This is a genomic window from Aquamicrobium soli (assembly GCF_042646345.1).
Classification (GTDB): Bacteria; Pseudomonadota; Alphaproteobacteria; order Rhizobiales; family Rhizobiaceae; genus Mesorhizobium; species Mesorhizobium soli_A.
Genome location: NZ_JBHRTK010000009.1, coordinates 166,436 through 212,005, shown reverse-complemented (window position 1 = coordinate 212,005; position 45,570 = coordinate 166,436). Strand labels below are relative to the sequence as shown.

Sequence of the window (45,570 nt, the reverse complement as noted above, 5' to 3'; positions counted from 1 at the left end):
GATGCTGGCCGGCATTGCCGGCACGGGTTTCTCTCTGTCTCCCGACGATGAAACCGATCGGTTTTCGGACACGGAAGCGGCACGGCTGATCGATGCCGGATTCGCTGTTCCGGTCGCCGAGCCGAAGGCCGAGCGCGCCGTGAAGTCGCCGGCCCCGGAAAAGCGCGGCTGACGCCTGTGTCTTATCTTGTCGTCTCCAATCCTGCGTCCGATACCAGCCTTGCGCCTATCGAGGCGCTGCGGGCTGCCGCTGGCGTTTCCACCGCCGACACGTCGCGCGATGTCGAACTGGCCGCGCTTGGTGAGCGCATCTCGGCCGAGATCGTCGAAGCCTGTCGCATTGCTGTAGGCGAAGGCGCGGAGCCGACACTGCGCAAGGAAGAACTGACGGAGACGTTCTCCGGCTGCTGTGACGACGTTCTGATCCTCTCGCGCCGCCACAACGTCAAGATCACGTCCGTTACCGAGAACGGCACGGCAGTCACGGTCGATGCCAGAGGCTTGAAGTCCGAGGCCGGCTTGCTCGAACGCTGGGTAAACGGTCAACGGTCCCGCTGGTCGGCTTCTGAGGTCGTCGTGGTCTACGATGCCGGCTTTGAGACGAGCCCGGCCTCTCTGGTCGGCGTGGCGACCGATCTGGCACGCATTCGGCTGTCGCAAGCCGCAGCCGACCCGCTGGTGAAATCCACGCGGATCGAGGTCGCCGACATCGACACGGTGCAGACGGACCGCTGGGTCGGCTCGGTGCCGGGAACCGGAGAAACAGGGCTCCCGGCCGAGATCATGGCAAGGCTCGCTCGTTTCATCAATCCGGTGGTGTGATGCTGGACCTTTCCGACACCCCAGCAGGCATGATCGCCCGGCTGGATAATTCTCTCGCCCGCCGCGGCGAGACCGTGTCTGTTACGAAATACGCTGATGATGGCACCCCGACGTCATTGACGGGCGTCCGCGCCTCTGTTCGTCCGTCGAAGCCGGAGGAATTGATCGCGTCCATCGACCAGTCTCAGTTCAAGGTCGTTCTGTCCCCAACTGGCAATTCCACCGTCCTGCCGCTGCGCAAGGGCGACAAGATCACTCGCGCGGAAGGCAAGCAGCTGAACGTAGAGTTTCCGGCGTCGATCTATGTCGGCGACACCTTGGTTCGCATCAACCTGACGGTGGCTGGCTGATGGCCACCGGCTTCGAGTTTTTCGAGCGCGATCTTCGGCTCGCGACAGAGGGGCTGGCACCCGAGGCGATCAACGACGCGCTGGCGAAGTTTGCGCGCAAGGAACTACGCCGCGCTATCTCCGAAGGCATCGCCAGTGAGCAGTACGATCGCTACGTCAACGGCGTCAAGGGAGCCGTCGAGGAAAGCGTCGAGGCTCCTGGCCCGATCATTTACGAGTTCGTCAACTGGCCGCTTGTCATCAAGACGGCGCTGGAAGAGCTTCAGAGGCGCGCTCCCCGCAAGTCAGGCAGGTTCGCGGCATCGTTCATCGTCGTTGCCGGCGGCCATATCGCTTCCGACTACCGGTCGATTCCGGCGGACGCGGAGGTGATCGTCACGAATGCGCAGCCCTATGTCCGAAAAGCCGAGGTCGGGCTGCTTGGCATTCGTCCCCGTCGCCTGTTCGACGGCACGAAGCGCGTATTGAACGCCCGCTTCAAGGACGCTTTTGCGGCTGAAACGCGGTTTCTGACTATCGGAGCGGGTGTTCATCCGCTGATCCCGTACATCCTGAAACACAGCCAAGGTGGCCGCAAGGATCGACAAGCCGGTATGCCGCTCACCTATCCCTCGATCATCATCAACGCGGTGCGCTAATGTCCAGCTTTTCAGCGTTTGAGACGATCAAGCAGTATCTGTCGGCGAATTGGTCAGCGACGCCGCTCGTCTTCGAAAACGACCGGTTCAACCTGCCGGGGGTGCCTGCCGCATTCGTCTACGTCGAGATCGTCGGCAATACCTACGATCAGGCTTCCATCGGCGGCGGCGAGGAAAGGGCAGACAATCTCTGGCGGGAGTGGGGGCAGCTTTACCTTAACGTCATGGTGCCGAGCGGCACCGGGAGTGGGCCGGCGCGACAGTATTGCGACCAGCTGCTTGCACTTGTCGCGGGCCACGAGATCGGCGCGCTGACGTTCCGCGATGCATCGATCGGCATGGGAGAACCGGGGCGCACCTTCGCGAACTACTACGCCATGACGGCGAGCATCACCTGGTATCGAGACGAATGAGGCAGGCCATGGAAGTCCTGAAGCCGTTCAACACGCGCACCCGCCGCATCGCAGCCGGCGAGACGATCACCGAAGCGGACGATCTGTCCCCGCACCGCATCGACAGCCTCGTCGCCGGCAAGTTCATCGGAGCGCCGGAAAAGCCCGCCGCGGACAACAAGCGCCGCAAGGCCTGAACAATTTTCACAAGGAAACCGATCCATGAGCGACGCAAATCGCACCCGCCTGTGCCATGTCCGCGAAACCACGCTCGGCGTGACGCCTGGCACGCCTCGAATGCGCACCGCCCGCATGACCGGCGAGCAAATCCGTTTCGCGCCGACGACGGTGCAGTCCAACGAACTGCGTGCGGATCGCATGAACTCCGATCCCATCCAGGTTGATCAGGTCAACCAGGGCGCGGTGAACGGGGAGCTGTCCTATCCCGTCGACAAGTCGCCGTTTTCGGATTGGCTGGAATCGCTGTTCTGCCAGGTGTGGGACAACACGCCGTCGTTCGACAATGACGGCACGGCCGACAGCGTCATTACCGACGCCGGGACCACGGCGGATACCTATGCGGTCGCGTCCGGCGGCTCGGCTGTGGTTGCCGGACATCTCGTGCGGGCGACCGGCTTTTCCAATCCCGCGAACAACCAGATTTTCCGGGCGGCTTCGTCGACAGGGACGACCATCGTCGGTTCCTCGCTCGGCCTGACTGCCGAAACCGCGCCGCCGGCGAAAGCCAGGCTGAAGGTCGTCGGGTTCCAGGGGGCTTCCGGCGACATCGCGGCCACGGCTACCGGCCTGTCGTCGACCGCGCTCGATTTTACCGCGCTCGGTCTCAAGATCGGCGGGTGGGTCAAGATCGGCGGATCAGCCGCCGGTGACAAGTTCGCGACGGCGGCCAACAATGGCTGGGCCCGCATAACCGCAATCGAGGCCAAGGCGCTTTCACTCGACAATCTGCCTACCGGCTGGGCGACCGACGCCGGTACTGGCAAGACGGTCAAGGTGTGGTTCGGCGATCAGGTCAAGAATGGCCTCGATACCATCGGCCAGACGCTGGAACGCGGGTTCCTCTCGCAGCAGACCCCGACCTATCTCATTTCTCGCGGCATGGTGGCCGGGCAAGGCGAGTTCAGGTTCGAAAGCCAGCAGATCGCCACCTGGTCGATCACCTTCCAGGGCCTGACTGGCGAGGCGACCGCAACCGCGCTGGACGCTTCTCCGGACGCTGCCACCACCAACCCGATCATGGCGGCTGCCGTCAATGTCGGTCGGATTGCCGAGAATGGCGTGGCGATCGGAGGGCCGAACTATATCCGGTCTGTCGGCCTCACCATCAACAACAACCTGCGTAATCTCGGCGGCATCCGCTCGGACGGTTTGGTCGGACCTGAAGATATCGGCAAGGGTTCCGTCGATGTCACTGTGCAGATGGAGACCTATTTCGGCTCCAGTGCGCTGTTGAACAAGCTGTTCGACCAGACGCCCACGAACATCAATGTGCGCATCGCCAAGAACGGCCAGGCAATGGTTTGGGGCCTTCCGCGTCTCACCTATACGGACGGCACGGCGAACGCGACGGGCAAGAACACCGACGTGATGCTGCCGCTGACGTCGATGGCCAGCCTGGATGAATTGACAAACGCGCACATCCTGCTGGATCGCCTCGAATACTACGAGTGAAGCGTTTCCGCCCGACAGCGGAATGAAGTTCGTGCACGAAACGGCGGCAGGTTGTCGGGCCTGCCGCCACTCCTCCCGACAAGGATATTCGACATGAACAGGCGCTCCTTCTTCGGCGCGGCTGCCAGTGTGGTCATGGCGCCAGCGGCGGCAGCTTCCATCGCTCCGCCCAAGCTTTCCCGTCTTTCTTGTGAGAAAGACGATCCTGGCTACCGGCCGTATTGTGAGCTTCGCGGCGACAGACGCACATTCAGGGTGCTTCTGGATGGCCGCGAGTCAAAAGGCGTCATCACGGCGGACACCAGTGAAGGCTGGGTGAAGCGCCATGTCATCACCGAGCGCGGAAACTACGCGCATGACGGCAAAGATCTTCTGACCGAGATCGTTCATGGATACGTCGAGATCATCATCGACGCCTGAAGAATTTCCCTCCCGACATAGGTATCCGACATGACTGTGAAGCTTTCATCCCTGAAGGCCGACCTCGCACGCGAGCAAAAGGGCGACTGGATCGAATATCCGGACTGGCCCGGCGTCGAGTTCAACGTTTCTTCCCTCCATCTCCCGGCTTATGTTGCCGCTCGCGACCTGCTCGTGCAGAAAATGGCAAAGAAGCACGGCGGAAAGCCGGTTCCCCGTGACGAAATGACGGTCGAGCACGGCACGCTCTATGCCGAGCATATCCTTCACGGCTGGCGCGGCCTCGATGTCGAGTACAGCCCGGAAGTCGCCCGCGAGACGCTGACCAATATCGAGTTCCGGAATGTCATCGCGGCCGTGGAATGGTGCGCCGCCAAGATGTCTGAGGTTGAGGTCGAGTTCGTGGAGGAGGCGGGAAAAAACTCCGCGCCGCCTTCCGCTGGCGGCTAGAACAGGCGGGAAAGCAAGGCTGGCTGCAACAGCTAGCCGACGAAAACCCGGAAGAAGCCGAATTCATCCAGGTGGAAGAACCGCCGGACGAAGCGGAACCGGCAGCCTGGCATGATCTCTATTGGCGGGCGTGGGAAGCGCTGCGGAACGACCGTCAGTATGGCGCTTTTGGCGGGGCCTCGGCGGTTCCGTACATGGCAATCCGGCAATATGCGCTCGACCACGGCATTGTCGGCGCAGAGTTCGAAACCTTCCGCCTGCTGTTCAAAGCGATCGACACCGAATGGCTGGAGATCGAGGCGCGCAAGGCAAAGCAGAATTCTCAGCCATCCGTTGCGCGCTGATGGACCACTATCACGTCCCGTCTGCCGCCGAGCACCAGAACCGACTGCGCAATTTTGCGCTAGTTCCGGAAAGGTAAAGCATGCCCGTTCAGCTTTCCTCACTGCGCGTCGTCGCAGACATCGATGCGCAGGGCTTTGCGCGCGGCGCCGCGCAGGTCAAGCGTTCGCAGGACGATATGGCTGCCGGCGCTCGTACGCTGTCGGCGACCATGACGGACGCACAAGGCAAGATCAGCGCCGCCGGCAATCCGATCGAGAGGCTGTCGCGGCAGTATGTGGATGGCTACGGATCGGCTCGACGCATGGAAAGCGGCCTGCGCACGCTCAGCCGTGCGCTCGATGCTGGCCGCATCGACGCCAGCCAGGCGGAAAGGATCTATACCGGCCTGGCGCAAAAGCTCGGATTGGTCGCGAGCGCGGCGGACGTGACCGCTGAAGGGTATTTCCGGCTTGGTGCTGTCGTTGATCGCGTGAACGCCAAGCTTGCCCGTCAGCCTGCACCCGGCTCGGGCGGTATAAGCGACGGTGACGCGAGTTTTCGTCGCCGCAATCTCACCTATCAGGCTGTTGACGTGTTGCAGATGGCAGCGCTGGGCCAGGCTCCATACATGCTCGCGATGCAGCAGGGTCCGCAAATCCTGCAACTTTATACCGGCCCCGGTGGCGTGACCGCGGCTCTCGCCGATGCGCGCATGGTGGCGATGGGGCTGTCGCGCGTTCTGCCGGGTGTCGCCACGGCGGCGCTTGGCGTAGGCCTGGCATTCGGATCCATAAGCAACGAGGTGGAACGGGCTACGGGTAAGGCCGCTTCCTTCGGAGAGGTGATGAAGGCCACCTTCACTCTCGTCATGAACGCCATCCGCCCCGTAACTGATGTCGTAAGCGGTACGATCGGCTGGGTTGCGAAGAACCTCGGCTCGGCGGCTGTCGACATAGCCGAGATGGTCCTCAACTCGGCCAAGGGTGTCGGCTACGATCTGGCCTGGTTGTGGGACAATGCCGGCACCGTCATCAAATCGAAGCTGTACGACATCGCAAACGCGGGCGTCGACGCCTTCAACAGCATGGCAGCGAAGATCACCGAGAAGGTGAACGCCATGATCGACGGCATCAACAATCGCTTTGGAACGACCTATGAGCGTTTTGCCAGCGACAGCCTGTCGATCACGCGTTTCAACAATCCCTATGCCGATGCCGCCGCTCGGGCGCTTGAAATGCGCCGGCAGGGGTTACTGCGTATTTCAGCAGAGCAGCCGATCCGAGATTTCGGTCGACGGATTGCCGGGCAGACCGAATCCAACCGCGCCGTCGCTGACTTGCAGGCATTGGGCAGCGTTTCATTTGCCGATGCGGTGAAGGGAGCTTCTCAGCTTTCCGGTCAACTTTCGCAGATCGGCAAGCAGGCGTCCGTGATCGGCGCCGAAGCTAAATCCGCTCATGCGCGGGTGATCGATCTCGGTGCTGCCTGGGATGCCGCCAAGCGCTCGGAAGTCGCTTCGGCCATGGAAACGGCCTCGCAGCTTCGGACTGCGCAGGAGGAACTCAAAAAGACGCAGGCGATGATCAAGAGCGCCGCCGAGACGCCTGTCAGCAAAGTGTTCGGTGACACGGCGCAGATTGCGAATGCGCAGCAGATAATCGACGCGGCGGTAGGGTCGATCAACAAGGTTTTCAACGCATTTGATGAAGGTCGCCTCACCACGGGCGGCGTCTTTGAGAGCATCGAACTGGTGCGCAAGGCTCTTCTGTCGCTGGGCGGCGATGCGGAGTCGGTGAACCGGTTCGTCGATGGCCTGATAAAGGCCCAGTTACAGGCGCGCACCCTGCAGGCTGACGTCAAAAGCCTCTCCAACGAAATCAAATCCATCCCCAACCGTGTGATCAGCATCCGCATTTCCCAGACGGTCGAGCAGGCGCAGTATCCCGGCGGGCAGACCGTTTATCGCGGCACGAACAACTACGCACCGCAGATCGGATATGGCGTCGGGCCAAGCCAGATCGGGACCATCAACTACCCGGGATATGGCACTGCCGGTCTCTATGATGTCGGCGGCGAAATGAAGTCGTCGTACGATCTCGGCTACTACGAGCACTTCGCCACGGGCGGAACGATAGCTCCCAGCGGCTCGGGCTCCTCCGATACGCGCTTCATCCAGATGATGACCCGGCCGGACGAGACGATCTCGATCCATACGCCGCAGCAGCGCAAGGCGGTGGTCGACGCCATGGATCGGGCCGGGGAAGGCCGAGGCGGCGATACCATCAGCTTTGGTGACATCCATATCAACCTGCCGGCCGGCGCCGATCCGCGCCAGGCGCAGGTAGCCGGCCGCGCCGCGGCCGACGAGTTTGTCAGCCGCATCCGCTCGGCGATGGGACCGCGTCTCCATGGTTGACGATCCTGCAGCAATCCTTGCCGATCATCTCGCGGTCGGCTTCGAGGGCGGTCCGGCATGGGCGAATTCGCGCGTCCATTCGGTATCGGGGCGCACCGTGACCAATCAGCTGCGTACCGTTCCCTTCCGCAATTTCCGCTTCACCGGCGCGGAAACGCGGATGGAATTCCTGCACGAGCTGCTGGCGCACTTCAACGCGCGACAGGGCGGCTTGCGGTCTTTCCCGCTCAAAGACTGGTCGGACTACAAGGCGAGTGACGAGGTGTTCGGAACCGGCGATGGTGTGGAAACGACGTTCGGCCTGACAAAAGCTTACGGGACGTATGTCCGGCCGATCGTTCTGCCGGACCTTTCCAGCCTCGTGGTGACGGTCGGCGGCTCGGAGACGACGGCATACAACTTCGCCGACGGCCGGATCGTGTTCGATGTTGCGCCAGCCGACGGTTCTGAACTGCGCTGGAGCGGGCAGTTCTACACGCCGGTCCGCTACGCGCAGGACGAGCTCTATATCCGCGTCAGTGCCGCCAATGCCGCCTTCGGCACGACCTCGGCGCTGGATTGCTACGAGGTCATGGATCCGTGAGCCGCGCTCTTTCTACAGGCATGCAGGCATCCGTCGCCAAGGATGCGACGACGCTCGGCTGGCTCATGGCCATCACCTTCGCCGATGGATCGGTCAGGCGGTTCAATTCCTTTGGCGCCGCCGCTTTTCCCTTTGGCGGTCACGATTATGCTGGCTGGCCGGGATTCCAGGTTTCCGGCCTTCGCGAAACCAACGGGTCGGAACCGCCCACGGTTGACATCGATCGAGGCCTTTCGGGACAGGGGCTGATCACCTTTACCGAGGCGGTTACCGGCCTTGTGTCGGGCCGGCCGGTGGAACTGATCGTCGTCGACTTCGTGTCCGGGGCCTCCCACGTTCCGGCCTCGAAATGGCGTATCGGCCAGGTCTCCACGACACGGGAAGGCAATGCCAGCTTCGAGCTGGTCAGCCTCGAGCGCCGCGACCGACAACTGGTGTTGAGCACGTTCGAACCGGGCTGCCAGCACAGGTTCGGCGACAGTGGCTGCGGCGTCGATCTGGTTCCGCTCACCGTCGATGTCGTGGTCGTTTCCAGCGCCGATGCGAACACGGTTGTGATCTCGGGGGCGACGCAGGCCGACGATTATTACAATCTCGGCGCGATCAAGTTCACCTCAGGTCAGAATGCCGGGCTTGCCTACGATATCCGCGACTGGGCGCTGTCCACCGGCATGCTGAAACTCTTCTCGCCGCTTAAACGTCCGCTCGCTGCCGGCGATGCGGCCCAGCTTCGGCCGGGCTGTGACAAGTCCGAAGGCGCCGCCGGGTGCGGGCGATACAACAATCTGACCCGCCGTCTCGGCTTTTCCGACTTGCCGGACGACAAGATCAGCATTCCCGCGGTCGAACAGATGCCGGACACGGACCAGAGCTCCACCGGTTGGGGCGGCGGTTATGGCGGCGGCGGGTCCTGGGGGTAGGAAATGGCTACAGGCATCGGACCTGCCCCCAACAGCGGGGATGGCTACAGCTACACCGCTCGCACCGGCTACGGCACCTATCGGCAGAGCAACACCGGCTATGGCCAGACAGCCGCCCAGGCCACCGCGACCATGCGCCTGTGGAATGGCGGTTATGGCGCGGATGCCAAGACGGCACGCGAGCAGGCCGAGGACGGATCGAGCCCGCTCGGGGAGAAAATTCCAAAACTTGTCGGCACCGACATGTTTGCCGGTTACCTCATCATCGACCGTGACAAGTTCGGTGGTGTCAAATCGGCCCCGGCAACGTCCGGCGACGGCGGATGGGGAGGCATCTTTGCCGCGACCGACGATAACGGCAGCGCCGGCGGCCAGTGGGGCGGCTGGGGGAGCGATGCCGGCGGATCGGCACCGGCGCCGAAGCTTGTCACCACGCTCGTGCTCGCCTTCCTGCAGACCGATCTCGCCGGTCCGGCCGACATGCTGGAACTGAGGTGCAAGGATCAGGTGATTTTCAGCTCGCGGGCGCCGAAGAAGTCACTCAAGGGCCTGCGCATCTATCGCGGCGACCAGACCGCGCCCGATCCTGCGGTCAGGAAGGCGCTCGGAAACCGGGCATCCTGTTTTCCGGGCCTGGCATATATCGTGCTGGAGAATTTCGACATCGCGCCTTTCGCGGCCTCGGCGAACGACCTGCCGCCTTTCACCGCCGTCTGGTCCTCAGCCACCACGGCGCAGGAAGCCAGCGAAGATGAAAGCACCCTGATCGATGATGAGCCGGGCGGCTTTCAGGGCGTTTCGGCGGTCGATCACGGTCTCAACATCGCCTATCAGACGGTCCTTACCGAAGACGGCGCGATCGTCGTCACCACGGATATCCGGACGCAGGAAGAAATCCGCCGCGCCGCGCTGCCGGCTTTCGGCTACGATTTTTTCTACAGCCTGACCGCGCTCTCCGGCTCGGATTTCGTCGCTGGCGTCTGCCAGAACGGCGCCTATCAAGGCCTGGTGCTGATAGACACGCGGCAGGGTACGGCGGTCAGGCTAGCGGCGCAGACGCTCGGCTCGACAATCTATGAGCCTGCCGGCATCATCTCGTCGGCCATGCTGTCTTCCGGTGCGGCGACGAAATATGCCATCGTCTGCCATCCCTTCGTCACCGGCGGGGCGGCGGCGAACAACGACGCCATGGTGGCGCTCGCCGACGTCACCAACGGCACGCTGCAATGGATCGCAGGGCCAGGTGTGGCTCCGGTCAGGAGCGGGGCGTGGCAGGAACTGCAAAGCTGGGCCTGGGGGCCTGTCGGCGGCGGTACGGCTACAGCCTTCTTCTGCGAATCCGGCAAGCCCGAAATCTATCGCTGCCAGGTCACCGAAAGCGGCGTCTCGGCGGTTGCGCCAGTCACGTCTGCCGTATCGTCGAGCCCTACGGGCCTGTTCTATGACGCCGCCAACAACGCGCTGGTCTATACCCGGGCCGACAGCCATGTCGTCAGCTACGATCTTGGCACGTCGGTGCAGCGTTGGGATGCGGCGCTTTCCACCTATGGCGAGATGAACTCCGACGAGGTGGTGACGCAGGACGTGCTGCGCCCCGGCTATATGCGCATTTCGGACCTGTCCGGCGTTTCGCAGCTTGTGGATCTGTCGGATGGCTCCGCATCCACTCTCTACGATGGAAGCTGGCCAGAAGCGGCGTCCTACAATCAGAGCAAGGGCTGGCTGGTCGAGCCGGGAAGCACGTCAGGCACGGTGCTGATCGTCAAGTTCGGCGATGTAACGCCCGACAGCGTCGACGCCATCGACATTCTCACGGCGCTGGCGACCTATAACGGCGACTATGACGCGGCGGACCTGACTTTCGCTGGATTTCCCGGCAACGAATGCTCGGGCCTCGCCATTCGCTCGGACACGACCGTTGCCGAGATCATGGACAATGTCTGCGCCACGCTCGGTGTCCGCAAGGTTCACGACGGCGGCAAGCTGAATTTCATCCTGCCGGCAAGGGATGGGTCGCGGCCGATCGACCGTGTGCTGGGCAATGACAGTCTTGTCCAGCGTGGCGACACCAGCATCCGGCAAACGCAATCCGATCTGGATTCCGCGATCGAGAGCGGTGCATTGCGCTTCATCGATCCCGATGCCGGCTACATCGAGAACACGGTGCGGTTCTCCCGGCCCAACAGCGTCTTCGAGGTGCTGGCGTCCAACCGGATGGAGGAATTTTCGACCGCGCTGGTCATGACGGTTGCGCAAGCATCGAGGCAGGTCGAGCGTATCGTCATCGACAGCGAGTTTCAGGCCAGGCAATATGAGCTTGGTCTGATGCCCTCGGAACTGGCGGTCAGTCCCGCCTCCACCATCCAGTTTCCCTATGGCCCCAACGACGAGATCACCGTCGTCGCCGAGGTGGTGCAATCCGATCTTCATGGCGACGATTTCTCCCAGGACATCGTCGCTCTGGAGTTCGCGCAGTCCATCGAAAGCACTTTTGTCGGCTCGGGGTTGATCACGGTCGCGGTGCAGGATGTTTCGTACAATCTGGAACTGGTGATCCTCGACACGGCCCTGATCAGGGATGCGGACGATACGGCCGGTGCCGGCTTGCGCGGCTACGCGATGCTGATCGGCTCGGGGGCTGCCAACCTTCCGTCGAGCCGCGCCATGAAAAGCGACACCGGCGCCGAGTTCACCACGTTCGGCTTCGCGCGCGACATCGCGCCGGTCGCGGGAACCGTGACGGCGATCGACCGAAACCGGGATAACGGTTTCGCCACGGACTACGACGGCACCCTGACGGTCAAGGTTACCTCCGGCGATATCGGGGCACTGGCGAGCGTCGACGAGGCGGCGCGGTACCAGAATGCCGTCCTGTGCGCCGTGGGCGGCAGTGGGCGATGGGTGCTGGTATCCTTCGGTACCGTGCAGGTCACGGGTGACAGCGCTGTCCTCGGCCAGCCTGTCTGGGGCGTACGGGGAACCGAGGCCTACCTGTCCGAACTCACTGTGGGTGACCGGCTGATCTGGCTTCGACCGGGCGAGGTGTTGCCGTTTGTCAATGATGCCGGCCTGCTCAAAGATCCGGTCTACTACAAGGGCGGGGCGACGATATTCAGCGCCGGCATGCTGGTGACGCACAAGGTCATCGCTTCAGGCGAGGCGGAAAAGCCTTTTGCGCCGGTCGAGCCGGCCTATTCCGATGCCGGATCGACCCGGACCCTCACATGGGAGTTCCGGGAGCGTCTTGACCCGATGCGAGCGCTCCACGGCGAGACGGCAGGCTATTCCGAAGCCGCTCTCGCCTTCGAGGTCGACATCGTGGCCGGATCGACCGTGATGACCACGCTGGAAGCGGCCGACAACGAAGTCGGCTACGACACCGGCGCCTATCCCGGCGCCGATGCCGCCCACATCTACCAGATGGGCCTTGGCGGCTCGCTGCGGGGCCACAGGGCATCCCTGACCTTCTGAGGATCACATGACAGTCGAGAAGAAGATCACGACCGCAACCGACGTTGCGGCGTCGTCCAATGTCGTCACCGCGATCAACGACCGGATCAACAGGGTCGAGACCGCGGTGCTCGGCACGTCGGGCTTTGCCCTGGTCGGAACGGCGTCCACGTTGACGGCGGCGCAGTTCTACGATGGCGCAATCATCCTGCTGACCGGGACCCCATCGGGCAATCATGTCCTGACGGTTCCGGCTTCCCAGCGCGTCGTGACCTTCGTCAACACGACCGACAAGGAGGTAACGGTCTCGATCTCGGGCCAGGCCGCAAGCGCCCCGGTCATTCCGCCGAAATCGGCTGATGCATCGCTGTCCGGCCTCGAAGGCCAGCAGGCCACCATTCGCAGCAACGGCGTCAATGTCCGCTGGCTGGGCTCGCCGATCTTCGCCATGTCGGCGGCCGAGTACGCCGCGCTTTCCCTGCCGTCCGCCGGCGCCACCTATCTCACCGTTTAAGGAGACCTACCTTGGCATCGTTCAACAAGTTCAATTCCTTCGTCGAGGCGCTCGCCGAGAAAGTGCACAACCTCGACTCCGACACGCTGACGATCGCGCTCTGCGCCGCGGCAAACGCGCCGGTGGCGACGAACACCGTCCTCGCCGATCTCACCCAGATCAGCTACACGAACCTGTCGAGCCGCACGCTGACGGTTTCGTCCTCGGCGCAGGCGTCGGGAACCTACAAGCTGGTCATCGCCGACAAGACCTTGACCGCCTCCGGCGGCGCGGTCGCGGCGTTCCGCTACGTCGTGATCTACAACGACACGGCCGCCAACGACGAACTGATCGGCTGGTATGATTACGGCACCGCACTCACGCTGGCGGACGGCGAGAGCCTCACCCTCGATTTCGACAATACCAATGGCGTCCTGACGCTCGCCTGATCATGGCTCTCTCCTTCGGTTCGCTCACCGTCGCGGCGGTCTATTATGGATCGCTGCCGGTGCAGAAGATCTATGCCGGCTCGCGCGAAGTGTGGTCGGCCGGCGGCGCAAGCAGCTATACCTTGCCTGCCGGCGCTGGCGCGTTCACGCTGGCCGGCCAGGATGCGCTGCTCAAACGGGCTCTGGTCCTCAAAACGGCGACCGGCACGATTGCGCTTGCCGGCAATGACGCCAACCTGACCGTGGTCGCCAATGGCGAGATGATCGCGGGAACGGGCAACTTCGTCGTCACCGGCGCCGATGCCAATCTGCTGCGGTCGCTGCTGATCCTTGCTTCCCCTGGATCGTTCAGCTTCACCGGGAACGATGCCGCGTTCCGGCTCGGCAAGATGATGGCGGGCGGTGCCGGCTCCTTCGCTCTCAACGGTCAGGCTGCGACGTTCCTGCGGTCGCTTCGCCTTGGTGCGTCGGCGGGGAGTTTTGCGTTGGCGGGGAAAGCGGCGACGTTGACGTATTCGCCTGTCGCCGCCTCCGCGAAAGTCGGTTTCGCGAATTTCCAAATTCCGACGGTCACCGGCAATTTCACGATCTCCTGTCCCGACCTCGGCGGGTTGACGCCCAAGATGGTCGTCTTCTTTTTGTCGAACGCAGAGGTGTCGGAAACTGGTCACACTGCGGCGGGCGAAGATGGATTCCATATGGCAGGTGCCAGCGACGGTGTGACTCATGCCGCCGCGTTCAATTCATCTGTCGGGGCGCAAAACAACGGTCGGCGAGGATATTCAATCGGCGCCTGCATGCTGGAAATCAATGCGTTGGCAACCACCCAACTGGAGGCGGCGTTTGTTTCGTTCGGCACCGGACAGGTTACGGTCAACATCACGACACTCACGACCGAGCTGCAAAGCAAACGCGGCTTCGCGATGTTCTTTGCCGGCGCTGACTGCGATGCGGCCGTTGGTATCATCAACGGCGAAACGGACGGTACGACAACCTCGACGCTGCCCTTCACGCCTGATGCCGTGATATTCACTGAGGCGTCAATCGCGGCGCCAGGTTCGGCCTCAAACGCCAACCAGTCTACCGGATTTGTAATTAACGATGGCGGGCCAACCCAGTTCGATGTTGGCAGGATGTTGATTTCCGGATCAGGAAACGGGCGTGCCAACGATAAAGCGGTTGGGGCTTTCAGGACATCATCTTCTGCAGCCAACACCGCCTCTGCTAGTTTCTCCGGTCCAGATTTGTCATTGGCGTGGAGCGTTGCCGAAGAAAGAGATGTTCTTTACGCGGCGTGGCGGTTCAATGGCTCATTGACCACCAAGGCTGGGTCGATCTCGTCGCCAACAAGCGCTGGCAGGGTTTCAGCGTCGGGCTTGGGCATAACCCCGCAAAGCGTCTTCTTCTTGCTCGGCGCTGGCGCGATCAACACCACGGTCACTGGGGGCGGCTATGGCACAGGTTGGCTTACAGCGACCGGCGGCGGCTCATGCGGGTGCCTTTCCAAAATCGGCTATTGCTCTACGACCCGGCTCAACATCGAGAATGGTGCGGACATCGGCGAATTCAGCGCCTTCGCGAGCGGCTCTTTCGAGGTCAATTTCGTGACCGCCGACGCAACGGCGCGGGTGCTGCCGTTCATTGCCTTCGGCACGTAGCGGCCCAACCTCACAAAAAAGCCCGGTCGCCAACTGGGGTAAGCGGCCGAGCTCTCAGTTGGCCGGTCATGAAGGAACCGGCGGGCGGATCATACTCTCCCTGGCCGAATCGGCAATGGAAAAGCCCAGTCGCCACAGGAGGTAGCGGCCGGGCCTTGGGGTGCCCGGCGGGTTGGGCAAACCGGGCAGAGGTAATCATACACCGAGAAAGCCCGGCCGCCAAGCTAGAGTAAGCGACCGGGCCCTAGACTGCCCAGCACGGGGTTGGAGGCTGGACAGAGCCAGCATAGCCCCACTGCTTCATTAGACAAACGAAAAGGATCATCACCATGAACGACGTGCCCACCGGCGCGGCGAATGCTGCTGCGCGCGACAAATACTGGGTTTATCGCCCCGTCCTCAATCTCATCGGAACCTCCGAAGGCACCGACAAGGGCCGTGGCTATAACGAGACGCTGGGCTACGGCATCATGCTCGACGGCAAGGTGACCAAGGGCAAGGGGCCGACCATCGATCTGGTGTCGATGACGCTGGATCAGGTCGATGCAGTCCAGACCCGCATGCTCAAGGATCCCGACAACGGCCGGCTGAACTCGTCGGCGCTCGGACGGTATCAGGTCATCCGCACCACGTTACGGGCCATCCGCAAGCAGTTGCCCTCTCGCTATCCCGGCTCCCGCAAGTTCGACGCCGACTGCCAAGACGAGATGGCATGTTACCTGCTGGGTCAGCGCGGTATCGATAAGTGGCTCGCCGGCCGACTGTCGCTCGATACGCTCATCCGCAATCTCGCGCAGGAATGGGCCTCGATCCCGAAGCCCGACGGCAAGGGGCATTACGACGGGCAGGGCACGGGCGTGTCCGTGTCTCAGGTCAAGGCGGCGCTGGCTGAGGTTGGCCGCCGGCACCAGCAGGGTCAGCCCAAGCAGACGGTCGAGGTCAAGGTGCCGGTCGAGGTCGAAAAGCCGGTGGTGCCCGAGGCGGTCGAGAAGCAGGTCAAGAGCAAGACGAACCTGTGGGGGTGGCTGACGACGATCTTCGGTTCGGGCGGCGTTGGCATTGCCGGCCTGCTCGGGGCGGACTGGCAAACCATCCTTGCCATTGGTGGGCTGTCGCTGGGCGGCCTTGTCGTCGTGATCCTGCTGCGCCGACAGATCATCGCCGCCGTGCAGGATATCCGTGGTGCGGTGGAGGGCTGAGGCGGTGGCCACCGGCATCTTCGCCTTTGCCGCACGCCTGCTCGGCATCTCGCCCGATGTCGTCAAGGTGATCGCCACCCTGATCGCCATCGCTGTCGCCCTCGGCTCAGCCTGGGGCGGCTACGAACTCATCAAGCACCGCGGCGCCGAGGAAGTCCGCTCCCAAATCCAGAAGGAAAATGCCGATGCGATGGTCAAGGGTATCGATGCCGGCCGCAGCTTTGACGACTGCGTTGCTGCTGGCGGGGTGTACGACTTCCGGCGTCAGCGGTGTGCCGGCGCTACGCCAGGCGCTCGGTAGCAGTCTCGCCGGCGCGCAGGGAAAGACGTTGGCCGATCAGAACAGGATCGACCGCACCATGGCGCCGGGCTGCGCGATCAAGCTCTACACGGCAGCTGAATGCGATCGGCATACCAAGGCTAGCGCCAAGCGGCGGAAGGAATTGCAATGACCGGCAGTGACGAACGGGCAATCGGCCGACTGGAAGGCAAGATCGATCTCATGCTTGCCGAGCAGGCCGCGGCGGCGCGGTCCCGAAAGCAGACTTACGAAAAGCTGGAAACGCTCGGCCGCAAGATCGACGCGACCGACGCCAAGGTCGAGGCGATCGATACTCGGCTCGAGAAGGTCGAGGAACCAGTCGCCGAGTTCAGCCGATGGCGAGAGCGCGGCGTCGGCGCCATCATGCTCATCAGCTTCGTGGCCGCGTCCATCGGTGGATTGCTGGTGACCTTTGGGAAGAGGGTCTGGGGGATATGGGCGGGGCCGTGAAATGAAAGCCCCGGCCGGAGCCGGATATCCATGGTGGCGGGATTGTAGCGGCCATTGCTTTACTTGGTGCTTTCCCCGGGTTATTAGGAGCCTTGCGCAGCGAGAGGCATCAAATGGCTACCGACGACAAATTTTCTACCCTCCTTTTCCAAATCGGCAACGTCTTCACGCCTGGCTCCCCTGTGAATGAGAAGGACTTGTTTGCTGGTCGGATTGAGCAGATACGAAAGGTGCTCGCGACTTCGTCTCAGCGCGGTTATCACGCCGTTCTTTATGGAGAGAGAGGCGTTGGGAAAACGTCGCTCGCAAACATCATTAAATCGCTCATGCCTGCGGGTACCGGCGGTTGGTTGGTACCCCGGATAAACTGTGATGGGACGGATACTTTCACGTCTTTGTGGCGCAAAGCGCTCTCCGATATTCGGTACACCCATGAACAGAGAGGTGCTGGCTTTACCGGTGAGGTGACGAAAGTTGATACCGCTTTAATTGACCAGCTACCCCAAGAGCTGACGCCTAACGATATCCGCAGGGTCCTGTCCAATCTGTCACAACAGGTCAATCTTATCGTCGCCTTCGACGAGTTTGATCGGCTCAGCAATCCGGCAGTTTCTGTTCTGATGGCCGATACGATCAAAACGCTTTCAGACTACGCAGTGTCGGCAACAGTACTACTGATCGGAGTTGCGGATTCAGTCGATGGCCTCGTGGAGGGACACCAATCGGTAGAGCGCGCTCTGGTCCAAATTCCTATGCCGCGAATGTCTGCCGAGGAAGTTCGCCAAATTCTGGATAACGGATTCCATCGCTTAGGTATGACGATAGACAAAGGGGCTGCCGACGAATTGGTTGGGCTGTCTCAGGGACTGCCTTACATTACGCATCTACTTGCGTTGGAGAGCGGCAAGGCGGCCCTTCGACATGGGCGGCTGGGCGTCAGTTCTTCCGACGTTGATGAAGGAATCCGGGAGGCCCTGTCGAGCTGGCAGCAGACGACAACGAAAGCATACTACGATGCCGTACAGAGCTCTCAGCCCGGCAATATTTACCGTGAGGTTCTTTTGGCGTGCGCCCTAGCGGAAACGGACGACTTAGGATTCTTTTCCGCCGGGTCCATCCGCCTTCCTCTTCGTGTGATCACCGGTCGGGAATATGACATTCCAAATTTCGCTCAGCATCTGAAGAATTTCAGTGATGAAAGCCGAGGAAGCATACTCCAGAGAACCGGCGAGACGCGGCGCATCAGATACCGCTTCTCAAGCCCGCTGCTTCGTCCGTTCATAATAATGCGGGGATTTAGCGATGGGCTTCTAACGCGCCAGCAGATGAAAAAAATGGCCGTGTAGAGTCGGCATTGTCCCCCTCCCTTCGTCCCGCCTCCGTCAGTCCTCCGGCCGCAACTGCGCCTCGTGGCGGGCTTTTTGCTGTTCAGGTCTCAACGCGCTGCCGGTGAGGCACGAACAACAGATGCGGGCGGCCCTCCAGCCGCTCCATCTCGGACAATGGCTCTACAGCTACACCGTCATGTCGTTGGATGAAGACGTCGTATTGGGACAGATCGACCAAATCCCAGATATCCTCTGGCTTCGAGCCGAACTCCTCGACGATGTTGCAATGAACCTCAACGGCAAGCGCCGGCGATCGCTTCAGGGCGTTTTTAGCTCCACGCAGGACTTCGAATTCATAGCCTTCCACGTCGATCTTGATGACATCAGGCCACATCCTATGGTCTTCGGCCCAATTATCGATCGTCACGACAGGAACCTCGATACCACCACGGTTTGTAACCTTGGCGTTTGAGCGGGCTCGGATGGAGAGTGATCCATTCCTGGAGCCGACCGCCGCATGGACGGGGATGGTGTTGTGTAATTGATTGAGCCCGATATTCCGGCGCAATACATCAATGTTGTGCGGATGAGGCTCGAAGCTGACGACATGCCCTTCGTCTCCAACCATCTTCGCCAACAGAACGCAGTCACGTCCATGATGGCCACCGCACTCGAACACGGTCGCACCTTTCAGGCCGAGCGCGAAAAGCGCATCCATCTCATGGGAGTGCAAATTTTCGTCGAGCGCGTACCAGTTCTTGGCCAGAGGAGTTGTCACCGCGAATACAAACGGGATGTCGTTGACAATTAGTTCCGCCTCGTAGGGGGAGAAGCGGTAAGACTCTATGGCGTTAGACCACCTTGAAACCAAGGCAGATCGCCACCAACTGGTATCAAGATATTTTTTTCTAAGAAATTTCACAGACCAACCCCCGGTTAGGGTTGAATTTCTGTTATCGAATTCTGTTATTAAAATATAGACGGTGACCATATTTTCTTAGAATTTCTCGTCTGTAAATACGTAAATTGGCTTAGAGCGGTTACCTATTGCGCTTCTTTTCTACTCTCGCAACGGCCACGCCATACCCCTGCTGGGCTCGCAGGGGCGGGTTTATTGTCGTTTGTCCCCACCGGTAGCCACCTGAAAAGCGCTCAGCTATAGTCCGACGCGTAAATCCCAATCTGGAGGGCAACGTGAAGAAGAAGACCTATGAGAAGCCTGTGCTTCAGAAGCGCGAGAAGCTTGGCGCCGTGACGGCAGCGCCCGCCGGTTCCGGGGTCAAACCCGATTGAATAGCTTCGGCTAGATTTTCGGACAATCTCTGCGCAAGCCCCGCTCCGGTTCGTCGGGGCGGGTTTTTCCAATTGTGGAGGGCGGATGCGGCAATTTGCCTGAACTTGGCGTTGTCAAAGAAAGGTTGCCCCATCCCCCGCCTCAGCCATGCCGCATCCTTGGACAGACATGCATCATCGGCTGACAATAGCAAGGTTCACCACCTTCAATGATCGTATCCGGCTTGTAATGTTTCGCCCGCTGGCCCCGGCCGGCGGGCTCTTTTGTCGGTCACGCCGGCCTATAGGGTAACGATCGCTGAAACCCTCATCCCAGCCGCGTCGGCCGCCTCAAGAAAAGCGGCTCGGGCGACCTCGCGCTCCACCATACCGTCAGCAGCGAGATGACAAATATTCATCGCGGCCGACCACTTCTCGCTATCATTCTCTGACCAGTTATCGAAAAGAAAGTCGGACGCATCACTGACGCTTGAGACGATGTGAAACGTACGCGGGCCGTCCAAAAAGACGGTAATCGGCACCTCAAACGGCTTCCTGTCCATAGTGATTAGGCACCAGGGAACAAGGAATCATAGATAACGGCGCGCAACTCACCATCCGACATCGAATGCGTCATGCTTCGCATGGCGGCAAGGTGGGATGCTTCGCGCTGTGCAAAAATGCTGGGCGTTCCGCAGGCGCTTATCTCCAACACGAGGCGGTCGATCGCAGCAATTCTGGAAATAGAGAGATTATTGGAAGACATCGCGTCCTCCTTTCGCTTGGGGCTAGGGCACGATGGCCGCCCTCATCGGCAGCGCCCTTGAAACGGCCACCGACGATGTCACCCTACATCATTTTTCTCGTGCCGTACTTTAATTCTTAGCCTGCGTTAAATTATCAGCAGAGGCGGCGGAATTGCGGAACCTTTGCCGCGGACCGTAGTTGGAAGGCATTCGATCGTCCGGCATTCCGTAGCGAATAGAAAACCCGGTGTGGCCATGACCATGGGGGTAACGCCCCTTTCGGCAAAGGCCTTGTCGTTTGGAACGATTCTCCGCCGATGCCGTTCGACTTGCCTGAGTAGCGAGCGCGCCCCCGGCACGGTGTGCTTTTTGATAAGCCATCGACGGTCGACCGATACGGCGCAGCTACCTGACGGTTACGGGAACGGATCAGGCCGCCGACGAACGAGGAAGCAGGATGCCGTTCAAAGGAATTGCCGAAGGCGAAAAGCTGGCTGTGCTCTTCATGGCCCTCCAAAGTCATTGCGGAGAATTCGGCATTAGACGGAACAGCGCCGCTTACCACACAGCCGGAAAACTCACTCTCAAGCTTTTCCGCGAAGGCGCGACTACTCCCGAAGCGTTGGCGACGGCTCTTCGGGACGCGACACTCTCCGCAAGCAACACCTTAGAGATCGGACAACGTGTCGTCACAAAAGATACGGCCGAAGGTGGCACAGTCGTGGAAGCCAACAAGCACCAAATCAAAGTCAAATGGGATCGCGGACGCACCAGCTATTACCGTCGCGGCCGGGACGGGAACATCCGTCACGCGCCTGAGTGACACCTCGCCCCACGCCACGGTACCGGCTTTTCCTTGACCTGCCCGCTGGGCCTGCTCGGGTTTCTGCTGTTTGAGATCGGCCTTGTGCTGAACACAATCAATCGCTATGGTCCTGTAATCGACTTTGCTTGTTAGCTTGTTTTGCGCTTCGGCGCTCACCGACCTTCCTCTCAATTTCGAAGACTACGGCGTTTGGCATTCGGCCAAGCGGCGAATTTCTATGCCGATTGAAAGGAATCGTCATGATCACAGGCACCGTAAAATTCTTCAACTCGACCAAGGGCTTTGGTTTCATCACGCCGGAAGACGGCAGCACGGATGTGTTCGTTCACATCTCCGCTATCGAACGCGCCGGCATGCGCACCGTTGTTGAGGGTCAGAAGCTCTCGTTCGATGTGGTGAAGGACAATCGCAACGGTAAGAGCGCAGCTGAAAACCTTCAGGCCGCGTAACGTCCCGCTTCTGGTCTTTGACCACGGATGTACTGGCACTGACCATGAAGGCAAATAGGGGAAGGTCGGGGAAACCCGGCCTTTTCCGTTTTTTGGAAGGACGATCGATGAGAAAGATTCCGGACGGGGTTTTCAAGCCGAGGCTTACCAGCGGGGAAAAGAAGAGCGATGTGACCACGACCGTGGCGACGCAAATAACCGAAAGCGAAAAAGCAGCCCGTGAGGCCAAAACGGCGCGGCTGCGGCTGTCACGGCTTGCCTATGAAGAAACTCGCCCGAGCCCGGACCCGAAAAAGAAAGCTGGCTCAGGGAAACGTCGCTCGGGAACGTGATCCGCCTACCTGGTTCTAGGTATCGGCAATCGAAAATTTCCACTTTCGACGCTGATGATATTTCCACAGGCCACACATTCGACCTGGATATGCCCTCGTAACCAGCCGATGCTTTTTTTCGTCTGATAGTCGCATCTATCACAATAGACGCCTATCTCATCCGCATCGAACGAGAGGTCGTCAGCACCGTTCATCTTTCGTCGGCTCATAATAGTCGGTTCCGCTCGGACGCTTCCCGTGCCCGTCGACGCGTTCCATCCGTGTCATTGTCGATCCGGCGACGTGCTTCGCTTCTCGGCGCTTTGCCGGTGGCACCGCCTTCATCGTTCCACTGAGCGAGCGCGCCCTCACGAGCGTCTAGCCCTTCCATGTACTCGCTCAGAAGCGCACGCGGGGATGCCGACGCCTCTCCCTTAAAATGGTCAATGATAAAGCGTGTTGCTGCCGTCCTACGATGGCTATCTTGGGTCAAAGCCGGCCGTACTTCAGCCAGAATTTTCTCGATCGCCTTCATGTGTGCGAAAGTGAGGTAAGACACAGCATTCTCCTTTAATTGACTACGTCCCGATTGCGCCCTCACTCATCGTGGCATTCTGGTCGAACGTGCATAGATCAACGCCGCCCTCTACAGCAGATCACCGCCTGTGAGAGTATAGACGTCGCCGGTCTTTCGACGGCTTTTAGCGTAAGCTTTCTTGGCGGCTCGATGGATTTCCGGCCGGGCGATATCGAAAGCCGCTAAACACTTGGCCTCTAAGGCCTCAGGTTCACAGAACCTCCCGCCCGATCGGATCAAAGCATCGGATTCTACCAGGAATGACACTTGGAACATGCCATCGTGGCCGATAAAGCGAACACCGTTGCGAACATCATCGAAGCTGCGGCTAGGGTTAGGGAATGCCAAGGTCATCGCCTCATCCCACCGCTTTGTTAACAGACACGATTTCCCTGCAGCATTCGACCTGGCGCAGGTTCAGACGTGACATGCCGCGTGTCGCTTCCAAGCGACTCAGGCCAGTCATGGCATCACCGTCGAGGCATGCCGGGATACCGGTAAAGACATTATAGACGGTCCAGGAGCGATCAGCTTCGATGCGGCGGCCATATTGATGGTGCACGGGATCGCGGCCCGGCGCACCACCTTCGTTTTCCCAGACGCTGATCGCGGCGGCGATCTGCTTCCTTCCAGTTTCTGCTGTGTCCCTACTCATTGTCATTACCTTCCTTCGTCCGCTTCCCGGCCGATGATACCGGAGTAGTGCAATTGGCCATTCGCGTCGGTGATCGTCATCGAGTCTGGGCACTGCGGCATATCGAGGGTCTGCGCCAACAGCCGCGCGGCGGCGATGGCCACCTCGATATCTTTGACTTCCACGGTTTCACGACCGACGACGGCATGGGCATCGTCGGCATCCCGAGTCCGGTAGAATTCAATCACGATCTTCATCATTCTAGCTCGCCGATCTCCCCCTTCGCAGTCCTCAGCTCTTGCCACGCAAAGCGCTGTCTTTTGTGGCAAGCTTTGTTGGGTTGCTGAATGCGCCTTCAGGCTTGGGCGGCGCCTTTTCCTGCTTTGGCTTCCTGATTTCGCGGTTGCTCCGTTTCTGTCCCTTGGCCATGGCCAAACGTCCTTTCCATGAGAGTTGCGCCTTCGCTTGATTGCGAGTTAAGCACCGCTTCGAGACCGTCCTGTGTCGTCACCCGCTCATGACGCTCGTCCTCGTTGCGAATTCTGTATTGAGGCGACCCTCCCCGCGGAGGGAGAATTCCGGTGATGCGGTAGGTTTCCGCGGTCCCTTGGAATGTGCCGAAGTTGCGACGCGGTCTCACAATCTGGCCTAAGGCGAAAAGATGTGTTGCGGCTGCAGGCCGGATCGAAGGGGCGCCCGGTCGGCGAGCACTTGAGTAAGTCATGGTTGTTTATCCTTTTCGAGTATGGCGTCGAGGTCCGCCAGATTAATCGGCACCATCTGCTGCGTCAGTCCGCGCATCCCAATGCCAGGCAAGTGGATAAAAGAGCCGACCCGTCGCCAGGCAAGCCAGGAAGCGCCCTCGATCACTTCTTCGTCATGATCTACGCGATAGTCGCCTGCCGGTTGTACCGTATCGAAGTCGGGCAGTCGGAAAGGCGTGGAGAAGTGGACGACGGTCTGTGTGGTACGGCTGGTCACGACAGCGATCTCCGCAGGAGCTCGCTGAGGCGCCTCCCGCACCCTTCCCATCCGAACCGGAACGATGCTGAAGCTGCCAGTACATCCGTGGTCAGCTCCGACATTCATTCCAAAGTCCGAACGGAGCGGCAATCGCGCCAGATTGACGCAATGAACCGCTATCGAGAATTCGGTGGTAATGGCGGGGTCTCTGACACCGCAAAAGCCAAATCGGCCAAATCAACGAAGCTAGTAGGTAAGCGTCAAATGAGGTTTAAACAAGGCTATCCTCACCGCGGTCAAACGCGCCGATAACGATCACAGCCCGTAACCCTCCAGATTGCATGCGAAGGACGACGAGCCAAGCGACAAAGCCAAAGAAAGAGGAAGCTGCGAAGGTGTGGCCACTGGGCAAGACCGCACGGTGGGCCGGCAGCGGCGCATTCACCAGATCGAATAAAGAGAGAAGAGCATGAGCAAGCCGACGACAACGGCTGCTATGCTGGCTAGAAAAACGCTGCCTGCCGCCATGTCCTTTGCCGCGCGAATGTCCGCATGTCGTTCAGGATGAAGCCGGTCGATCATTGCTTCAAGGGCAGCGTTAGTCAATTCCATGGCAAGTACCAGCGCGGCGGCCAAGATGACGATGGCGGACCAAGTCAAAGGGATTCTGAGGGCTAGAAGTCCCACGACGACCAGAATGGCGACGACGCCCTGTGTTCTGAAGCTATTTTCTCTTTGCCAAGCCTCCTTCACCCCACAAAGGGCGAACCGGATGCGTTCTCCGAAGGGCCTGTTTTTCATGGGACGCTCTTGGCTGCCAACCGTGTTGTTCCGCATATCTTTATCGCGGAATGCGCAATGAAACATGGCAGACCGGGCTTATTAACACAGCAGCAGTCGGCCCAGCCATTCTCCGTGGGCAAGCCCAAAGGTCGGCGGAAGACGCTCGGATAGTTCACGGAAATGGCGCCGTGGGTCCGAGAGCTTGGGCGTAACCCGTCGGGCAGGCCGTCTGCCTAGCAAAGCTACTGCCTTTTTCATCGCGCTTGGAACCTTTGCCACGGATCGCAGTTGGAAAGCGTTCGCTCGGCCCGCATCCCGTAGCGAATAGAAAAAACCCGGTGTGGCCATGACTACCGGGATAGTTGAGAGAAGCCCGTCGCCCGTCCCCTCCGGCGACGGGCTTTTGCGGGTCACTCAAGAACGATCGAGGCAGTTGCAACTTGATCCATTGGAGCATCGGGGACCAAGCCGATCATCAGAGCCACCACAAAAGCTACAGCCGCAATGACCGCGACTAGCTGAATAGACTTGCTCATCTCATAGCACTCCTATCCTGCCGAAAGCCGCACAAAACGGATGCTACCCAGGTTTGGTTCCCTCCGCAGGAACTCGCACAAAGAAAAGTCCGGCGGTTGCCCGAAGCCCTCCGCGACCTATGCGGTGCATAGCAAAGCTCAGGCGTCGCCGTTTAGCCAAGCCAGCCCTTCGGCGCGAGTTTCAAAGATCGGAGCGGCAGGGGCCTTGAGGCGCCCGCGCTCAACCTGAATGAAAAGCGTCCCCTGGTAGTATGTTGTCGATTGCCCGCTCGGGTGATCTATCTCGACGAGCCAAAGCTCGCGGTCAGCATTCCCGTCGACATATTCCCACCTGTTAGCCATAATTTTCCCGTCGGCAGGCACCAGCCGCGCGACCGCCGAGCCCTTTTCCTGATCGCCATCAGGCGACCATCGCGCTGACAGGCGGGAGCGTCAACGAATTTAGCTAGTTTTCGGCTTGGGGGATGCAGAGGGGGATATAAAAAAGAAGAAGCCCTGTAATCTATTGAGATCACAGGGCTTTTCAGAATGAATTGGTGCCCAGAAGAGGACTCGAACCTCCACGCCTCGCGGCACACGGACCTGAACCGTGCGCGTCTACCAATTCCGCCATCTGGGCTGGTGCGCGCTCATCTAAGCGGGCAAACGGGCGGTGTCAACGCGCTTTTTATCGGCGGTGCCGCTAAAAGCGCTTGGCCGTGCAATACCGGCTCAATCGGCCAGCACTTCCTTGGATGCCACCGTCGAATCGGCGTTGAGCGTATAGACGATCGGCACGCCGGTCCCGAGCTCCAGGTTGACGATCTCTTCGCCGGATGCCCCGTCGAGCGCCATGATCAGCGCCCGGAGCGAATTGCCGTGCGCGGTGACCAGCACCGTCCCGCCGCGCAGGACGTGCGGTTGCAGGTCGTGCAGGTAATAGGGCCAGACACGCGCGCCGGTATCCTTCAGGCTTTCGCCGCCGGGCGGCGGCACGTCGTAGGAGCGGCGCCAGATGTGGACCTGCTCCTCGCCCCACTTCTGGCGCGCGTCGTCCTTGTTGAGGCCGGAAAGGTCGCCATAGTCGCGCTCGTTCAGCGCCTGGTTGCGGATGGTCTCCAGGTCGCCCTGGCCGACGGCGTCGAGAATATGCTGGCAGGTCACCTGTGCCCGCTTCAGTGCGGACGTGAAGGCGATGTCGAACTTCAGCCCGCGCGCCTTCAGCTTCTGTCCCGCTGCCTTGGCCTCGGCATGGCCCTGTTCGGTCAGGTCGACGTCGCGCCAGCCGGTGAACAGGTTCTTCAGGTTCCATTCGCTCTGGCCGTGGCGCACGAGCACGAGGGTACGTGACATGTTTTCTCCCTTCGGTGATGGTTCTGTTCGGATCAGCCGAGCCCGAGCACGTCGCGCATCGAATAGAGGCCGGGTTTGCGGCCATTGGCCCATAGTGCTGCCTTGACCGCACCGCGCGCGAAGATGGCGCGCTCGTCGGCCTGGTGGGCGAGCGTGATACGCTCGCCGGCGCCGGCCAGGATCACGGAATGCTCGCCGACGACGGAGCCGCCGCGCAGCGTGGCAAAGCCGATCGCGCCGGTTTCGCGCGCCCCGGTATGGCCGTCGCGCACCCGCACGCTGTTGGCGTCGAGGTCGATCTCGCGGCCCCCCGCGGCGGCCTGCCCGAGCAGCAGCGCGGTCCCGGACGGGGCATCGACCTTGTGGCGATGGTGCATCTCGAGAATCTCGATGTCGAAATCCTCGGCGGGCAGCGCCCGCGCCGCCTGCTCCACCAGCGCGGCGAGCAGGTTGACGCCGAGGCTCATATTGCCGGACTTGACGATGGTGGCATGGCGCGCGGCGGCAGCGATCCTTGCATCGTCCTCGGCCGAGCAGCCGGTGGTGCCGATGACATGGACGATGCGGGCCTGCGCGGCATAGCCGGAAAACTCGACGCTGGAAGACGGCGTGGTGAAGTCGAGGACTCCGTCGGCCTTGGCGAACGCCGGCAGCGGGTCGTCGCCGATCAGGATGCCGTTGGCGCCGATGCCGGCGAGTTCCCCGGCATCCTTGCCGAGGTCGGGCGAGCCGGCCCGCTCGATGGCCGCCGACAGGTGCGCTCCGGGGGTTTCGGCGATCGTGCGGATCAGGGTCCGGCCCATGCGGCCCGCGGCCCCGACCACGACCAGGTTCATTGCGCTCATCGCTCTGCCTCCGCTGCGTTGGTCTCGCTCTCCGCCGCTTCGGTGGCCGGGCCGGCGGCGTCGACCAGGCCGAGACCGTCGGCGCCCTGCAACCGGTAGAAGCGGGCATAGACGCTGTGCGGGTCGGCCAGCAGCGAGGCGTGGGTCCCCATCTCGGCGACCCGGCCGTTTTCCAGCACGACGATGCGGTCGGCATTGATCACCGTCGACAGCCGGTGGGCGATGACGATGGTGGTGCGCCCGACGGTTGCGTCGGTCAGCGCCTGCTGCACGCGCGCTTCCGATTCGTTGTCGAGCGAGGAGGTCGCCTCGTCGAGGAGCAGGATCGGCGCCTGCCGCACGATGGCGCGGGCGATCGACACGCGCTGGCGCTGGCCGCCGGAAAGCGTCGCCCCGTTCTCGCCGACCGGCGTGTCGTAGCCCAGCGGCTGCTGGCGGATGAAATCGTCGGCCGCGGCGAGCCTCGCCGCCTCCTCGATCTCGGCGTCGGTGGCGTCGAGGCGGCCGTAGCGGATGTTGTCGCGGATCGAGCCTTCGAACAGGTAGGGCTGCTGCGATACATAGGCGATCGACTGGCGCAGCGAGCGTTTCGTCACCTTGGAGATGTCCTGCCCGTCGATCTCGATGGCGCCGCCGCCGATGTCGTAGAAGCGCTGGAGCAGCGCCACCAGCGTCGACTTGCCGGCTCCCGAGGCGCCGACGATGGCCGTGGTCTTGCCGGCCTCGGCGGTGAAGCTCAGGCCGTGCAGGACGGGGATGTCGGGGGAATAGGCGAAGGAGACGTTGTCGAAGCGGACCTCGCCCTTGCCGACCTTGATGGCGGATGCGCCGGGCGCGTCGCCCTGCTGCGGCGTGAGGTCCAGCAGTTCATAGATCATGCGCGCGTTGACCAGCGAGCGCTCCATGCCGACCTGCACGCGCGCCAGGCGGCGGGCCGGGTCGTAGGCGAGCAGCAGGGCGGTGATGAAGGAAAACACCGCGCCCGGCGGCTGGCCGGTGGTGTTGGAGCGATAGCCGGCATAGCCGATCACGCCGGCGACCACGAGGCCGGCCAGGATTTCGGCGATGGGGTTCAGCCGCTCGGAAACGCGGGCGATGCGGTTGGCCTTCTGCTCGGCGCCGTCGATGAGCCCGCTGATGCGGCGCGCCAGGACTTCCTCCATGGTGAAGGCCTTGACGATGGCGATGCCCTGCGTCGCCTCCTGCATGGCGCCGATCAGGTGCGAATTGATCTGGACGGATTCGCGCGTCGCGCGCCGCAGCCGGCGCATCAGGTAGACGACGGCGTAGACCAGCGGTGGCCCGATCAGCAGCGACATCACCGACAGGAGCGGGTCCTGCATCACCATCACCGCGACCAGGCCGACCAGCGACACCGCGTCGCGGGCCACCGAGGTCAGCGTCATGCCGAGCAGGTCGCGGATGCCGCTGACGTTCTGGTTGATCTGGGCGGCAAGCCGGCCCGAGCGCGTGTCGTTGAAGAAGCCGACGCCGAGCTTCATCAGGTGGTCGAAAATGCGGCGCTGGTAGCGGGCGACCAGGTTGTTGCCGATCTTGGCGAGCGTCACCGCCTGGCCATAGGTTGCGATCCCGCGGATGACGAAGGCCGCCATGATGGTCACGCAGATGAGCACGATGAGATCGCCGCGCTGCTTGTAGAAGATCTGGTCGATCACGTCGCGCATGATCCACGCGGTGAAGGCGGTGGTGGCCGCCACCGCTACCAGGCAGACGATGGCGAGAACGTAGTGCCAGACATATTCGCGGCCGTTCTCGGCGAGGATGCGATGGATCACCGCCAGCACCTCCGCCGGCGGGGCTCCCTTCGGGTTTCCGGTCTTTTGGCTCAACGGGCCGTTCCATTGATTGTTTGACAGCGCTTGGTGGCAAGCGCCTCGATCGGTGCTCCTCATAGCGGCATGAGGGCGGCTTGCCTATGGAAACTTCACGGCCAGGGTTTCTGCCAGCGCCGGCCCCGGGTTTCCACCCCGAACAGCGAGGGCGTCCGGGCGAAGGCGGCGAGGCCGGCGAGTGCCGCCAGCGGCTGGGTGATGACATAGACCGGCAGCGTGCGCATCAGTGCGCTGTGCGGGGCCTTGTCTTCGAAGGCGGCGCGGAAACCGCCTTCTTTCAGGGCCGGCAGGATTTTCTGCACGATGCCGCCGGTGAGGAAGACGCCGCCGCGGCTCATGAACACCAGCGCCAGGTCGCCGGCGGTGCGCCCGAGGCAGGTGGTGAAGATCGACAGCGCCTCCTGCGCGACCGGGTCGGACTTTTCCAGCGCGGCGGCGGTGATTTCGGCCGGCCGGGCAAGCGGCGCCGGCTTGCCGTCGGCTGCCGCGACCGCCCGGTAGACGTTGACGAGGCCGCGCCCGCAAAGAATCTGTTCGCCCGAAATCCGGCCCTCGATGGTCTCGATATGCGGGAAAACCTCGAAATCGCGCGGTGAGCGCGGGCCGATGTCCATGTGCCCGCCTTCGCCCGGAATCGGCAGCCAGCGGCCCAATGCGTAGATGAGGCCGGCGACGCCGAGGCCGGTTCCGGGGCCGAGCACCACGCGTCCGGCGTTCGGCTCGGGCGCGCCGCCGCCGATCTTTTCCATCTGCTCCTCGCCGAGGGCGGCGACGGCGAGCGCCTGCGCCTCGAAATCGTTGAGCACGACGATGTCGCTCAGGCCGAGATCGGCGAGCATCTGCTTCGGCTTGACGACCCACGGGCAGTTGGTGAGCGGGATTTCGTCGCTCTCGACCGGACCGGCCACTGCCAGCACCGCCGAGTTCGGCTGCACCGAGGAACGGTCGAGGACCGCCGCCTGGATCGCGTCGTCGATGGTGGCGAAATCGGCGGTCTGCACGATGACGGGCTCGGAGGCTTCCGAATTCGAGTCGAGCACGACCGAAAAGCGCGCATTCGTGCCGCCGATATCGCCGATAAGGATCGGAAACCGCAAAGGCGTGTCGTCGTGGCTCCTGTCCGGCATCTCGTGTCCCGATCGCTGCGATTGCAGATGCTCTAGGCAGAATCGAAGCGGGGCGCAACGGCGGAAGTGCGGCGGCGAGGTCGAAAAAACCGGAAGAATGCCTGCTATAAATCGATTGAAGGCCATTGGCGGGCCGGATCGGCAGGGGAGACCCCTACCGCTAACCCCTCGTCACAGGGCGGAGGGGGACTGTTGAGCCCACGGGGCTCCACTCTAAGAGGTGGGCAGAGGGGTGCGACGTTCCATATTCCCCTTCCCCTTGTGGGGAGGGGCTAGGGGTGGGGGTATTTCCAGACGGATACCTCTGCCCGCCGGGGCGAATCCGGCCGCTACTTTCCCGGCCGGGGGAAGGGCAGCGGAATGCCGGATTCCGGGGTTGGAGCGAATGCGCTGGCGCCGAAGGGCACCGGATCGCTCAAGGCGACGGCCGCCCGGACCGTGTTCGAGGGCGTGGCGGCGATGACGGTCGTGCCGCCGCGCGGATAGGTCACGGCGGCCTCCGAAACCGGGCTCGGCGCGGCGAGCACCGCCTGGCAGGCCTTGGGCAGGCTGGCCATGGTCATGACGTCGCGGGCCTTCGGCGCGTCGGGGTTCTTGTTGGGACGCCACGGCTCCTCGGTGAACCACCAGGCCAGCGGCTTGCCGCAGCCGTCGTCGTTCGGGGTCGCCTCCTGCCGCTTGCAGTCCGGCGAGCCGGGCTGGCAGCCGATGCGAATGTGGAAATGGTAGTCGTGGCCCCAGAACGGCCGGATCTTGTGCAGCCAGGAGCGGTCGCCGGTCACGGTGTCGCAGAGCTTCTTCTTGATGCCGGGGTTGACCAGGATGCGCTCGACTTCCGGGTAGCTGGCTGCCAGCTTGAGCAGCCGCATGTGGGCGGGCGTCCACAGATTGTTCTTTACCAGATGGGTCTTCTCATTGACCAGCGATACGGCGCTCATGTTTTCGCGCTCGCTCGCGGTGAGGCGCCGGTCGGGCATCGGCGTGAACCAGATGTCGGCGTCGAGGCCGATCTGGTGTGAGGCGTGGCCGGTCAGCATCGGCCCGCCGCGCGGCTGCGAGATGTCGCCCAGCAAAAGCCCCGGCCAGCCGATGGAAACGGCGTCACGCGACAGTTTTTCGATCAGCGCGATCATCGCCGGATGGCCCCAGCGGCGGTTGCGCGAAAGCCGCATCGCCTGCCAGGTCGGGCCGTCGGTGGCGATCGCCACGCCGCCGGCGAAGCAGCCCTTGGAATAGAAGCCGATGGATTGCGGCGCGGCGAGTGCCGGCAGCCGCTCTGCCCCGAACAGATCCTTGGCGAGTTCGGTGGCGCCGGCGGACGCGCCGGAAAGCCCTAGCGAGGTTGCCGCCGCCAGCAGCATCGCCGTCCAGCGTTTGCGAGGGGAGAGGGAGAAAAATGTCATCGTCGAGTGTCCAGCTTGCCGTGCCCCAACTTGCCCGACCCAGAGGTTGCCCCGACCTTGGGCCGTGATGGTTATCCAAGTCTTAACGACAGCGCCATCTTTATTCGTTTCTCCACGAGCCGTCGGCCCACATCCGTTCGAGCGCCGACCGGTAGTCCGGAAAGGAAAACCGGTAGCCGGCCTGCTTGATGGCCTGGTTGGAGACGCGCTTGTTCTCGCCGTAGAAAGAGCGAGCCATCGGCGACAACTCGGCCGTTTCGAACGGGATTTCGGGCGGCGGCTCGATGCCCATCAGGCGCGCGGCATAGGTCACCACGTCCTGCGGCGGGCTGGGAAAGTCGTCGGTGACGTTGAAGACGCCGCCTTGCGCGCGCTCGGCAAGATGCTTCAGCGCACCCGCGATATCGTCGCGGTGGATGCGGTTGAACACCTGTCCCGGCTTGACCAGCCGCTTGGCGGTGCCGTTGCTGAGGCTGACGAAGGCGTTGCGCCCCGGCCCGTAGATGCCGGAAAGCCGGAGCACGGCGACCGGCCGGCCGATCTGGCGGCCGAGCGCCAGCCACGCCTCTTCCGCGTCTAGCCGCATGGCCGAGCGCCTGGACAGCGGGCGGCATTCACTGGTCTCATCGACCCAGCCGCCGCCGCGGTCGCCGTAGACGCCGACGGTCGACAGGTAGCCGATCCAGCGCAGCGCCGGTATTTTTTCCGCGATGACGGTGCGGGCGGCGGCGAGCACCGGATCGCCGGCCTCGCACGGAGCGGCCGAAACGACGAGGTGCGTGGTGTTCGCAAGCGCCGCTTCGGCCTCGCCGGTCAGCGTGCCGTCGAACAGCAGCGGCGTAATGCCGGCCCGGCGCAGCGCTTCGAATTTTTCCGGCGACCGGGTGGTACCGAAAACGGGATTGCCGCCACTTGCCGCGGCGAAGGCCCTGCCGGAGTAGCCGGCGCCGAAAATGAAGGTCCTTGCGCCGCTCATGCCCGAACCTCCGCCTTGGCCGCCTGCCATTCGCCGCGAACCTCTTCGTCGCTTTCGCGGGCCAGCGCCTCCCCGGCCAGCGCCGCGAATTCGCCATCCGGCAGCAGCCGCGACAGCGCCCAGACGGCCGCGCCGCGCACCAGCGGCGACGGGTCGCCGAGCAGAGCGCGCGCCGGCGCGACGAGCGAGGGCTGCTCCGAATTGCCGGCGGCGATCAGCACGTTGCGAATGAAGCGGTCGCGGCCGATGCGCTTGACCGGCGAGCCGGAGAAGAAGGTTCGGAACGTGGCGTCGTCGAGACGCAGCAGTTCGGCCAGCGGCGGATCGCGCAGGTCCTCGCGCGCCGAAAGCTTCGCCTCCCGCGCCGTGTGGGCGAACTTGTTCCACGGGCAGGCGGCGAGGCAGTCGTCGCAGCCATAGATATGGTTGCCGATGGCCTGCCGGAATTCGAGCGGGATCGGCCCCTTGTTCTCGATGGTGAGGTAGGAGATGCAGCGCCGCGCATCGAGCCTGTAGGGTGCGGGAAAGGCGTTCGTCGGGCAGGCGTCGAGGCAGGCGCGGCAGGAACCGCAATGGTCGGCTTCCGGCGCGTCGGGAACGAGTTCGGCGGTGGTGAAGATGGTGCCGAGGAACAGCCACGAGCCGTGCTGCCGGCTGACCAGGTTGGTGTGCTTGCCCTGCCAGCCGAGCCCGGCCGCTCCCGCCAGCGGCTTTTCCATGACCGGTGCAGTATCGACGAACACCTTTACGTCGCCGCCGGCCCGGGCGACGATCTTGCCGGCGATTTCCTTCAGCCGGCCCTTCATCACGTCGTGGTAATCGCGGTTGCGCGCATAGACGGAGATGGCGCCGCTCGCCTTGCGCGCAAGAATGTCGCGCGGATCGTGGTCGGGGGCGTAGTTCATCGCCAGCACGATGATCGAGCGGACTTCGGGCCATAGTGTCGAGGGGCTGGAGCGGCGCTCCAGCGTCTCGGCGATCCAGCCCATGGAGCCGTGGAATCCGGCCTCGACGAAGGCGGCCAGCCGGGCCGGTGCCTGCGGGATCGCGTCCGGCGTCGTGACCGCGACGGCATCGAAGCCGGCGGCCTCGGCCTCGCGGTCGATCAGCGCGCGCAGCTTGGCTGGATCAGAAGTCGAGGTCCGCATAATGCGATACCGGGGTGAGGCCGCGCACCCGGTCGGCGAGCAGCGGCCGGAACGAGGGGCGCGACTTGACCCGCGTATACCATTCGCGCGCCGCGTGGTTCTCGCGCCAGTCGACCTCGCCGAGATAGTCGAGCACCGACAGCGCCGCGGCGGCAGCGAGATCGGCATAGGTCACCTTGTTGCCGGCGAGCCAGGGCCGGGTGCCGGCCAGCCAGTTGGTGTATTTCAGGTGCTGGCGCACATTGGCGCGCGCCGCCCGGATCGCCGCCGAATCGGGCGAGCCGCCGCCGGCGGATTCCGGCATCATCGGCTTCAGCACCCGTTCGCGCACCAGATGCCGGGTGACCTCGCTTTCGGTCTTGGTCAGGTACCAGTCGGTCAGGCGGCGGATTTCGGCCCGCTCCATCGGGTCCTCGGCGAACAGCCGGCGCTCGCGCTTCAAAACGCCGCGCGTCTCGTCCAGATATTCGGCGATGACGCTGGCGCCGACGATGGGCACGTCGCCCTCGGCCAGCAGGATCGGCAGGCTGCCGGCGGGGTTGAGCGCCAGGAATTCCTTGCGTCGCGTCCACGGCTTTTCCTCGATCAGCGCCAGTTCCTCGCCATACTCGCCGAAGGCGAGGCGAACGAATCGACAAGATGCGAACATGGGATGATGGAAAAGCGTCAGCATGGTCCAGCGTGAAAAAAAGCGCTCTGGCGAATCGCCGCTCGCGCCGATAAAGCTTGGCGGCCCGATTCAGGGGCCGTCATGTCCTGCGACCTATAGGGTGAGTTCCGCGACATGACAAGCAAGCCCTGTACACGCGAATCCCTGCGCGAGGTTCCATGGAAACCCATACCATCGTTGGAGCGCTGATTCTCGGCCTGATCGAGGGGCTGACCGAGTTCATTCCGGTGTCTTCGACGGGACATATCCTGCTCGCCGGTCATTTCCTCGGCTTCAAATCCACCGGCAAGGTGTTCGAGATTCTCATCCAACTCGGCGCCATCCTGGCGATCCTGAGCATCTATTTTCACCGTCTGTGGAAGATGGCACGCGATTTCCGGCATGACCGGCTGACCCGGCATTTCGTCCTCGGCATCGTGCTCGCCTTCCTGCCCGCCGCCGTCATCGGCATGCTGGCGCACGATTTCATCAAGACGGTGCTGTTCGAATCGCCGAAACTGATCTGCACCATGCTCATCATCGGCGGCATCGTGCTGTTGTGGGTGGACCGCATGGACCTGAAGCCGGTCTACCGCGACGTCGAGCGCTTCCCGCCGCGCCGCTATATCGAGATCGGGCTTTTCCAGTGCCTGGCGATGATCCCGGGGACCTCGCGTTCCGGCGCGACCATCGTCGGCGCCATGCTGCTCGGCGTGGAGAAAAGGGCGGCGGCGGAGTTCTCGTTCTTCCTCGCCATGCCGACCATGGTCGGCGCCTTTGCGCTCGATCTGTTCAAGAACCGGCACATCCTGACCGGCTCCGACCTGTCGCTGATCGGCATCGGCTTCGTGGCGGCCTTCGTCTCGGCGCTGTTCGTGGTGCGCTACCTGCTCGACTACGTCTCACGCCACGGCTACGCGCTGTTCGGCTGGTGGCGGCTCGTCATCGGCTGCCTGGGTCTGGCCGGGCTTCTGATCTGGGGCTGAGGGCCCGTTTGAAGGCACCTTGACGGCCATCTGATGGCTCGCCACGGCGAATTTCGAAACAGGCTCCGAAGGATTTTCAGCCGGCGGTCTTGCGCTGGAACTGCCCGGCCGCGCGGAAGCGCCACAGGTAGCTCGGCAGGATCGCGCCGAGCGAGCGCGCCTGGATGCCGAGCCCGGCCAGCGTCCGGCCTTCCCTGTCGGCTTCCGCGGAGACGACGTTGTGGGCGCGCAACTGCGTCACCTGGTCCCGGGTGAGCAGCGGCTTGGGCAACAGACCGAGGAAGAACGCCATGAAGTCGGCCAGCCACCACGGCAGAGGCACCAGGAGGCGCTTGCGATCGGTGATCGCCAGCAGTTCCTGCATGCATTCCTTGAACGTGACCTGGTTGGGGCCGCCGAGTTCGTAGACCTTGCCTCCGGCAACCAGGCCGTCGACGGAGCGGGCGACGGCTTCCGCGATATCGGCCGCATAGACGGGCTGGAAGCGGGTATTGCCGCCGCCGATCAGCGGCAGCGCCGGCGAAAAGCGCGCCATGGACGCGAAGCGGTTGAAGAAGCCGTCCTCCGGCCCGAAGGCGATCGACGGGCTCAGGATGACGGCATCCGGGATGGTCGATAGCACGGCCCGCTCGCCCAGTGCCTTGGTGCGGGCATAGGCCGAGGGCGACTGGACATCCGCGCCCAGCGCCGAGACATGGGTCAGGCCGGCGCCGGCGGCGCGGGCCGCTTCGGCGATGGCCTGGGCGCCGAACTGGTGGACGGTGTTGAAGCGCTGGCGGCCGCTCTCATGCAGGATGCCGACGAGGTTGACGACGTGGTCCGCGCCCTCTACCGCGCGGTCGATCGACCAGCGCACGCGGACATTGGCCTGCACCGGCTGGATCTGGCCGACATTGCCGAGCGGCTGGAGATGGCCGGCGAGGTCCGGGCGGCGGCAGCCGACGCGGATGCGATAGCCGCGCATGGCGAGCGCCCGCACGACATGCCGCCCGATGAAGCCGGAGCCGCCGAAAACGACGACGAGCTTTGGCGTTTCCAGGATTTCGGTCATGGTCGAGGCTCCGGCGATCTTTCTTCCGCAGCACGGCCGTTGGCTGGCCGGCGGGCTGGCTGAAGCCGTTTCATAATCGGTTTTTCAGGAAAGGCAAAGGCCGGCGGCGGATCGTCGACGGCCTTTGCCGTATGCCTTCAGAAGGCTTTGCCGAGCCGCGCGTCGATGGAATGGCGGTTGCCGCCGCGAACGACGAAGAAGGCCAGCGCCGCCGCCCACAGGAGCGACTTTTCGGCGCCCGAAAAGCCCTGCCCCATCGTCACCCAATGGAACCAGACGGTGACCAGGAGCACGATCATGCCGGCAAAGGCGGCCGGCCGGGTCAACAGGCCCAGCGCGATCAGGATGCCGCCGAAGAATTCGGTGGCCGCCAGCAGCGGCGACCAGAAAGCACCGGGATAGAAGCCGAGACCCTCGACCATCTCGCTGGCGCCGAACGGGTCGACGATCTTGCCCGATCCGTGGACGGCGAGAAAGCCGCCGGCAATGACGCGCAGCAGCGTTTCCACGCCGTCGTTCAGTCTTGCGTAAAGGCCGCCGAGGGCCGGGATGATCAGGGTCTGGCGGGAGTTTTGGGACGTCATCGACCTTGTGTTCCTGTTGTTCGTGCCGCGTTAGCGCACCGATCGGTTCTTCACAGTCAAATGAACTTGATTTTATCGGCCACCGCCGTGCGGCCGTCAGGAGGAATGGCGCTCGGCGAATTCGGAAACGCGCCGCACGATATCCGTGGGCACGCTGATGCCGTGCGTGGCGGCTTTTCGCGTGGCTTCGGCGCCCTTGCTGCCGGGAATATGCACCCCGTACTGCCGCCGCAGCCGGTCGAGATGGCGGGCGATGCGATGTTCGAAATCCGCTTCAAGCAGCTTCGGCTCGATGGCGAGGATGAACAGGCCGGTTGCCGGGCCTCGCGTTCCCCTGTCGAAGGGCGGGGCATCGAGCGACCAGTTGGCTCCGGACAGCCCGGCCGCCAGCACCTCGACCATCAGCGCGAGATTGGCGCCCCGGTTGCCGCCGAAGGCGAGCAGCGCGCCCTTCATCGCCGCCTGCGGATCGGTGGTCGGTTCGCCGGCCGCATCCAGCGCCCAGCCTTCCGGGATTTTTTCCCCGGCTTCCGCCGCCTGGCGGATGGCGACAAAGGCGGTGGCGCTGGAGGACTGGTCGATGACCAGCGGCGCCCCGTTTGCCGAGGGGGCCGCGAAGGACAGCGGGTTGGTGCAGTAGACCGGCCTGGTGGAGCCCGCGCCGGCCATCAGCGCCGGGCCGTTGGTGGCGGCGAGCGAAACCAGCCCATGTTCGGCCAGCCGCCGGGTGAAATAGCCGAGCGCGCCGCAGGTATAGGCGTTCTTCTGCGAGAAGGCGGCGATGCCGAACAGCTTTGCCGCCTTGGCGAGGTCGTCGGCGCAGCGGTCGAAGCCGGTCTGCGGGATGCCGCCGCGCCCGTCGCACAGGTAGAGCGCCAGCGCCGGCCGGCTCACCACCGGTTCGGCCTTGCCGTCGATGCGCCCGGCCTCCAGCGCTTCCAGATAGTCGATGAGATGGGCGAAGCCGACGACCGCGTTGCCTTCGGCCTCGGCGGCGACCGTGGCCGCCGCCAGCGACTGCGCCGCCTCCTCGCTGGCTCCGGCCCCCAGCGCCGCCATGCGGCACAGGCCGCTTGCCTGGTCGAGACTGAGTTGCATGGCGTCGATCCTGGCGTTCAGCCGATACGGTTGGGCATGCGCGCTTCCACCTTGCGGAAGACGAAGACGAGGATGCCGGTCACCGCCATATAGACGGCGGCCAGAAGCAGCAAGGGTTCGTAGGTGATGAAGGTTTCCTGCCGCACCCGCGAGGCGACCGAATAGATGTCGACCATGGTGATGGTGGCGACCAGCGGCGTCGCCTTCAGTTGCAGCACGGTTTCGCCGGTCAGCGTCGGCAGCGCCCGGTAGAGCGCCTGCTTTAGCCAGATGCGGCGGAACGTGGTCCAGCGGCTCATGCCGAAGGCGCGCGCGGCCTCCAGCTGGCCGCGCGGCACGCCGGCGAAGGCGCCTCGCATCACCTCGCCCTCATAGCCGGCATAGGACAGCGTCAGCGACAGCACGCCATAGGGCCATGCTTGCCGCAGATATGGCCACAGGAAGGACTCGCGTATCCAAGGGAACTGCGGGAACAGCGAGCCCAGCCCGTAATAGAGCAGCCAAAGTTGCAGCAGCAGCGGCGTGCCGCGGATGACCGTGCAGAAGGCGCGCGCCGGGGCGGCGAGCCAGACCGGGCCGGCCGCCTGCGCGAGGCCGAGCGGGATGGCGAGCCCGATGCCGAGCAGGCAGGTGACGACCAGCAGCCACAGCGTGCGCCAGATGCCTTCCAGCGCCAGCGGCAGGTATTTCGGCAGCCAGTCCCAGCGCATGAACAGCACGGCGGCCACGATGAGGGCGAGCGCGATCGCGATCATGACGATGCGGTGCGGCTGCAGCCACAGCGAGGTTTGCGCCGTGGCCCGCACGATCGGGTTTTCGCCGGCCGCGGCCATCAGTGCGCATCCTTGAGCGAGGGCATGCCGCGCCGCGCCCGCCGCTCGATGCGGGCGATGAAGAAGTTCGAGACCAGCGTCAGCGCCAGGTAGAGGATGCCGGCCGCGACAAAGAAGGTGAGGTAGGCCTTGGTGGCGCCCGCCGCCAGCCGCGTCGTCTGGGTGAGTTCGCTGAAGCCGACGATGGCCAGGAGCGCGGTGTCCTTGGTGGCGATCAGCCACAGATTGGCGAGGCCGGGAATGGCGTAGGGCAGCATTGCCGGCAGCGTGATTCGCCGCAGCAACAGGCGCGGCGGCATGCCGTAGGCCCTTGCCGCCTCGATCTGGCCCTGCGGAATGGCAAGGATCGCCCCGCGCAGCACCTCGGTGGAATAGGCGCCCTGCACCACGCCCAGCACGCCGATGCCGGCCACCAGGCCGTTGATGTCCACCGGGGCATGGCCGAACAGGGCGAGAAGCTGGTTAACGAGGTCGGTTCCCGCATAATAGAGCAGCAGGATCAGCACCAGTTCGGGAACGGCGCGCACCACGGTGGTGTAGACCTCGAACAGGTCGCGCACCACCGGCCCGCCGTAAAGCTTGCCGTAGGCGCCGCAGATGCCGATCAGAAGACCGAGCCCGAACGCGCCCGCGGCGATCTCGATCGATTTGAGAAGGCCGATCAGGAGGTTCGCGCCCCAGCCGGGCGGCGAAAGCGACAACAGCGCCAGAGTGCTGCTTCCAAAGGCAGCGGCAAGAATATCGGTCAGGGTAGTTCCTCGTCTTCAACTCCCATGCCGGGCGGCTCGTCCGGCATGGATGGCTGGAACAGGCACGACAGCCCTTGGGCCGTCGGCCGGCCGCCTGCCCGCAAGCAGGTCGGCCGGCCGGCGGCCATGGGGTCAGTTGGCGGCCGTCTCGTCGCCGTAGATGTCGAAGTCGAAGTACTTCTTGGTGACTTCCTGGTACTTGCCGTTGGCGCGGACCGCCTTGATGGCGGCGTTGATCTTGTCCTTCAGCTCGGTATCGCCCTTGCGCACGCCGGCGCCGACGCCGGGTCCGAGCACTTCGAGGTCGGGAGCGACATAGCCCTTGAGGTCGCAGCATTCCTTGCCCTGGTCGGACTTGAGAAAGGCGTCCAGCGCGATCGAGTCGGCCTGCGTGGCGTCGATGCGTCCGGCGACGAGGTCCTGGTTGGCTTCGTCCTGCGTCTGGTATTCCTTGATCTCCGAGGCGACGTCGGCGAAATGCTTCTTGGCATAGGCGGCATGCACGGTCGAAACCTGCACGCCGAGGATCTTGCCCTTGATGCCTTCCGGCGTGGCGTCGAACTTCTCGCTCTTCGGCCCGATGATCGCGGTCGGCGTGTTATAGTATTTGTCGGAGAAGTCGATTTCCTTCTCTCGCTCGGCGGTGATCGACATCGAGTTCATGATGGCGTCGATCTTCTTGGTCTTCAGCGCCGGGATCAGGCCGTCCCACGGGATCGGCGTCAGCACGCAGTCGAGCTTGGCTTCCTCGCAGATCGCCTTGGTGATGTCGACTTCCCAGCCGGTCCAGTTGCCCGACGAATCCTGCGTGTAGAAGGGCGGATAGGCTTCCGGCGAAAAACCGACCTTGATCTGCTCGGCGCTCGCCGAAAACGCCCCGGCCAGCGCGAACACGGCGGCGGCCGCCGTTATTTTCAGGAAAGTCTTCATCGTCCATTCTCCCACTTGGTTGAGTTTGTTCCCGTTGTCTTTGCCGCTCACCCGATGTTGCGGATGAATTGCTTCAGCCGCTCGGACCTGGGGGCGTTGAAGATCGCGTCCGGCGGGCCTTCTTCCTCGACCACGCCGTTGTAGAGGTAGACGACATGCGTCGCGACCTCGCGGGCGAACTTCATTTCATGCGTCACCAGCACCATGGTGCGGCCTTCGCGCGCGAGGTCGCCGATGACTTTCAGCACCTCGCCGACCAGTTCCGGGTCGAGCGCCGAGGTCGGCTCGTCGAACAGCATGACGCGCGGCTGGATGGCGAGCGCGCGCGCGATCGCCCCGCGCTGCTGCTGGCCGCCGGACAGGTAGGCCGGGTAGACGTCGCGCTTTTCGGCGAGCCCGACGCGGGCGAGCAGCTTTTCCGCCTCGGCGGTCGCGACCTCGGGCTTGACGCCCAGCACATGCACCGGAACCTCGATGACGTTTTCCAGGAGCGTCATGTGGCTCCACAGGTTGAAGTTCTGGAACACCATGCCGAGGCGCGAGCGGATGCGCTCGATCTGCCTGCGGTCGGCGGGCTGGGTGTTGCCGTGGCTGTCGGCCTTCATGCGGATTTCTTCGCCGTTGACGCGAACGACGCCGCTGGTCGGGTTCTCCAGGCAGTTGATGCAGCGCAGCAGCGTGGACTTGCCGGAGCCGGAGCCGCCGATGATGGCGATGACGTCGCCGTCGCGCGCCGACAGCGAGACGCCTTTCAGCACGTGCAGGTCGCCGAATTTCTTGTGCAGGTTCTCGACGTGGATCGCCTCGGGGGCGATGGCCCGCGCTTCCGATCCGGCCGCCGATTCAGCGCTTGCGCCCATCACCGCCTCGCCGCCGTTGAAGACGCAGCAAGCGGTCGTCGTCGCAATTCCTCACCCATTACCCGCCACCGACCGATGTTTCCTGCCAAGATGGACCGTTCTCGTTGTCGGCGTCAACCATCGTGTTGGACCATTGATCGAAGGCCCTTTCAAGGATTATTGAACGCTGGCCCGGAGCGGCCGGAAGTCTTTTGGAGGAAGCTGTTGGAAAAGACCTATGGAGCGCAGTCGATGGCCGCCCCGCTCAGGCGGGTGCTGATGCGTTCGGCCGCAAGCGCCATGCGCCGCGCTGTTGCGGCCGAGTGGCATTATGGTCCGGGCTTCGACCCGCACAGGGCCGCGCTCGAGCACAAGGGGCTGGCCGAGCTGGTGGCGGCCAGCGGTGCCGAGATCGAGTGGCTGACCGAGGAAGATGACGGCCTGTCCGATTCGGTCTTTACCTTCGACCCCTCGCTGATGACCGAGCATGGCGCGATCATCCTTTCCATGGGCAAGGCCTTGCGCCTGCCGGAACCGGAACTGCATGAGGTCGCCTACCGGCGCATGGGCATCCCGATCCTCGGCCGCATCGAGGCCCCCGGCCAGGTCGAGGGCGGCGATACGGTGTGGCTGGACAAAAACACGCTGGTCGTCGGGCGGGGCGTGCGCACCAACCAGGAAGGCGTGCGCCAGCTTGCCGAACTGCTTGCCCCGAAGGGGATAACGGTGCTCGGCTTCGACCTGCCGCTGTGGCAGGGCGAGGATGCGTGCCTGCACCTGATGTCGGTGATCAGCCCGCTCGCCGACGATTTGGCGCTGGTCTATTCGCCCTTGTTGCCGGCGCCGTTCTATCAACTGCTAAAGGCACGCGGCATCGAGCTCGTCGAGGGTGACGCGGGCGAGTTCATGGCCTCCAACGGCCTCAGCCTCAACGTGCTGCCGACCGACCAGCGCAAGGTCATCGCCATTGCCGGCTTCCCGAAGACCAGGGCCGCGATGGAGGCGGCGGGATGCATCGTCGCCACCTTCGAGGCGGATGCGCTGTGCGTGGCCTGCGAGGGTGGGCCGACCTGCCTGACGCGCCCGGTGCTCAGGGCATGAGTTTCGTCGTCGCCATCGACGGGCCGGCCGGCGCGGGCAAGGGAACGCTGGCGCGCAGGCTCGCCGACCACTACCGCCTGAACCTGCTCGATACCGGCCTGACCTATCGCGCGGTGGCGCACGCGCTGCTGGATTTCGGCCTGCCGCTGGACAATGTCTCGGCCGCCGAAACGGCGGCGCGGCAGGTCGACCTGTCGGCGCTGGACCGCGACGTGCTGTCGGCGCATGCGGTCGGCGAGGCTGCCTCGAAGGTGGCGGTCCTCCCCTCGGTGCGCCGCATCCTGGTCGAAAAGCAGCGCGCCTTTGCCGACGCCCCGCCGGGTGCCGTGCTCGACGGCCGCGACATCGGCACCGTGGTATGCCCCGACGCCACGGTGAAGCTTTATGTGACGGCGAGCCCGCAGGTGCGGGCGAGGCGCCGCTTCGACGAGATCGAGGCGATCGGCGGAACGGCCGACTACGACCAGATTCTGGCCGACATAAAGCGCCGCGACGAGCGCGACATGGGCCGCTCCGATTCGCCGTTGAAGCCGGCCGCCGACGCGCACTTGCTCGATACGTCGGAAATGTCTATAGAGGCCGCGTTTCTTGCGGCCGTGGCGATCATCGACGACGCGGTGGCCGAAAGCGACGACGCCTGATCCGGTCGGTCCTTCCAATTTCGAGGACGCGCGCCATATCAGGTGAAACCAGCCTGCCAGCATTCATGATGCGCCGGAATTGCCGCATAGAGCGGCCAGGGGTTTTGAAGAACCCCAGAACGCCGGCAGGCTAACGCAACGCTAACCTACGGCGCCCGCTTCGCGACAGGGCGAAGCTTTCCAGGAGAAACAATGTCAGTAGCGAACCCCACTCGCGACGATTTCGCGAGCATGCTTGAAGAATCGTTTTCCGCCGGCAATTCCGGCGAAGGCCAGGTCGTGCGCGGCACCATCACCGCGATCGAGAAGGACATGGCCATCATCGACGTCGGCCTCAAGGTCGAGGGCCGCGTGCCGCTGAAGGAATTCGGCGCCAAGGGCAAGGATTCCACCCTCAAGGTCGGCGATGTCGTCGAGGTTTATGTCGAGCGCATCGAGAACGCGCTGGGCGAGGCGATGCTTTCGCGCGAGAAGGCCCGCCGCGAGGAGAGCTGGGTCAAGCTCGAAGAGAAGTTCAACAAGGGCGAGCGCGTCGAAGGCGTCATCTTCAACCAGGTCAAGGGCGGCTTCACCGTCGATCTCGACGGCGCCGTGGCCTTCCTGCCGCGTTCGCAGGTCGACATCCGTCCGATCCGCGACGTCACCCCGCTCATGCACAACCCGCAGCCCTTCGAGATCCTCAAGATGGATCGCCGTCGCGGCAACATCGTGGTTTCGCGCCGCACCGTGCTTGAAGAGAGCCGCGCCGAGCAGCGTTCGGAGATCGTCCAGAACCTCGAAGAGGGCCAGGTGGTCGAAGGCGTGGTCAAGAACATCACCGACTACGGTGCGTTCGTCGACCTCGGCGGCATCGACGGTCTGCTGCACGTCACCGACATGGCGTGGCGCCGCGTCAACCATCCGACCGAGATTTTGAACATCGGCCAGACGGTCAAGGTGCAGATCATCCGCATCAACCAGGAAACCCACCGCATCTCGCTCGGCATGAAGCAGCTCGAGAGCGATCCGTGGTCCGACATCGGCACCAAGTTCCCGATCGGCAAGAAGATCACCGGCACCGTCACCAACATCACCGACTACGGTGCGTTCGTGGAGCTGGAGCCGGGCATCGAAGGCCTCATCCACGTTTCGGAAATGTCGTGGACGAAGAAGAACGTCCATCCCGGCAAGATCCTGTCCACCACCCAGCAGGTCGACGTCGTCGTGCTCGAGGTCGATCCGGCCAAGCGCCGCATCTCGCTCGGCCTCAAGCAGACGCTGGAGAATCCGTGGGAAGCCTTTGCCCGCAACTACCCGGTCGGCAGCCAGGTCGAGGGGGAGGTCAAGAACAAGACCGAGTTCGGCCTGTTCATCGGCCTGGAAGGCGACGTGGACGGCATGGTCCACCTGTCCGACCTCGACTGGAGCCGTCCGGGCGAGCAGGTCATCGAAGAGTACAACCGCGGCGACATGGTCAAGGCGCAGGTGCTCGACGTCGACATCGACAAGGAGCGCATCTCGCTCGGCATCAAGCAGCTTTCGCGTGACGCGGCCGGCGACGCCGCCGCTTCGGGCGAACTGCGCAAGAACGCCGTCGTCACCTGCGAAGTGACCGGCATCAAGGATGGCGGACTGGAAGTGCGGCTGGTCGACAGCGGCATCGACACCTTCATCAAGCGCAGCGACCTTTCGCGCGACCGCGACGAGCAGCGCCCCGAGCGCTTCTCGGTCGGCCAGAAGGTCGATGCCCGCGTCATCTCCTTCGACAAGAAGACGCACAAGCTGCAGGTTTCGATCAAGGCGCTGGAAATCGCCGAGGAGAAGGAAGCCGTGGCGCAGTACGGCTCGACCGACTCCGGCGCTTCGCTGGGCGACATCCTCGGCGCCGCGCTGAAGAAGCAGGGCAACTAAGCCACAAGCCGCGGCCCGCGCGGCGGACCCGACAGCAAGCCCCGCCGGAGCGATCCGGCGGGGCTTTTTGTTCATACCCGGC

Annotated in this window: 54 protein-coding genes and 1 tRNA gene; 29 read left to right on the top strand and 26 right to left on the bottom strand. The window is 63.2% G+C overall.

Going from position 1 to position 45,570, the window contains the following annotated elements:
• Positions 1-177: 177 nt before the first annotated feature.
• The 21 genes from ACFOHJ_RS07860 to ACFOHJ_RS07760 all read left to right on the top strand — a co-directional run bounded on the left by ACFOHJ_RS07860 (position 178) and on the right by ACFOHJ_RS07760 (position 18,374).
• Positions 178-822: a hypothetical protein gene (locus ACFOHJ_RS07860; RefSeq protein ID WP_378219930.1), complete on the top strand. Its 645-nt coding sequence runs from the start codon at positions 178-180 to the stop codon at positions 820-822.
• Positions 822-1,172, top strand: coding sequence for a hypothetical protein (locus ACFOHJ_RS07855; protein WP_378219929.1), 351 nt, complete (start codon positions 822-824; stop codon positions 1,170-1,172). Before ACFOHJ_RS07860 ends, ACFOHJ_RS07855 begins: the two co-directional genes overlap by 1 nt.
• The gene (locus ACFOHJ_RS07850) at positions 1,172-1,810 is read left to right on the top strand and encodes a hypothetical protein (RefSeq protein ID WP_378219928.1); all 639 of its coding nucleotides are present in this window, start codon (positions 1,172-1,174) and stop codon (positions 1,808-1,810) included. The genes ACFOHJ_RS07855 and ACFOHJ_RS07850 overlap by 1 nt, the downstream gene beginning before the upstream one ends.
• Positions 1,810-2,223, top strand: a complete 414-nt coding sequence (locus ACFOHJ_RS07845) for a hypothetical protein (RefSeq protein WP_378219927.1) — start codon at positions 1,810-1,812, stop codon at positions 2,221-2,223. The genes ACFOHJ_RS07850 and ACFOHJ_RS07845 overlap by 1 nt, the downstream gene beginning before the upstream one ends.
• A gap of 8 nt (positions 2,224-2,231) precedes the next feature.
• Positions 2,232-2,399 (top strand): hypothetical protein, encoded by a 168-nt coding sequence (locus ACFOHJ_RS07840; protein ID WP_378219926.1) that lies wholly within the window; start codon positions 2,232-2,234, stop codon positions 2,397-2,399.
• A 25-nt stretch (positions 2,400-2,424) separates the two neighbouring features.
• Positions 2,425-3,894 carry a phage tail tube protein gene (locus ACFOHJ_RS07835; RefSeq protein WP_378219925.1) on the top strand — a complete coding sequence of 490 codons (1,470 nt, stop codon included), beginning with the start codon at positions 2,425-2,427 and terminating at the stop codon, positions 3,892-3,894.
• A gap of 93 nt (positions 3,895-3,987) precedes the next feature.
• Positions 3,988-4,314, top strand: coding sequence for a hypothetical protein (locus tag ACFOHJ_RS07830; protein ID WP_378219924.1), 327 nt, complete (start codon positions 3,988-3,990; stop codon positions 4,312-4,314).
• Positions 4,315-4,344: 30 nt separating this feature from the next.
• Entirely contained in the window at positions 4,345-4,764 is a 420-nt protein-coding gene (locus ACFOHJ_RS07825) for a hypothetical protein (RefSeq protein WP_378219923.1), read from the top strand.
• A 71-nt stretch (positions 4,765-4,835) separates the two neighbouring features.
• On the top strand, positions 4,836-5,108 hold the full coding sequence (locus tag ACFOHJ_RS07820; RefSeq protein WP_378219922.1) for a phage tail assembly chaperone: 273 nt from the start codon (positions 4,836-4,838) through the stop codon (positions 5,106-5,108).
• 80 nt (positions 5,109-5,188) lie between these two features.
• Positions 5,189-7,504 carry a phage tail length tape measure family protein gene (locus ACFOHJ_RS07815; RefSeq protein ID WP_378219921.1) on the top strand — a complete coding sequence of 772 codons (2,316 nt, stop codon included), beginning with the start codon at positions 5,189-5,191 and terminating at the stop codon, positions 7,502-7,504.
• Positions 7,497-8,087, top strand: coding sequence for a DUF2460 domain-containing protein (locus ACFOHJ_RS07810; RefSeq protein WP_378219920.1), 591 nt, complete (start codon positions 7,497-7,499; stop codon positions 8,085-8,087). Before ACFOHJ_RS07815 ends, ACFOHJ_RS07810 begins: the two co-directional genes overlap by 8 nt.
• A gap of 20 nt (positions 8,088-8,107) precedes the next feature.
• Positions 8,108-9,007, top strand: coding sequence for a baseplate hub domain-containing protein (locus tag ACFOHJ_RS07805; protein WP_449224165.1), 900 nt, complete (start codon positions 8,108-8,110; stop codon positions 9,005-9,007).
• A gap of 3 nt (positions 9,008-9,010) precedes the next feature.
• Positions 9,011-12,478 (top strand): phage tail protein, encoded by a 3,468-nt coding sequence (locus ACFOHJ_RS07800; protein ID WP_378219918.1) that lies wholly within the window; start codon positions 9,011-9,013, stop codon positions 12,476-12,478.
• A gap of 7 nt (positions 12,479-12,485) precedes the next feature.
• Positions 12,486-12,971, top strand: a complete 486-nt coding sequence (locus ACFOHJ_RS07795; protein WP_378219917.1) for a hypothetical protein — start codon at positions 12,486-12,488, stop codon at positions 12,969-12,971.
• Between the two features lie 11 nt (positions 12,972-12,982).
• On the top strand, positions 12,983-13,399 hold the full coding sequence (locus tag ACFOHJ_RS07790; RefSeq protein WP_378219916.1) for a hypothetical protein: 417 nt from the start codon (positions 12,983-12,985) through the stop codon (positions 13,397-13,399).
• A gap of 2 nt (positions 13,400-13,401) precedes the next feature.
• Complete coding sequence (locus ACFOHJ_RS07785) at positions 13,402-15,057, top strand: hypothetical protein (RefSeq protein WP_378219915.1); 1,656 nt, start codon at positions 13,402-13,404, stop codon at positions 15,055-15,057.
• Positions 15,058-15,386: 329 nt separating this feature from the next.
• Complete coding sequence (locus tag ACFOHJ_RS07780) at positions 15,387-16,256, top strand: hypothetical protein (RefSeq protein ID WP_378219914.1); 870 nt, start codon at positions 15,387-15,389, stop codon at positions 16,254-16,256.
• A 4-nt stretch (positions 16,257-16,260) separates the two neighbouring features.
• Entirely contained in the window at positions 16,261-16,557 is a 297-nt protein-coding gene (locus tag ACFOHJ_RS07775; RefSeq protein ID WP_378219913.1) for a hypothetical protein, read from the top strand.
• 28 nt (positions 16,558-16,585) lie between these two features.
• Entirely contained in the window at positions 16,586-16,708 is a 123-nt protein-coding gene (locus tag ACFOHJ_RS07770) for a hypothetical protein (protein ID WP_378219912.1), read from the top strand.
• A complete protein-coding gene (locus ACFOHJ_RS07765) occupies positions 16,705-17,028 on the top strand; it encodes a hypothetical protein (RefSeq protein ID WP_378219911.1) in 324 nt (107 codons plus the stop codon). Before ACFOHJ_RS07770 ends, ACFOHJ_RS07765 begins: the two co-directional genes overlap by 4 nt.
• A gap of 113 nt (positions 17,029-17,141) precedes the next feature.
• Positions 17,142-18,374 carry an nSTAND1 domain-containing NTPase gene (locus ACFOHJ_RS07760; RefSeq protein WP_378219910.1) on the top strand — a complete coding sequence of 411 codons (1,233 nt, stop codon included), beginning with the start codon at positions 17,142-17,144 and terminating at the stop codon, positions 18,372-18,374.
• Positions 18,375-18,456: 82 nt separating this feature from the next.
• Here the strand turns inward: ACFOHJ_RS07760 and ACFOHJ_RS07755 are convergent, their stop codons facing one another.
• A complete protein-coding gene (locus ACFOHJ_RS07755; protein ID WP_378219909.1) occupies positions 18,457-19,347 on the bottom strand; it encodes an FkbM family methyltransferase in 891 nt (296 codons plus the stop codon).
• 203 nt (positions 19,348-19,550) lie between these two features.
• On the opposite strand from ACFOHJ_RS07755, the gene ACFOHJ_RS07750 reads away from it, so the two are divergent.
• Positions 19,551-19,649, top strand: a complete 99-nt coding sequence (locus ACFOHJ_RS07750) for a putative RiPP precursor (RefSeq protein WP_378219908.1) — start codon at positions 19,551-19,553, stop codon at positions 19,647-19,649.
• 281 nt (positions 19,650-19,930) lie between these two features.
• Here ACFOHJ_RS07750 and ACFOHJ_RS07745 read toward each other — a convergent pair whose 3' ends face one another.
• Together ACFOHJ_RS07745 and ACFOHJ_RS07740 are read right to left on the bottom strand one after the other, a co-directional pair.
• Positions 19,931-20,170 carry a DUF982 domain-containing protein gene (locus tag ACFOHJ_RS07745; RefSeq protein WP_378219907.1) on the bottom strand — a complete coding sequence of 80 codons (240 nt, stop codon included), beginning with the start codon at positions 20,168-20,170 and terminating at the stop codon, positions 19,931-19,933.
• A gap of 26 nt (positions 20,171-20,196) precedes the next feature.
• Entirely contained in the window at positions 20,197-20,394 is a 198-nt protein-coding gene (locus tag ACFOHJ_RS07740; protein ID WP_378219906.1) for a hypothetical protein, read from the bottom strand.
• 437 nt (positions 20,395-20,831) lie between these two features.
• Here ACFOHJ_RS07740 and ACFOHJ_RS07735 point away from each other — a divergent pair, with 437 nt between their 5' ends.
• The 3 genes from ACFOHJ_RS07735 to ACFOHJ_RS07725 all read left to right on the top strand — a co-directional run bounded on the left by ACFOHJ_RS07735 (position 20,832) and on the right by ACFOHJ_RS07725 (position 21,981).
• Positions 20,832-21,197, top strand: coding sequence for a hypothetical protein (locus ACFOHJ_RS07735; RefSeq protein ID WP_378219905.1), 366 nt, complete (start codon positions 20,832-20,834; stop codon positions 21,195-21,197).
• 242 nt (positions 21,198-21,439) lie between these two features.
• Entirely contained in the window at positions 21,440-21,649 is a 210-nt protein-coding gene (locus ACFOHJ_RS07730) for a cold-shock protein (protein WP_378219904.1), read from the top strand.
• A gap of 107 nt (positions 21,650-21,756) precedes the next feature.
• Positions 21,757-21,981, top strand: a complete 225-nt coding sequence (locus ACFOHJ_RS07725; RefSeq protein WP_378219903.1) for a hypothetical protein — start codon at positions 21,757-21,759, stop codon at positions 21,979-21,981.
• A 625-nt stretch (positions 21,982-22,606) separates the two neighbouring features.
• Here the strand turns inward: ACFOHJ_RS07725 and ACFOHJ_RS07720 are convergent.
• The 16 genes from ACFOHJ_RS07720 to ACFOHJ_RS07645 form a co-directional block, all read right to left on the bottom strand.
• On the bottom strand, positions 22,607-22,891 hold the full coding sequence (locus ACFOHJ_RS07720; RefSeq protein WP_378219902.1) for a DUF1488 family protein: 285 nt from the start codon (positions 22,889-22,891) through the stop codon (positions 22,607-22,609).
• Positions 22,892-22,895: 4 nt separating this feature from the next.
• The gene (locus ACFOHJ_RS07715) at positions 22,896-23,192 is read right to left on the bottom strand and encodes a hypothetical protein (RefSeq protein ID WP_378219901.1); all 297 of its coding nucleotides are present in this window, start codon (positions 23,190-23,192) and stop codon (positions 22,896-22,898) included.
• A 5-nt stretch (positions 23,193-23,197) separates the two neighbouring features.
• Positions 23,198-23,431: a hypothetical protein gene (locus tag ACFOHJ_RS07710; protein WP_378219900.1), complete on the bottom strand. Its 234-nt coding sequence runs from the start codon at positions 23,429-23,431 to the stop codon at positions 23,198-23,200.
• 31 nt (positions 23,432-23,462) lie between these two features.
• Positions 23,463-23,600, bottom strand: coding sequence for a hypothetical protein (locus tag ACFOHJ_RS07705; protein ID WP_378219899.1), 138 nt, complete (start codon positions 23,598-23,600; stop codon positions 23,463-23,465).
• A gap of 291 nt (positions 23,601-23,891) precedes the next feature.
• Complete coding sequence (locus tag ACFOHJ_RS07700) at positions 23,892-24,152, bottom strand: hypothetical protein (RefSeq protein ID WP_378219898.1); 261 nt, start codon at positions 24,150-24,152, stop codon at positions 23,892-23,894.
• A 423-nt stretch (positions 24,153-24,575) separates the two neighbouring features.
• The gene (locus ACFOHJ_RS07695) at positions 24,576-24,935 is read right to left on the bottom strand and encodes a diacylglycerol kinase (RefSeq protein ID WP_378219897.1); all 360 of its coding nucleotides are present in this window, start codon (positions 24,933-24,935) and stop codon (positions 24,576-24,578) included.
• A gap of 392 nt (positions 24,936-25,327) precedes the next feature.
• Positions 25,328-25,453, bottom strand: coding sequence for a hypothetical protein (locus tag ACFOHJ_RS07690; protein ID WP_378219896.1), 126 nt, complete (start codon positions 25,451-25,453; stop codon positions 25,328-25,330).
• A 534-nt stretch (positions 25,454-25,987) separates the two neighbouring features.
• Positions 25,988-26,072 (bottom strand) — tRNA-Leu (locus tag ACFOHJ_RS07685).
• Positions 26,073-26,164: 92 nt separating this feature from the next.
• Positions 26,165-26,785, bottom strand: coding sequence for a 2,3-bisphosphoglycerate-dependent phosphoglycerate mutase (locus ACFOHJ_RS07680; RefSeq protein WP_378219895.1), 621 nt, complete (start codon positions 26,783-26,785; stop codon positions 26,165-26,167).
• A 32-nt stretch (positions 26,786-26,817) separates the two neighbouring features.
• Entirely contained in the window at positions 26,818-27,630 is an 813-nt protein-coding gene (gene dapB / locus ACFOHJ_RS07675; protein WP_378219894.1) for a 4-hydroxy-tetrahydrodipicolinate reductase, read from the bottom strand.
• Positions 27,627-29,480: an ABC transporter ATP-binding protein gene (locus ACFOHJ_RS07670; protein ID WP_378219893.1), complete on the bottom strand. Its 1,854-nt coding sequence runs from the start codon at positions 29,478-29,480 to the stop codon at positions 27,627-27,629. The genes dapB and ACFOHJ_RS07670 overlap by 4 nt, the downstream gene beginning before the upstream one ends.
• A gap of 95 nt (positions 29,481-29,575) precedes the next feature.
• Complete coding sequence (locus ACFOHJ_RS07665; RefSeq protein ID WP_378219892.1) at positions 29,576-30,610, bottom strand: glucokinase; 1,035 nt, start codon at positions 30,608-30,610, stop codon at positions 29,576-29,578.
• Positions 30,611-30,939: 329 nt separating this feature from the next.
• Entirely contained in the window at positions 30,940-32,013 is a 1,074-nt protein-coding gene (gene mepA / locus ACFOHJ_RS07660) for a penicillin-insensitive murein endopeptidase (protein WP_378219891.1), read from the bottom strand.
• A 100-nt stretch (positions 32,014-32,113) separates the two neighbouring features.
• Positions 32,114-32,989 (bottom strand): SDR family oxidoreductase, encoded by an 876-nt coding sequence (locus ACFOHJ_RS07655; RefSeq protein ID WP_378219890.1) that lies wholly within the window; start codon positions 32,987-32,989, stop codon positions 32,114-32,116.
• A complete protein-coding gene (queG, locus tag ACFOHJ_RS07650; protein ID WP_378219889.1) occupies positions 32,986-34,137 on the bottom strand; it encodes a tRNA epoxyqueuosine(34) reductase QueG in 1,152 nt (383 codons plus the stop codon). The genes ACFOHJ_RS07655 and queG overlap by 4 nt, the downstream gene beginning before the upstream one ends.
• Positions 34,118-34,810, bottom strand: coding sequence for a glutathione S-transferase family protein (locus ACFOHJ_RS07645; protein ID WP_378219888.1), 693 nt, complete (start codon positions 34,808-34,810; stop codon positions 34,118-34,120). The genes queG and ACFOHJ_RS07645 overlap by 20 nt, the downstream gene beginning before the upstream one ends.
• 155 nt (positions 34,811-34,965) lie before the next feature.
• Here ACFOHJ_RS07645 and ACFOHJ_RS07640 point away from each other — a divergent pair, with 155 nt between their 5' ends.
• Complete coding sequence (locus tag ACFOHJ_RS07640; RefSeq protein ID WP_378219887.1) at positions 34,966-35,772, top strand: undecaprenyl-diphosphate phosphatase; 807 nt, start codon at positions 34,966-34,968, stop codon at positions 35,770-35,772.
• Between the two features lie 76 nt (positions 35,773-35,848).
• Here the strand turns inward: ACFOHJ_RS07640 and ACFOHJ_RS07635 are convergent, their stop codons facing one another.
• The 7 genes from ACFOHJ_RS07635 to ACFOHJ_RS07605 all read right to left on the bottom strand — a co-directional run bounded on the left by ACFOHJ_RS07635 (position 35,849) and on the right by ACFOHJ_RS07605 (position 41,877).
• Complete coding sequence (locus ACFOHJ_RS07635) at positions 35,849-36,823, bottom strand: complex I NDUFA9 subunit family protein (protein WP_378219886.1); 975 nt, start codon at positions 36,821-36,823, stop codon at positions 35,849-35,851.
• Between the two features lie 137 nt (positions 36,824-36,960).
• The gene (locus tag ACFOHJ_RS07630) at positions 36,961-37,407 is read right to left on the bottom strand and encodes a DoxX family protein (RefSeq protein WP_378219885.1); all 447 of its coding nucleotides are present in this window, start codon (positions 37,405-37,407) and stop codon (positions 36,961-36,963) included.
• A gap of 96 nt (positions 37,408-37,503) precedes the next feature.
• Positions 37,504-38,505, bottom strand: a complete 1,002-nt coding sequence (locus tag ACFOHJ_RS07625) for an Ldh family oxidoreductase (protein WP_378219884.1) — start codon at positions 38,503-38,505, stop codon at positions 37,504-37,506.
• 17 nt (positions 38,506-38,522) lie between these two features.
• Positions 38,523-39,338 (bottom strand): ABC transporter permease, encoded by an 816-nt coding sequence (locus ACFOHJ_RS07620; protein ID WP_378219883.1) that lies wholly within the window; start codon positions 39,336-39,338, stop codon positions 38,523-38,525.
• Positions 39,338-40,048: an ABC transporter permease gene (locus ACFOHJ_RS07615; RefSeq protein ID WP_378219938.1), complete on the bottom strand. Its 711-nt coding sequence runs from the start codon at positions 40,046-40,048 to the stop codon at positions 39,338-39,340. The genes ACFOHJ_RS07620 and ACFOHJ_RS07615 overlap by 1 nt, the downstream gene beginning before the upstream one ends.
• A 171-nt stretch (positions 40,049-40,219) precedes the next feature.
• Positions 40,220-41,017 carry a transporter substrate-binding domain-containing protein gene (locus ACFOHJ_RS07610; protein ID WP_378219882.1) on the bottom strand — a complete coding sequence of 266 codons (798 nt, stop codon included), beginning with the start codon at positions 41,015-41,017 and terminating at the stop codon, positions 40,220-40,222.
• Between the two features lie 47 nt (positions 41,018-41,064).
• Entirely contained in the window at positions 41,065-41,877 is an 813-nt protein-coding gene (locus ACFOHJ_RS07605; RefSeq protein WP_378219881.1) for an ABC transporter ATP-binding protein, read from the bottom strand.
• 231 nt (positions 41,878-42,108) lie between these two features.
• Here ACFOHJ_RS07605 and ACFOHJ_RS07600 point away from each other — a divergent pair, with 231 nt between their 5' ends.
• From ACFOHJ_RS07600 to rpsA, 3 genes are all read left to right on the top strand, one after another.
• On the top strand, positions 42,109-42,957 hold the full coding sequence (locus ACFOHJ_RS07600; protein ID WP_378219937.1) for a dimethylarginine dimethylaminohydrolase family protein: 849 nt from the start codon (positions 42,109-42,111) through the stop codon (positions 42,955-42,957).
• A complete protein-coding gene (cmk, locus tag ACFOHJ_RS07595) occupies positions 42,954-43,598 on the top strand; it encodes a (d)CMP kinase (RefSeq protein ID WP_378219880.1) in 645 nt (214 codons plus the stop codon). Before ACFOHJ_RS07600 ends, cmk begins: the two co-directional genes overlap by 4 nt.
• A 192-nt stretch (positions 43,599-43,790) precedes the next feature.
• Positions 43,791-45,488, top strand: a complete 1,698-nt coding sequence (gene rpsA / locus ACFOHJ_RS07590; protein WP_378219879.1) for a 30S ribosomal protein S1 — start codon at positions 43,791-43,793, stop codon at positions 45,486-45,488.
• Positions 45,489-45,570 lie beyond the last annotated feature (82 nt).

Excerpts from the sequence above, each read along its gene's own strand:
- ACFOHJ_RS07730 (WP_378219904.1), top strand. The coding sequence starts at position 21,440 with ATGATCACAGGCACCGTAAAATTCTTCAACTCGACCAAGGGCTTTGGT.
- ACFOHJ_RS07755 (WP_378219909.1), bottom strand. The coding sequence starts at position 19,347 with ATGGTCACCGTCTATATTTTAATAACAGAATTCGATAACAGAAATTCA.
- ACFOHJ_RS07720 (WP_378219902.1), bottom strand. The coding sequence starts at position 22,891 with ATGACCTTGGCATTCCCTAACCCTAGCCGCAGCTTCGATGATGTTCGC.
- ACFOHJ_RS07645 (WP_378219888.1), bottom strand. The coding sequence starts at position 34,810 with ATGCTGACGCTTTTCCATCATCCCATGTTCGCATCTTGTCGATTCGTT.
- ACFOHJ_RS07840 (WP_378219926.1), top strand. The coding sequence starts at position 2,232 with ATGGAAGTCCTGAAGCCGTTCAACACGCGCACCCGCCGCATCGCAGCC.
- ACFOHJ_RS07715 (WP_378219901.1), bottom strand. The coding sequence starts at position 23,192 with ATGAGTAGGGACACAGCAGAAACTGGAAGGAAGCAGATCGCCGCCGCG.
- ACFOHJ_RS07640 (WP_378219887.1), top strand. The coding sequence starts at position 34,966 with ATGGAAACCCATACCATCGTTGGAGCGCTGATTCTCGGCCTGATCGAG.
- ACFOHJ_RS07610 (WP_378219882.1), bottom strand. The coding sequence starts at position 41,017 with ATGAAGACTTTCCTGAAAATAACGGCGGCCGCCGCCGTGTTCGCGCTG.
- ACFOHJ_RS07780 (WP_378219914.1), top strand. The coding sequence starts at position 15,387 with ATGAACGACGTGCCCACCGGCGCGGCGAATGCTGCTGCGCGCGACAAA.
- ACFOHJ_RS07785 (WP_378219915.1), top strand. The coding sequence starts at position 13,402 with ATGGCTCTCTCCTTCGGTTCGCTCACCGTCGCGGCGGTCTATTATGGA.
- ACFOHJ_RS07850 (WP_378219928.1), top strand. The coding sequence starts at position 1,172 with ATGGCCACCGGCTTCGAGTTTTTCGAGCGCGATCTTCGGCTCGCGACA.
- ACFOHJ_RS07655 (WP_378219890.1), bottom strand. The coding sequence starts at position 32,989 with ATGAGCGGCGCAAGGACCTTCATTTTCGGCGCCGGCTACTCCGGCAGG.
- ACFOHJ_RS07815 (WP_378219921.1), top strand. The coding sequence starts at position 5,189 with ATGCCCGTTCAGCTTTCCTCACTGCGCGTCGTCGCAGACATCGATGCG.
- ACFOHJ_RS07705 (WP_378219899.1), bottom strand. The coding sequence starts at position 23,600 with ATGGCCAAGGGACAGAAACGGAGCAACCGCGAAATCAGGAAGCCAAAG.
- ACFOHJ_RS07635 (WP_378219886.1), bottom strand. The coding sequence starts at position 36,823 with ATGACCGAAATCCTGGAAACGCCAAAGCTCGTCGTCGTTTTCGGCGGC.
- dapB (WP_378219894.1), bottom strand. The coding sequence starts at position 27,630 with ATGAGCGCAATGAACCTGGTCGTGGTCGGGGCCGCGGGCCGCATGGGC.
- mepA (WP_378219891.1), bottom strand. The coding sequence starts at position 32,013 with ATGACATTTTTCTCCCTCTCCCCTCGCAAACGCTGGACGGCGATGCTG.
- ACFOHJ_RS07845 (WP_378219927.1), top strand. The coding sequence starts at position 1,810 with ATGTCCAGCTTTTCAGCGTTTGAGACGATCAAGCAGTATCTGTCGGCG.
- ACFOHJ_RS07600 (WP_378219937.1), top strand. The coding sequence starts at position 42,109 with ATGGCCGCCCCGCTCAGGCGGGTGCTGATGCGTTCGGCCGCAAGCGCC.
- ACFOHJ_RS07735 (WP_378219905.1), top strand. The coding sequence starts at position 20,832 with ATGCCGTTCAAAGGAATTGCCGAAGGCGAAAAGCTGGCTGTGCTCTTC.
- ACFOHJ_RS07665 (WP_378219892.1), bottom strand. The coding sequence starts at position 30,610 with ATGCCGGACAGGAGCCACGACGACACGCCTTTGCGGTTTCCGATCCTT.
- ACFOHJ_RS07830 (WP_378219924.1), top strand. The coding sequence starts at position 3,988 with ATGAACAGGCGCTCCTTCTTCGGCGCGGCTGCCAGTGTGGTCATGGCG.
- ACFOHJ_RS07625 (WP_378219884.1), bottom strand. The coding sequence starts at position 38,505 with ATGCAACTCAGTCTCGACCAGGCAAGCGGCCTGTGCCGCATGGCGGCG.
- cmk (WP_378219880.1), top strand. The coding sequence starts at position 42,954 with ATGAGTTTCGTCGTCGCCATCGACGGGCCGGCCGGCGCGGGCAAGGGA.
- ACFOHJ_RS07620 (WP_378219883.1), bottom strand. The coding sequence starts at position 39,338 with ATGGCCGCGGCCGGCGAAAACCCGATCGTGCGGGCCACGGCGCAAACC.
- ACFOHJ_RS07725 (WP_378219903.1), top strand. The coding sequence starts at position 21,757 with ATGAGAAAGATTCCGGACGGGGTTTTCAAGCCGAGGCTTACCAGCGGG.
- ACFOHJ_RS07835 (WP_378219925.1), top strand. The coding sequence starts at position 2,425 with ATGAGCGACGCAAATCGCACCCGCCTGTGCCATGTCCGCGAAACCACG.
- ACFOHJ_RS07795 (WP_378219917.1), top strand. The coding sequence starts at position 12,486 with ATGACAGTCGAGAAGAAGATCACGACCGCAACCGACGTTGCGGCGTCG.
- ACFOHJ_RS07630 (WP_378219885.1), bottom strand. The coding sequence starts at position 37,407 with ATGACGTCCCAAAACTCCCGCCAGACCCTGATCATCCCGGCCCTCGGC.
- ACFOHJ_RS07740 (WP_378219906.1), bottom strand. The coding sequence starts at position 20,394 with ATGTCTTCCAATAATCTCTCTATTTCCAGAATTGCTGCGATCGACCGC.
- queG (WP_378219889.1), bottom strand. The coding sequence starts at position 34,137 with ATGCGGACCTCGACTTCTGATCCAGCCAAGCTGCGCGCGCTGATCGAC.
- ACFOHJ_RS07710 (WP_378219900.1), bottom strand. The coding sequence starts at position 23,431 with ATGATGAAGATCGTGATTGAATTCTACCGGACTCGGGATGCCGACGAT.
- ACFOHJ_RS07690 (WP_378219896.1), bottom strand. The coding sequence starts at position 25,453 with ATGAGCAAGTCTATTCAGCTAGTCGCGGTCATTGCGGCTGTAGCTTTT.
- ACFOHJ_RS07825 (WP_378219923.1), top strand. The coding sequence starts at position 4,345 with ATGACTGTGAAGCTTTCATCCCTGAAGGCCGACCTCGCACGCGAGCAA.
- ACFOHJ_RS07605 (WP_378219881.1), bottom strand. The coding sequence starts at position 41,877 with ATGGGCGCAAGCGCTGAATCGGCGGCCGGATCGGAAGCGCGGGCCATC.
- ACFOHJ_RS07810 (WP_378219920.1), top strand. The coding sequence starts at position 7,497 with ATGGTTGACGATCCTGCAGCAATCCTTGCCGATCATCTCGCGGTCGGC.
- ACFOHJ_RS07695 (WP_378219897.1), bottom strand. The coding sequence starts at position 24,935 with ATGAAAAACAGGCCCTTCGGAGAACGCATCCGGTTCGCCCTTTGTGGG.
- ACFOHJ_RS07680 (WP_378219895.1), bottom strand. The coding sequence starts at position 26,785 with ATGTCACGTACCCTCGTGCTCGTGCGCCACGGCCAGAGCGAATGGAAC.
- ACFOHJ_RS07765 (WP_378219911.1), top strand. The coding sequence starts at position 16,705 with ATGACCGGCAGTGACGAACGGGCAATCGGCCGACTGGAAGGCAAGATC.
- ACFOHJ_RS07760 (WP_378219910.1), top strand. The coding sequence starts at position 17,142 with ATGGCTACCGACGACAAATTTTCTACCCTCCTTTTCCAAATCGGCAAC.
- ACFOHJ_RS07800 (WP_378219918.1), top strand. The coding sequence starts at position 9,011 with ATGGCTACAGGCATCGGACCTGCCCCCAACAGCGGGGATGGCTACAGC.
- ACFOHJ_RS07855 (WP_378219929.1), top strand. The coding sequence starts at position 822 with ATGCTGGACCTTTCCGACACCCCAGCAGGCATGATCGCCCGGCTGGAT.
- rpsA (WP_378219879.1), top strand. The coding sequence starts at position 43,791 with ATGTCAGTAGCGAACCCCACTCGCGACGATTTCGCGAGCATGCTTGAA.
- ACFOHJ_RS07805 (WP_449224165.1), top strand. The coding sequence starts at position 8,108 with ATGCAGGCATCCGTCGCCAAGGATGCGACGACGCTCGGCTGGCTCATG.